We start from the raw sequence: 55,120 nt of genomic DNA, 5'->3' as shown, positions 1-55,120 counted from the left end.
AGCCGCTTCAGCACGCTGCCCGCGCCGGTGGGCAACGTTGAGCGAGCTTTCTTCGTCTTTGCCATCATCGATGTCCTGCGTTTCAATTCGCACCGATTCTACTCGTCCTCGTTAATGCGACAGAGCCCGAGCGGCCCGGTCCCCTTGTTAAGATGCGCGTCAACTTGTCAAACCAGCCTTCCAACGAGGTTGATAGCCATATGGGATCGATCGAGACATTCGAGGGTGACGATGCAACCGTCTTTCATGGCGACTGCCTCGACGCTTTGGGCCGCATTGCTGACGAGTCGATCGATCTGATCTTTGCGGACCCGCCGTACAACATCGGCAAGCAGTTCGGCGAGTTCAAAGACGCCTGGCCTTCCGACCAGGCCTATGCCGAGTGGTGCTACGAGTGGCTCGATGCATGCATCCGCAAGCTGAAGCCTACCGGCAGCCTCTATGTCATGACGAGCACGCAGGCCATGCCCTACCTCGACCTGTGGCTGCGCGAGCGCATCACGATACTGTCGCGAATCGTCTGGCATTACGACAGCTCGGGCGTGCAAGCGAAGAAGCACTTCGGCTCGCTTTACGAACCGATTCTCTTTTGCGTCAAGGATGCAAAAAACTACACCTTCAATGTGGCCGACATCGCAGTCGAAGCGCGCACAGGCGCCGTGCGCAAACTGATCGACTATCGAAAGGAAGTCCCCACGCAATACAAGACGACGAAGGTTCCGGGCAATGCCTGGTACATGCCGCGTGTGCGGTACCGCATGCCGGAGTACGAAGCGCATCCGAGCCAGAAGCCCGAGGCGCTTCTCGAGCGCATCGTCAAAGCCAGCACGAACCCCGGCGATACGGTGCTCGATCCGTTCGGCGGCACATTCACGACGTGCGTCGTAGCCCAACGGCTCGGACGTCGCTCGATTGGCATCGAACTCCAGGCCGATTACGTGAAAATCGGCCTGCGCCGGCTCGGTATCGCTACGCATTTCAATGGAGAGGCGTTGCGGCCTGTGGAGAAGACCCGCGTTCGCAACAACCGCAATGGCGTAAAGGGCGGCGCAACCGCTGAGGACCCAACGGAGTCTTTCGACGCCAATGTTTGACTCAGCGCCTCCCGGGCCTGCTCGGTACTACACTTAAGCACCCCACCCAAGAAGCTCGCCACGCCATGGCACACCTGTTCTTTGCGGCCTCGATTCAGCGTCATATTCCGCTGCCGGAGCGCGACGTTGCGGCCGGCACTGTCGACGAAGCGTTGGCTGCCGTCTTCGCCGACGAACCGCGGCTGCGTGGATATATTCTCGACGACCAGGGCGGACTGCGCCGGCATCTGGCCGTGTACGTCGACGGCAGGCCGGTGCGCGACCGCCGGCACCTCTCGGATGCGGTTGGCGTCGAGAGCCGCATCTATGTCGTGCAGGCGCTGTCGGGCGGCTGAGGCAGGCGGATAACAACGGAGACAGACATCGTGAATCGAGATCGCTTGATCGTCGGGACCCGCAAAGGGCTGTTCGTTTTCGAAACGGACGGCGCCCGCCCCGGCCGATGGAAGCAAGCCGAGCATCATTTCGTGGGCGAACCGGTAAGCGCGGCGCTGGCCGATCCGCGCGACGGCACGCTTTACGCGGCGCTCAACCTCGGCCATTTCGGCGTGAAACTGCATCGTCTGCCCGCCGGCGAGCGCGAATGGCAGCCCTGCAACACCCCGGTTTATCCGCCGCAGCCGGAAGGCGCCGAGGCATCCGCATCGGCGCAAGCCGCGCAAATGGCGGGTCCGAACGATGCGCTTGCCGAGGCGGGTAGTGCTGCCGCGTCCGCGATCAGCGAAGCGGTGCCGCCTGTCCCGGAGCCCCTTTGGTCGCTCGAACAAATCTGGACACTGGAGCCGGGTAGCCCCGACGAGCCCGGCACGCTCTGGGCCGGCACAATCCCGGGCGGGCTCTTTCGCTCGGACGATGGCGGCGAAAGCTGGACATTGAACCATGCGCTGTGGGACCGCCCGGAACGTCGCGAGTGGATGGGGGGCGGTTATGACCACGCGGGTATCCATTCGGTGCTGATCGATCCGCGCGACAGCCGCCATGTGACGGTGGGCGTTTCTTCGGGAGGCGTCTGGCAAACGACCGACGGCGGTGAGACGTGGCGTGTGACGGCGCAGGGCATGGAGGCCGACTATATGCCGCCCGAGCGGCGCGGCGAACCGAATGTTCAAGACCCGCACCGCGTCGTTCAGTGCAACGCCGCACCGGATGTGCTCTGGACGCAGCATCACTGCGGAATCTTTCGCTCGACCGATGGCGGCGAGCGCTGGACGCGCATCGAGGCCCAACCGTCGAGCTTCGGTTTCGCCGTGGTCGTGCACCCGCAAGACCCCGATACGGCCTGGTTTGTCCCGGCAGTGAAGGATGCCTGCCGTATTCCTGTCGATGGCGCCTTCGTCGTCACGCGCACACGCGACGGAGGCCGCACGTTCGAGCGCTTCTCCGAAGGCCTGCCACCCGCGCCCGCTTACGATCTGGTCTATCGGCACGGCCTGGCGATCGACACCCGGGGCACGAGGCTCGCGATGGGTTCGACGACGGGCGGACTATGGACTTCGGACGACGCGGGCGAGACCTGGCATGAAGTCTCCGCACACCTGCCGCCTGTCTATCACGTGAGCTTTGGCTAGATGAGCGCGACAACAACGGTCGCACCCGCCAGGACTGTACCGCCCGGAAGCCCACGAATCGTCTCGGGCGTTGCCAGCGCTTATGGGAAACCATGCTGCTTGCTGGACCGGCGGCCGGAGGCCCGTGGCGCGCCGGTCATAACGCGCATGGGAAATCGGGAGCCACCATGAAAACCATCGGCGTCATCGGCGGCATGAGTTGGGAGTCCTCAGCCGAGTACTACCGACTGTTGAACCGCTACGCCAAAGCGAAACTGGGCGGACATCACAACGCGCGCAGTCTGATGATGACGGTCGATTTCGCCGAAATCGAAGCGCTGCAACGTGCGGGCGAATGGGACCGAATGGGCAACCTGATGGCCGAGGCCGCCCGACAACTGCAACGCGGCGGCGCGGACCTCGTTCTGCTTGCGACGAACACGATGCACCGCGGTTATGCCTCCGTCGAGCAAGCGCTTGCTATCCCGTTCCTGCACATCGTCGATCCGACAGCCCGCGCGTTACAAGCGGCGGGTGTTCGACGTGTCGGGCTCCTCGCCACGCGATACACGATGGAGCAGAGCTTCTACATCGGCCGTCTACGCGATCGGTACGGCATAGAAGCCGTGGTACCGACCGACACAAGCCGCGCCGACGTGCATCGAATCATCTACGACGAACTCTGCCACGGCGAAATCAATGACGCGTCGCGCAAGCGCTATCAGGAAATCATCGCGGAACTGGCGGCCGATGGCGCGCAAGCCGTGATTCTCGGCTGCACCGAAATCACGCTATTGATCAAGCCAGATGACTCGTCGTTGCCCGTATTCGATACGACCGCACTGCACGCCGAGGCCGCCGTGAATTGGGCGATCGAGCAGCCGTAGCAAGCCGGCGACGTTGTTCGGTCGAGCGCTCCGCCATCTGCCGCGTTCACGGCTCGACCAGCGTCAGCCCCGCCGCCGGCAACGGCAGCGCCGTTTTATAGCGCACCTGCTTGAGCGCAAAGCTCGACCGGATGTTCGACACACCGGGAATGGTCGTCAACCGCTCGATGATGAAGCGCTCCAACGCGCGCATATCGGGCATCACCACGCGCAATAGATAGTCGGCGTCCCCCGACATCAGATAGCACTCCATGACCTCGGGCTGCTCGGAGATCGCCTGCTCGAACCGCCGCAGTGCATGTTCGACCTGCTTTTCGAGGCTGACCTGAATGAACACGTTGATGCTCAGGCCAAGCGGCTCCGGATCGAGCAGCGTCACCTGTTGCTTGAATAGCCCGAGCTTTTCGAGCGCGCGCACGCGGTTGAAACACGGCGTGGGCGACAGATTGACCGAGCGCGCCAACTCCGCATTCGTAATCCGCGCGTTCTGTTGAAGCTGGTTGAGGATGCCGATGTCGATGCGGTCGAGACGCCTCGTATTCGTGGTCATAGTCGAAACATTCCGGAATCGAACGATAAGACAGAATATTTACACTATCTGAAGGGCAAATCACAGTTAGAACAAACGCAAATTCTGCGCGATGCCGGGTACGATGATTCCCCATCGATGCGCGCCCTTCCTTGCCGGCGCGCCGGAGGCAGACCTGCTATGACGGACTTATCGAGCGGTATCGAGGAAACGAGGCGGGCCAGTGCTACGCCGCTGGACGACGATCCCCAGGAAACGGCCGAATGGCTCGAAGCACTCGACGCCATCGTCGCTCACGTGGGCAAGGATCGCGCGCAATATCTGCTCGACCGTCTGACCGACCACGCATCCAAGAAGGGCCTCACACGGGCACCGTCACGCGTCACGCCCTACGTGAATACGATCCCGGTTGCCGAGCAGCCTCCTTATCCGGGCGATCTCGACATCGAAGCCCGGCTCTCGGCCGCGCTGCGCTGGAACGCATTGGCGATGGTCGTGCGCGCGAATCGCGCCTATGGCGAACTGGGAGGACACATCGCCAGCTATGCGTCGGCGTCGGATCTGTTCGAAGTCGGTTTCAATCACTTCTTCCGCGCGGCGCAGCCGCAAGGCAGCGAGGGCGGCGTGGGCTCGGGTGGAGACCTCGTCTACTTTCAGCCGCATTCGTCACCGGGTGTCTATGCACGTGCCTATCTCGAGGGCTTCCTGAGCGAGGACCACCTGCGGCACTATCGCCGGGAAATCGCGGGCCCCGGGCTCTGCTCGTATCCGCATCCGTGGCTGATGCCCGACTTCTGGCAGTTTCCGACGGGCTCGATGGGCATCGGGCCGATCAACTCGATCTACCAGGCGCGCTTCATGCGCTACCTGCACAACCGCGGGCTCGCGCGCACGGAAGGCCGCACGGTCTGGGGCTTCTTCGGCGATGGCGAGATGGACGAGCCCGAGTCGATCGGTGCGCTTTCACTGGCCGCGCGCGAGGGGCTCGACAACCTCGTGTTCGTCATCAACTGCAACCTTCAGCGGCTCGACGGCCCGGTGCGCGGCAACGGCCGCATCATCGACGAGCTCGAGGCGCTCTTTGCCGGCGCGGGCTGGAACGTCATCAAAGTGCTGTGGGGCTCGGATTGGGATCCGCTCTTCGCGCGCGACCATGCCGGCGCGCTGGCCCGGGCATTCGCCGAAACCGTCGACGGGCAGTTCCAGACGTTCTCCGCCAACGACGGCGCGTACAACCGCGCGCGTTTTTTCAGTGGGAATCCGGCGCTTGCCGCGCTTGCCGCTGAGCTCTCCGATGCCGAGATCGACCGCCTGCGGCGCGGCGGTCACGACGCGCGCAAGCTGCACGCGGCCTATGCGCGCGCGCTTGCGCACCGCGGCCAGCCGACCGTGATCCTCGCCAAGACGATGAAGGGCTTCGGGATGGGCACGGCGGGGCAGGGCCGCATGACGACGCATCAACAAAAGAAGCTCGACGTCGACGATCTGAAGACGTTTCGCGATCGCTTTCAATTGCCGCTGTCGGACGAGGACGTCGAGCGGCTGACCTTTTACAAGCCAGCGGAAGACAGCCCGGAAATGCAATACCTGCATGCGCGCCGGGCTGCCCTTGGAGGCTTTCTGCCCAGAAGGCGGAAAGCGGCATCGAAGAGGCTGACCGTCCCTTCGATGCCGACCTGGGGAGCATTCGCGCTCGAGGCGGGCGGCCGCGAGATGTCGACGACGATGGCGCTCGTACGCATGCTGACCGCGTTGCTGAAGGACGGCGAAATCGGTTCGCGCGTGGTGCCGATCGTCGCTGACGAAGCGCGTACGTTCGGTATGGCCAACATGTTCCGGCAGGTGGGGATCTACTCGCCGCTCGGGCAGCGCTACGAGCCGGAGGATCTCGGTTCGATGCTGTACTACCGGGAAGACACGCGCGGACAGATTCTGGAAGAAGGGATTTCGGAAGCGGGCGCCATCTCGTCATGGATCGCCGCGGCGACGGCCTACAGCGTGCACGACCTGCCGATGCTGCCGTTTTACATCTACTACTCGATGTTCGGTTTTCAGCGCATCGGGGACCTGATATGGGCGGCGGCCGATCAGCGCGCCCGCGGCTTTCTGATCGGCGCGACATCAGGCCGTACGACGCTGGGCGGCGAAGGCCTACAGCATCAGGACGGCACGAGTCACCTCGCGGCATCGACGATTCCGAACTGCCGTGCCTACGATCCGGCCTTCGCTTATGAAGTGGCCACGATCGTCGACGCGGGAATGCGCGAGATGGTCGAGCAGCAGCACGACGTGTTCTATTACGTCACGGTGACGAACGAGAACTACGCGCAACCGTCATTACCTGAGGGCGATCCGCAGGCACTGCACGACGGCATTCTCAGAGGCCTCTATCCGCTCTCGCCCGTGTTGCAGCAAACGGCACGCGTGCAACTGCTCGGGTCGGGGGCGATCCTCTGCGAAGCCATCGCGGCGCAACGGATGTTGAAAGAAGAGTGGGATATCGATGCGGGCGTCTGGAGTGTGACGAGCTTCGTCGAGTTGCACCGCGATGGAATCGCCGCAGAGCGGCGCGAAAGGCTTGGCGATGCGCCCGCCGTGCCATACGTGACGGCCGCGCTTCAGGGATCGCGCGGGCCGGTGATTGCCGCGACCGATTATGTTCGCGCGGTACCCGAATTGATCCGCGCGTACGTGCCGCGCCGATACGTCACCCTGGGCACCGATGGCTTTGGCCGCAGCGATACAAGGCAAGAGCTTCGTGCGTTTTTCGAAGTCGACCGGGGCAGCATTGTGGTTGCCGCATTGAAGGCCCTGGCGGACGAGGGCGAACTCGATCCCAGCGTTGTACATGCGGCGCGCGAGCGTTATGGCAAAGCCTCGGCGACGAGCCTCGCACCATGGCAACGCTGAGTGCCTGAGCGCCCCCGGCCGCCGCGCAACCGCTAGCGAGCGCGGCTCGTTCAAATCGATGGTCCGACGCATGCGTTACAGCGGCAACGCATGCGTCGACAGAATCTCCTTCAGCACCATGAAGCTGCGTACCTGCCGCACGCCCGGCAGATACAGCAATTGCTCCGCGTGCAGCCGATTGAAACTCTCGTTGTCGCGCGTACGCACGAGCATGAAGTAATCGAATTCGCCCGTCACGACGTGGCATTCCACGCACCCCGATACCTTCTGTGCCGCTTTCTCGAACGCGGTGAATGCTTCGGGCGTCGAGCGATCGAGCACGAAGCCAATCACGACGAGCATCCCCACGCCGAGCGCTTTCGGATCGAGCAGTGCGACGATTCCGCGTATCAAGCCCATTTCCTTCAAACGTTCGACGCGCCGCAGGCAAGCGGGTGCGCTCAGTTTGACTTTCGCCGCGAGGCTCACATTCGAGATCGACGCGTCTTGCTGAAGCTGTTTGAGGATGGCGCGGTCGATGCGATCCAATGCGGGCTGAGTGTCCAACGCGGGGCTGGATTCCGGGCTTAATTTCATTTCGTCGAATAGTATTTATACGAAGTTAAAGTTCGTGAGAAGCGAATAGCGGCCTACTAAAGTAGGTTGTCGCCATTTATTTCGCAAGCTCATTTCGCGGCCATCCCCCTATCATTTTCCCTATGCGATGCGCCGCCAGGCGGTCACCTTCCGACGAATACCTTGTCGCACCCTTTCCGGAGACATTCGATGAATCTGAAGCGCTTCCCTCGTTACCCGCTGACATTCGGCCCGACGCCGATTCAACCGCTCGCGCGCTTGAGCGAACATCTGGGCGGCAAAGTGGAGCTCTTTGCCAAACGGGAAGACTGCAACAGCGGCCTGGCGTTCGGTGGCAACAAGACGCGCAAGCTCGAGTACCTGATCCCCGACGCGCTCGAGCAAGGTTGCGACACGCTCGTATCGATAGGCGGTATTCAGTCGAACCAGACGCGTCAGGTGGCTGCCGTTGCGGCGCATCTCGGCATGAAGTGCGTCCTCGTGCAGGAAAACTGGGTGAACTATTCGGACGCTGTCTATGACCGCGTAGGCAACATCCAAATGTCGCGCATCATGGGCGCCGACGTGCGACTCGTGCCCGATGGTTTCGACATCGGTATCCGTCCGAGTTGGGAGGAGGCGCTCGAGAGCGTGAGCAAGGCCGGCGGCAAGCCGTATCCGATCCCGGCCGGTTGCTCCGAGCATCCGTTCGGCGGACTCGGTTTCGTCGGCTTCGCCGAGGAAGTGCGGCAGCAGGAAGCGGAGCTCGGCTTCAAGTTCGACTACATCGTCGTCTGTTCGGTGACGGGCAGCACCCAGGCGGGGATGGTCGTCGGTTTCGCGGCGGACGGTCGCGCGGACCGTGTCATCGGTATCGACGCCTCGGCCACCCCCGAAAAGACCCACGCGCAAATCACGCGCATCGCGCGTCATACGGCTGAACTCGTCGATCTGGGACACGACATCACGGAGAAGGACGTGATTCTCGACACGCGTTATGGCGGCCCGGAATACGGCTTGCCGAACGAGGGCACGCTCGAGGCGATCCGTCTGTGCGCGCGGTTCGAAGGTGTGCTGACGGACCCAGTCTATGAAGGCAAATCGATGCACGGCATGATCGATAAAGTGCGTCGCGGCGAATTCGAGCCTGGCTCGAAGGTGCTTTATGCGCATCTGGGCGGCGTGCCGGCGCTGAGCGCTTACAGCTTTATCTTCCGCGACGGCTGAAGCGAAGCGCGAGGCAATTGCGTAGTCACGCTTCACTATCTATATAGATTCAGGCGCTTTATCGAACAGCATTGCGAGCGTACGGTACACCTCACCATCCAACGAGGAGCTCGCAATGACTGACGTACTCAATGATGTGCGCGACCACTATCGCGCGTCGGGTCTGAGGGCGCGGCTGACGGCCACGCTCATGGCACTGGGGCCCGACGATGCGCTGCTCGCGCCTCAGCAGCTCGCTTCGCTCGATCAATTCCATTCGCGGGGTCTTGCCGCGACCGCCGAACTTGGCGAGCTGATCGGTATTCGCGCCGACATGCGTGTTCTCGATATCGGTTCGGGCATCGGCGGCCCCGCACGCTTTCTGGCTGCAGCCCATGGCTGCAGCGTGGTCGGTATCGACCTCAGCGAACCGTTCGTCGATGCGGCATGCTACTTGACCGAGCGCACGGGACAAACCGCGCGGGTATCGTTCGAAACGGGCAGCGCGCTCGATCTGCCGTTCGATCGAGGCCAATTCGATGTCGCGCTGCTGCAGCATGTGGCGATGAATATCGCGGATCGGCCGCGGCTCTACGACAATATCCGGCGCGTGCTGAAACTGGGCGGCAAGTTTGCAACCTACGATGTCGTACTGAAAAACGGCGATTCGCATTACCCGGTTCCATGGGCGAGAACGTCGGCCACCAGCTTTCTGATGACGGCGGATGCCACACGCGAAGCCATCGAATCGGCGGGCTTTCGCACGCTCATGTCGCGGGACGATAGCGATGCCGCCAAGGCCTGGATCACGCAATTGCGCGCGTCGGGCGCACCGCCTTCGCCGAATCTCGGCGTGGTGATGGGGCCGGACTTTCTGGAGTTCACCACCAATCTGGGAAAGAACCTGATGCAGGATCGGCTTGGTGTGATGACCGCCGTATTCGAAGCCGTTTGAAAACGTATCTGAATCGCGCTCAAAGCGCCGGTCTCAGTGCCGCATAGGCGCCCGGTGTGATCCCGTAAGCCTTCTTGAATACGCGATTGAGGTGGCTCTGATCGTAAAACCCCGCGCTCACGGCCGCGTCGGCCGCGCTGCGGCCGGCCGCGAGCCATTGCTTCGCCGCGATCAATCGCAACTGATTGACATAAGCGTGCGGCGGCAACCCGTACTCCTTGCAAAACGCGCGCATCAGGTGATAGCGGCTCAGGCCGACCAGCCGGGCTAACTCGTCGATTGGAATGTCGCGCTGGAATTGCTCGGCGAGGTAGTCCTTCACCATCGCCATTCTGTGACGCTCGCGTCCGCCATGGCTTTCGCTCGGCTTGGGTTGACCGTATCGCCCGAACAGCATGCCCATCGCGGCCCACCAATGCGCCTGCCGTTCCATCAATGGCGTGCCGGCGTTCTCGTCGAGACTGGTGTGCGCTTTCAAGAGCAGCGAGCAAAGCTGCTCGTCGCGATAGAGGCCGGGCGGAATGTGCAGCAAGCGATCGTCGCGTGACTCGTCGTTGAAAACCGCGCTGAGCGCGGCGAGCCCTTGCATGTCGAGATAAATCGCGCGGTAGTGCCAGGCCTTTTCGTCCCAGACTTCGCCGCAATGATATTCGCCGGGCGCGAAGACCCAGACCGTCCCTGGGCCGGACACGTCGCTGCCGGCGCGCGTGATGCACTGGCCGCCACCGAACTCCGTCATGACGATGACGAGTTCGTCGTGCACGTGCCGGTCGAATTCATGCGCGCCATAACGCGCCGTCGCCAACGCTGCGCCTTCGAGTGCGCCGTCCCGCCGGTACGTCAGCTCTTCGCGCGCTGCGCGATGTTGCCATCGTCGTTGCTCCGCCGAAGGACCCGCGCTTACGTGAGCTCGATCCGCACGCGCCTGTTTCGCCGCCCCTTGTTCTCGATCTTGGTGAGGCGAATCGGGCGCGATTGTGCGGTATTGGACAGATGCGTGCCGCCGCACGCTTGCCGATCGAGCTCGCCGATTTCGACAATGCGAATCATGCCGTCGTCCGTAGGCGGCGGGGCGACGGACAGGCTCCGGATCAGTCCCGGTGTGGCCTGCGCTTCGCGTGTCGGCACGTAGTGCGTTCGAACATCGAGCCCTTGGCGAATGATCTCGTTGATCGGTTGCTCGAGCGCTCGAAGCAGATCGTTATCGGCCTCGGGCAGATCGAAGTCCATCCGCGCAACACCATCGGCATTGATCTGCGCGCCGGTGACGAGCGCGCCGGCGAACTCCCGGTAGACGAGTGCATTGAGGATATGTGTCGCGGTATGCAGTTGCGCGAGGGTCGAACGCCGCTGCGCATCGATCGACACATGAACGTTACCTGCGAGCTCGAGCGGCGCATCGAGAATGTGCCAATAGCGGCCGCGTTCGAGCGAGACGCTCGTTACGCGCACCGTGCCGTGCTGATGGATGAGCGTGGCCGCATCCGAGACCTGCCCGCCACCGCCCGGATGCAGCGCGGATTGCGCGAGCACGACCGCACCCGGTCGCGCGTCGACGATAACGGTATCGAACTCGAGCAGATCGGGCTGCTCGTGGCAAAGATAATGGGGCATGACGGTGACCTGTCTGTCGATATCGAAGATTCACGATCGAGTCAGTATAGTCGGCGGCACCGTGGTTCCGTCTTGGTCAAAAGTGCTGCCCCGGCCGCTGGCGTGGAGACTCGAATCGGGCGCCCGAATGGGGCGCCGGATCGCTGACGGAGAGGCCCCGAATGTGTGAGCGCTACTGCCGGATCTCCGGCTCGACGAGCAAGGTCAGCAGCGAGAGTGACTCCTGCCAACCGAGATAGCAGCCTTCGTTGGGAATGACCGAAGGGATGCCTTCCTGGACGACGTTCAATTCGGTCCCGCAGCTCACCTGCCGCAGCGACACGGTTGTCTGCATCGTTCCGGGCAAATTGGGGTCGTCGAATTGGGCGGTATAGCGAATGAACTCGTTCGGCACGAGTTCCAGATATTTCCCGCCGAATGAATGGCCGCCGCCCGTCGTGAAGTTCGTGAACGACATCCGATAGCTGCCACCCACCTTGGCGTCCATCTCGTGGACGGTACAAGTGAATCCATGTGGGGGCAGCCACTTGCTCATGGCAGCCGCGTCGAGGAACGCGCGGTAGACGCGCTCGGGCGTGGCGCGCAGAACACGGTGAAGGCGAACGGTATGGGTCGACATGGCAATCTCCGGTAGGAAGGGGACGGCGTCCCCGATCCTATACGACGAACGACGGCGGGCGGAATCGACATCGCTCGACTTAGAATCGCTTTAACCCCCTTTAAATCGCTTTCAAGCCGGTTTGGAGCACGAGCCCCACGTTCAGTGCGACGATGGCGGCCGTTGCGACGATCGCGCCCGCACTCACGAGCCGGCTGTTGACGAAACGACCCATGATGTCGCGGCGGCTCGTGAACACGACGAGCGCGATCATCGGCACGGGCAGCGCGAAGCTCAGCGCCATCTGACTATAGACGAGCGCGTCGGTCGCATTGACGCCGAGCGCCACGACGACGAACGCCGGCGCCATCGTCGCGAGTCGCCGCACGCCGACGGGTATCCGAAACCCGACGAAGCCTTGCATGACCATCTGCCCGGCCATCGTGCCGACCACGGAGCTCGATACCCCCGAGGCGATCAACGCAATGAGAAAGACGGCCGCGGCGCCCCCGCCGAACAGCGGCGCGAGGCTGCGATAGGCCGCCCCGATCTCGACGATATCGGCATGCCCGTTGTGAAATGCGGCCGCAGCCATGACGATCATCGCCATGTTGACGAGGCCTGCCATCGAGAGCGCGATCACCACCTCGCGATTCGAGAACCGCAAAAGCTTGCTGCGTTGCGCATCGTTACGTGCCGGCGCGCGCTGTTGCGTGAGCCCCGAATGCAGATAGATGGCATGCGGCATGATCGTGGCGCCGAGCATGGCGACAGCCACGCCTACTGCGCCATTGCCGCTCAATGTCGGGACGAGTGCGCCACGCGCGGCATCGCCCCATGCCACGTCGACGATGGAGAGTTCGACGACATACGCGAGCGCCACGGCGGCGACGAGCCCGCCGATGATGAGCTCGAGCGGCCGGAAGCCTCTTTTTTCGGCGCTGAGAATCGCATAGGTGACGATGCCCGTGATGACCATTCCGGCCATGAGCGGCAAGTGAAACAGCAGCGAAATACCGATGGCGCCGCCGAGAAATTCGGCGAGATCGGTAGCCATCGCGGCGAGTTCGCTGACAGCCCACATCGCATAGACCACCGGTTTCGAAAAATGCTCACGGCTCATTTCGGCGAGGTTGCGGCCGGTGACGATGCCGAGCTTCGCCGAGAGCGCCTGGAACAGCATCGCGACCAGGTTGGCGATCACGACGACCCACAGCAGCGCATAGCCGTAGCGCGAGCCCGCTTCGATATTCGCCGCGAAGTTGCCCGGATCGATGTAGGCGATCGAAGCGACGACGGCCGGACCGGCAAAGAGCAGCGCCGAGCGCGGGCTCGACATGCGGCCCGCGAGGGCGGCGCTCATCGCTCGAGTCGTGCGCTGGGTCATGCCGAGCTGCATTTGTGCGGTTGTCATCGTTCACCTCATGCTCTTGCTGCCGACGTATGCAGGCTCCTGCCTGGCTCATACGAAGCATGGTGATGCGTACCGCGGGAAAAGAACAATTGAACGTTCCGATTGCATCGATTGGGAATGGCAGAAACCGCGCCGGCGCCTTTGCGACCTGAGCGCTATCGATGCGATAGGCCGATGGCGGTCAATCGATGTCGAGGTTCACCGTTGCACGATCGGCGTTCAGCGCGCGCCGGTAGGCGAGCGGCGCGGCGCCTACCGCGGCACGAAAGCGATGGCCGAAATGGCTCGCATCGGCATAGCCGCAACCGGCGGCGATGCGATCGACGGGGAGCATCGTCGTGCGCAGCAGCGTCCGTGCGCGATCGAGGCGCTGCAAAGCGATCCAGGCAGAGGGCGGCATGCCGAACGAGGCCCGGAACATGCGTGAGAAATGGAATTCGGAGAGGCACGCCAATTCAGCGAGTTCGCCGAGCGTTGGAGTGCGAGAAAGATTTGCGTCGATGTATTCGACGAGGCGCCGCCGCATGGCCGGCGCGAGCCCGCCCTTGATCGTGGCGTCGTCGCGGCGTACCGCCTGTGCGCGCAGCAGGAGGCTCAGGATCTCGTGCGCCGTTTCGTTCGCGCGCAGCCGGTCGTCCGGGCCGTCCCACGGTGCGGCCGCCAGTCCGCGGCATAGCGCGGCGATGCGGGCGTCTTCGAAATAGGTCCGGTCCGCGAGCGTCAGCTCGCGCGGCTCGCGATCGAGTTCCTGAACGGCGCGGCGCGTGAAATGCTCAGGCAGGAAGTACAGATGCATGAAATGCATCTGGCCGCGGACCCACCAGCGCGATTCGTGGTCGCCCGGCAGCGCGCACAGTCGTTGCGGCGCGCCGTACTGGCCCGGCAGCTTTTGGCGCTCGGTGCGGTAGCCGCCGTCGAGGTAGCACGACAACGTGTGATGGCCGGGCTTGTCGTACGTCGTTTCCTCCTCGACCGTGACGCGCCGCCAGACGGCGGCCGCTAGCCGGTCCCCGAGCCACGCGAAGCGCTCCAGCGTCGCATCGGCTTCGGCGAGCGTGCGGCCGACCGAATGCATGCCGAACGATGTTTCGTCGGTGGCTGGGGCGGTCAGGAATGGGCTGGCGTCCACGGTAACGGTCGAAAAGCGCGCAAAAAGAGGTATCGAGCGGAATAACGAGTATAGACGGGCCGCGCCGCACGCGTCGCCCGCCATCTCGAAAAACCGCAAGCCGGGACAATGCGCGTCGAAACCGGCGCGCGATAGTGGGTGCCGTATGCGCGTGTCACTGTCCCCGCTGAGTCGGGGCGCTGGAGCCGGCCTTTGGCTGTTCGCTATCTTTTCGATCGACGGTAGACCATGAATCTGTTGCTTTATTTCATCACGGTGTTGATTTGGGGCACGACCTGGATCGCGATCAAGTGGCAGGTCGGCGTCGTGGCGCCACCTGTGTCGATCGCCTTTCGTTTCTGGCTCGCCGCGTTGGTCATGTTCGTGCTGATGCGGCTTTTGCGCCGATCCGTGAAGGCGCCGCGCGAGGCGTGGTCGCTGCTCGCCGGTCAGGGTGTGGCGCTTTTCTGCGTCAACTTTCTGTGTTTTTACTACGCTGAGCAGATCGTGCCGAGCGGTCTCGTCGCAGTCGTGTTCTCGACGGCGCCGCTCTGGAATGCGATCAACGGCCGAATTTTCATGGGACGACCGTTGCAGCCTAGCGCCATCGTCGGCGCCGTGTTGGGACTCGTCGGCATCTTGTGTCTCTTTGCGCCGCAGATGGTCGGTCACACCGGCGATCGGACGATGTGGCTGGGGCTTGCGATTACGCTCGCCGGCACGATGTCCTTCTCGGCCGGCAATCTGTTTTCGAGCCGCATGCAGGCGATGGGTCTTCACCCGACGGTCACCAATAGCTGGGCGATGCTGATCGGCGCGGCGCTGTTGACGCTCGGCTCTCTTGCCGCGGGATTTTCATTCCAGCCCGAGATGACCGTGCGGTATTTCGGCTCGCTCGCTTATCTCGCGGTGCCCGGATCGGTGATCGGGTTCACGACCTACCTGATGTTGGTGGGCCGCATCGGACCGGACCGGGCCGCCTATTGCACGGTGCTGTTCCCATTCGTCGCGCTGGCCGTATCGACGGTGTTCGAGGGGTACCGATGGTCGGCTCCCGCCGTCGTCGGCCTGCTGCTCGTGGTGGTGGGCAATCTCATTGCGTTCAACCTCGCGCGGCATCTGCCGTTCCGGCGAGAACGAGGTCGTTCGGTGCGCGTATGAGTGCGCAGCGCAGGCCCTAGCAGTTTCGCTAACCTGGCCCACAGGCCGCCAGCAGTAGACTGGATCAGCAGATGTCGCGCCGAGCCGATGGATCGTTTCAAAGGGGTAACGACATCGATTTCCCTTTCGAGGAAACTGATCATGCAATCGGAAACGACGCCCGTCGAACAAAAAGGTCTGTTGTCCGGTATTACCGTCGTCGATATGACGCGCGTGCTGTCCGGTCCCTATGCCACGATGATTCTTCGGCAACTCGGCGCCCGCGTGATCAAGATCGAACGCCCGGGCGCCGGGGATGACGCTCGCGCTTTCGGTCCTTTTCTCAACGAGAAATCGACGTATTTCACGGCTTTGAACTGCGGCAAAGAGAGTATCGCCCTCGATATCAAGCAGTCTGACGATCGCGATATCCTGCACGCCCTGCTTGGGCAGGCCGATGTGTTGGTCGAAAACTTTCGTCCAGGCGTGATGCGTCGCTATGGCCTCGATCATGAGACGCTGAGCGAACGCTACCCCTGGTTGATCTACGGCAGCGTGTCCGGCTTTGGCCAGACCGGCCCCTATCAGAATAGGCCGGCCTACGACATCGTCGTTCAAGCGATGAGCGGCTTGATGAGCGTGACCGGGCAACCGGGCGGCGCGCCGACGCGTGTCGGGGTATCGGTCGGCGACATTACCGCGGGTCTCTATCTGGCGATCGGCATCAACGCGGCGCTTTATGAGCGCGAGCGTACGGGCGTGGGCCGCTATCTCGATGTGGCGATGCTGGACTGTCAGGTTGCGATTCTCGAGGACGCGCTCACCGGTTATGCCGCCACGGGCGAGGTACCGCGGCCGCAGGGCGCGCGTCATCCGTCCGTCGCGCCGTTCAGCGCATTTCACGCGGCCGATACGTATTTCGTGATCGGCGCCGCGAATGACGGTCTGTTCGAGAAGCTGTGCAATGCGTTGGAACGCCCGGACTTGCGCGATGACAGCCGGTACCGCACGAATGCGCTGCGGCGTGAAAACGTCGATGCACTGACCGCGCAATTGGAACGCACGCTGGCCGGCCGCAACGCGCATGAGTGGATCGCGTTGTTGCAGGAAGCGGGCGTACCCTGCGGTCCGATCAATTCGGTCGCAGACCTCGTCGACGACGAGCAACTGAACGAACGGAACATGGTAGTGGCAGTCAAGGACGCCAAGGCGGGCGTATTCCAGGTAGCGGGCAACCCGATCAAGATCTCGGGCATCGCGGACGCACGCGCGTATCCGGCCGCGCCGGAGCTCGATGCCGACCGGGCGCGGATCGTCGCCGAATTCGTCGACGATGCCGTCGCGCCGATGAAATGAGCCACAAGGCGAGTTGAACATGACCGAACAGACCGAAACCCTTACCGGACCCGCCGATGCTTCGGTTCAAATCAAACGGGAAGGGTATGTCGCCACGGTTACGCTGAGTAACCCAACCAAACGCAATGCCTTGAGCCATTGGGTGCTCGAGGCGATCGGGGCTGCGTGTCGGGTGTGCGAGCGCGAGCGGATGCGCGTCATGATTCTGAAAGCGACGCTCCAGCACGGAACATGGTCGGCTGGTCACGACATCGGGGAATTGCCGCTCGACGGTACCGATCCGTTGGCGCACGGCAGCGCGTTGGAAGCGGCTATCGCAGCACTGCGGCACGCACCGTTTCCGGTCATCGCGCAGGTCCAGGGTTCGGTGTGGGGAGGTGCGGTGGAAACCGTGGTCAGCTGCGACATCGTTGTCGCCGATGAAAGCGCACGCTTTGCGATGACGCCTGCCAATATCGGTTTGCCCTACAACACTGCTGGACTCTTGCACTTCACCGATCGGCTCGGTATCAGCGCGATCAAAACGATGTTCTTTACGGCGCAGCCCGTGGAGGCCGAGGACGCATTGCGGTTGGGCCTCATCGACCAATTGGTGCCTTCCGAGCGGATCGAAGCGCAGACGCGCGAATTGGCGAGGCATATCGCCGGGAAGGCGCCGCTTGCGATCGCAGCGGTCAAAGAGCAATTGCGCGTGTTGTCCGATATGCGTGCGCTGCCCGCGAGCGCGCTCGGGCGCATCAGCGAGATTCGCCGCCGCGCGTATCAAAGCCCGGATTTTCGGGAAGGTATCGAAGCATTCAGGGAGAAGCGGCCGGCGGTCTTCGGTGGTGGGGAGGGGGAAGCTCAGACAGTCGGAACAGTGCAATTAACGCAAGCTTTGCGAGTCGATTAAGCGCTCAGCTCGGAAAGCGCCTTTGTCCGATATTTCCCGCAATTGGCATCCTCGCCTGGGTCTTTCGCTAGCGTGGTCGTCCCTTTAGCCAGCGAATGCGGTACACGCAGACGTGTCCGCGCCGATGCCGCCTATGAAAACGCTCCGGTTGCGGCGCAGCCTGACGGCCCTGCGTAAAAGAGTCAGCCGTTCGTTGCGCTGCCAGGTTGGGCTGCCAGGCCGTTACGACCGCGCGCTCCTATTCGGCGGCGGCCTCGTACTGACCGTCTCGATTCTCGCCGCGGCTGCCACCGGCATCGCGCATCGCTTCGAGCGCTGCCTCGACGACTGGCGCGCGGCGTTTCTCGCTCAACGCGATTTCGTCAACGCGTCGGTCGAGCGCAATCAGGCGCGCCTGCGGCATATGGTCGAGACCTACGAAGCGTTGGCTCACGTGCATGCGCGCGATCCGGTGCCCGCCGAGCGCTACCGCGAATTGCTCGATGCTGGCGGCGGGCTCGTCGACACGGAAGAAGATATCGGCGCCGCGACGTTTTCGATTCTCTCGACGCTGACGGCACCGGCCGATCGAAACCGGCTTGCCGCGCTGTTGCGGCTCGTGCGCGAGGTTTCGCCAAGTTCGCTGCTACGGCTGCAAGGCGCAGCCGACGACATCGGCGGTTTTCTCTATACGGAGGACCGGCGCTTTCTCGCCGTATGGCCACCGCTCGAGGATCGCGCGCGCACGCAGGCCGGCCGTGCGGGCGTGACGCCGGTCATCGATCGATACGTGGCACGCGTGGACGCGGAACTCCACAAGCACGACGACACGAACCTGCGGCACGAGCGCGTGTTCTGGGTCGCGCTTTATGAGTCCGACATGTACGGCAAGCTCGTCAAGCATTATGCGGCGCCCATCTATCGGGGCGACGAGCGCATCGCCGTGCTCGTCGTGACCGTTCCGGCCACCCAGATTCCGCGGCTCTTTCAGCCGGCCGTGCACGATCCCGATTTCTTCATGGTGTCGCGCGATCGCCGCCATCTGTTGGGCCTCGACGAGTCGAACCCGCGCCGCGGTCATTGGACCGCCGCGTTGGCGGCGAAACCGTCGGTGCTCGATTCGGCCGACGAGCGTGTGCGGCTCGTGCGGCGCGGCGCGGAGTTCTTCATGATTCAGCGCATTGCGGGACCGGGCTGGGTCGCGGTGTCGGCGTTCGACTGGCATACCATCGTCGCGAACATGAGGGAGCCCGTGGTCTGGACGGTCTCGCTCGCCGCGTTGCTGCTCGCGGTGCAGTGGGGATTCGTGTTGACGATCGACAGGCTCGTCCTTGCGCCGTTGCGCGCACGTGCCCGCAGCGTTTTCGAAAGCGAAGCCTTCGGTCGCACCGTGTTGGCGACCGCACCTGTCGGCTTGACCGTCTTCGAACCGTCGACCCGGCGCATCGTCATGCAAAACGACATTGCTCGCGGGCTGCTTGCCGCTTTGCCCGACGAGACCCGGTTTTTCCAAAGCCTGCTCGGCAGGCGTGCGCCGGGACGGCGCGCGAGGCGCAGGGGCGCGCGCTTCGGTCACGCCACGGTGCCGGGCGGGACGGCGCGCACGATCGAAGTGTCCGTGGCGGGCACCGACGGCCGCTCGCGCGAACTCTCCGTTGCGCTGTCGCGGGCGCGATATCGCGAACGGGAAGTGCTGCTCTGCAGCTTGACGGACATCAGCCGGCAGAAGGAAACAGTGCGGCTCTTGCGCCGCGCGCGCAACGCGGCGGATCAGGCGAGCCGCGCCAAATCGATGCTCATCGCCACCATCAGCCACGAGATTCGTACGCCGCTTTATGGCGCACTGGGCAACCTCGAGCTGCTTTCGATGGAGGAACTCGCCCCCGCGCAGGCGGCGCGCCTCACGTCCGTGCGCCATGCGTTCGAGGGACTGCTCGCACTGGTCGACGACGTCCTGGATTTGTCGAAGGCCGAAGCGCACGAGCTCCAACTGCACGTGGAGCCGTTCGATCTCGTTCAGGTGCTGGAGCGGTGCGCACAGACGCTTGCGCCGTCCGCAACGAACAAGGGGCTGCGCTTTTCATGTCTGCTCGATCCCGCCATCGATGGGCATTGGCGCGGCGATGCGCAGCGGATCATGCAGGTCGTGACGAACCTGCTCGGCAATGCCTGCAAATTCACCGACCGCGGGGCCGTCACGCTTCGCGCGACGATGGGCTGCACGACGGCCGATGTACAGCAAGTGCTGATTTCGGTCGCCGATTCGGGGATCGGTATCGCAGCTCACCAACGCGAGCGCATCTTCGAGCCGTTCATTCAGGCCGATGGATCGATCGCACGGCGCTTCGGTGGGACGGGGCTCGGACTGTCGCTGTGCAGGCGGCTCGTCGACTTGATGGGGGGGCGCATCACGCTCGAAAGCGAAGAGGGCCGCGGTGCGACATTCAGCGTTTATTTGCCATTGAAGCGTGCCGCAGCCGCGCCTTTACATGAGCCTTCACATCCCGTCGATCGATTCGTATTCGACGAGATCGTCGTCGCCGGCAACGATGCAGCCTGGCAAGGCGCGCTCGTTGCCCGCTTGAGCGCGCTTTGCGGCCCTGGCGTGGCCGTGGTGCCAGGCGCCCGCGCGTGCGAGCCGACGTCAGGACGCGGGCGTTCGATCATCGTTTTCGGCACGCACGAAAACGTCGTGCCCAAAGCATGGCGCAGCCGTTGTTCCGCTTTTCTCGATGCGATCGTGGTGTCCGAACGAGGCCCGCTCCACCCGCAGCGCGGTGACGATGCGCTCCACGTGACGGCGCTGTCCGCGGCGATGCTGGCGTTGGCCCTCGAACAGTGCGGGCGCCGCGAGCCTATGTCGGCCCCGGAGGGAATCTGCCGGCCGGCGAGGCCCGCTCGTGAGGCGCATGGCGCGACGCGCATTCTGGTTGCGGAGGACGACCCGGTCAGCCGGACGCTGCTGGCTCATCAACTCGAAGCGCTCGGCTACCGGCATGTCGAGCTGACCTGCGACGGTCGCCAGGCGCTCGCCGAATGCCTGCGCCAGCCCTACGATCTCGTCCTCGCGGATCTATGCATGCCGCTCATGGATGGGCGCAGCCTGCTGGCAGCGCTGCGCGGCAAGGGCCTGACGATGCCGGTGATCGCCCACACGGCGGCGCCGCGCGATCCCGACGGAGCGAAGCGAGCGGGTTTCGCGCGATTGTTGCCCAAGCCGCTGGCGCTCGAAACGCTGCGGCTCGCGCTCGATGCCGTGCTCGACCATCGGCTCGCGCGAGACGAGCTGCGCACCATGTCATCCGATGCACTGCTCGCCGTATTTGCGACGACCTGGATCGAGGACGAACAGCGGCTCGTGCAAGCGACGCATGCGGCCGACGCGCGCGGTGTGCTGCAGATGCTGCATCGCGTCAAGGGCGCGCTCCTGACGCTCGGCGAGCGCGAGGAGGGCGCGTACTGTGACGAGCTGCGCGATCTCGTCGAAACCGACGGTATTGCGGCGGCGACTGACGCCCTCCGTCGATTCAGAGAAAGGGTCGGAGCAATCGCGAGGCGTGGCACGGAGGGGGCGCAGGTGCAGCGTCCGACGGATGCCTGAGCTATGCGGTGGGCACCGCATTTGCTGTTGCATGCGGACTGGTGCAATAAGCGGCGGCCGAGCAAACTCGGGGGTCTCGGCTTTCGCGGAGGAATCGGAGATGAACACGCAAAGCAGTGAATTGCAGCGCACCGTCGAAGCGCTCACGCAGTCTGGAAGGGGTCTTCTCGCCGCTGACGAAAGCGGACCGACGATAGCGAAGCGCTTCAAGAGCATCAATGTCGAGTCCACTGAAGAAACCCGTCGCGCTTGGAGAACCCTGCTGCTGTCCACACCAGGGCTCGGCGAATACGTGAGCGGTGTCATCCTTTACGAGGAAACGCTCGGCCAATGCGCCGATGATGGCGAACCGCTACCGCAACTGGCGGCGCGCCAGGGCATCGTGCCCGGCATCAAGGTGGACAAGGGAAAAATTCCGCTGGCCCATGCGAGCGGCGATGAAATCACGCAGGGCCTCGACGGGCTCGGCGAACGGCTCGAACGATACAAGGCGCAGGGCGCGCGTTTCGCAAAATGGCGAGCCGTCTATAACGTTTCGGAATGCCTGCCGAGCCGGCTCGCTATCGCCGCGAATGCCGATGCGCTGGCACGGTACGCCGCGATTTGCCAGGAAGCAGGGGTAGTGCCCATCGTCGAACCGGAAGTGCTGATGGACGGGGCGCATTCTATCGAGCGCTGCGCTCAGGTGTCCGAGGCGGTTTTCCACGAGGTGTTTCATGCGCTGCACCGACACGCGGTGGTGCTCGAGCACATGCTGCTCAAGCCGAGTATGGTCGTGGCCGGCAAGGAGCACCCGAGCCCCGCGAGCGTGGCCGAGGCGGCCTCGCAAACCGTGACAGTGCTCGGCCGCACCGTGCCGCCGGCCGTCGCAGGCATTTTCTTCCTCTCGGGCGGGCAATCGCCCGAGGAGGCGACCGCCCATCTCGACGCCATCAACCGCACGGGCCGCCGCCCTTGGCCGCTCAGCTTTTCGTATGGCCGTGCATTGCAGGAGCCGCCGCTGAAAATCTGGCGCGGGCAGGCCGCGAACGTGTCCGAAGCTCAACGAGCGCTATCCAAACGTGCACGCTTGAATTCGGCGGCATCGCTCGGCCGATATGACGCCAAAGAGGAATCGACATCCTGACGCGAAGGACCCGCCCCGTGCGGCAGGTCCTTGCGCACGCGTCAGTGCAGCGCCATTTGCACGACCTTGACGATGACGAGACCGACTGCAATCGCGAGATAGCCGCGCAGGGCACCCATCCAGACGCGCGTCGAGAAGCTGAGCCGCGGCGGGGGGAGCGTTTCGAGCGGTGGCATCCGCCATTGCTCGCGCGCGGCCACGGCGTCGCCATCGTCGTTGGCGACGCCGCCCGCTTGCTTGGCCTGCTGCTGGCCGATATTCTCGCGGCGCTGCATGAACCGAATGACGGCGTAGCCGAGGGCCGAGGCCGAGGCGCCCGCAATCAACATGGCAACGATCGTCTCGCCGGAGAGATCCGGATAGACGGTGGCCGCTGTCAATATGATCGACAGCACGACGAGTGCCGCGACGACGGTGCCGGTGAACAAGTTGAGCCGCCCCGAGTTGACCCAGGGGCCCAGTACCGCGCGGTCATTGCATAGCAGCAGCAGGAACACGGTGGCGCTCGGCAGCAGGACACCGGCCAGCGTTTGAACGGCCTCGGTCAGCAGACCGAGCGGGCTGCCGGGCATCAGCACCAGTGCGGCGGCCAGCACGACGATGCCGAAATAGACGAGATAAAAGCCCTTGGCGTCGGCCACGCTCCGGTGCAGCGAATGGCGAATGCCGAATACATCGCCGATCGCGTAAGCGGTCGAAAGCGACACGGCGGCCGCGCCGATGATCGAGGCGTCGAGCAGGGCCACCGCGAAAATCGTCGCCGGCATGCGGCCCACGTATTGATGCAGCCCGTCGATGACGCCGCGCGCATCGGTGAATTGCCCCGCTTCGGGGCGGCCCGAAAAGAGCGCCGCGGTGAAGGCCATCATCGCCACCGCGCCGATCACGACGAGCGCGATGCCGATCCAGAGATCGACCTTTTCGTACTTCATGAAGCGGGGCGTAATGCGCTTGTCGATCACATAGCTCTGCTGAAAGAACAGTTGCCACGGCGCCACCGTGGTGCCGACGATGCCGATCACGAGCAGCATCACATCGGCGAGCCGCGCGTGAGCAGGCCAGCGCGGCACGGCGAAATCGCGTGCGATCACGTGGATCGGCGGATGAATGGATACCAGCACCGGCACGAGCAGCAGGCTCCCCACGCAAAGGACGATGGCGAATCGCTCGAAGCGCCGAAAATCGCCGGTGCCGACCGCGGCCATCGTCAACAGCGCGGCAATGCCGACGCCGAGGAACTTCGAGATACCGAGAAAATCGAGCGCGAACGTGATGCCGATGAACTCCGTGACGATCGTGAGCGCGTTGAGCAGGAACAGATCGATGACGCTGAAGGCGCCCCAGAACTTGCCGAACCGCTCGAAAATGAGCCGCGCGTGACCCACGCCGGTCACGGCGCCGAGGCGCAGCACCATTTCCTGATTGACGTAGAGGACCGGGACGAGCAGGGCGAGCGTCCATAACAGCGCCGTGCCGTAGTTTTGCCCGGCCTGCGTGTAGATGCCGAAGGCGCCCGCATCGTTGTCGCCGACCATCACGATGAGGCCGGGGCCGAGGATGGCGAGCAGCGTCCGAATGCGCGCAGCCCAGTTGCGGCGCGGCGCCGTATCGTGGTGCGCGATCGTGCCGAAAGCGCCCCTGATATCGCCGACATGAGCTTCATCGAGGGCGGCGCTGCGCGTAGTAGTGACGTGTGCGGGTGTGGACATGATTGTTTTCTCCGCGGTCATGCCGGGTCCTGCTTGAAAAAAGCAAAAAAGGCATAGCGCTTGGACGCCTGCGGACACGCCCGGTCCGGCCCCTCGGTTGCATGCGTTCGCGCGAAAGCGAGCGCGCGCAACCCGACGGCGCGAAAAGGCCATTCGAATCGATGCGCGGGAAAAAACTGCTACGGAATACTGCGATGCGCACCGTCTGCCTGGGAGGCGAGACGGCGGCTAATGGAAGGAATCAGCGCGTGGCGTCGTGCCGCTCAGGCAGAAAAACCGTTCGAAGGTCGACTACTGCAACTGTCCAAGGCATATGCCCCACTTGTGAAATTAGTTGCATTTTAGTGGCTCATTTTGAGATGAGTCAACACGAACCGTGCCGGGAATGGGCGTTTTCGCGCATCGGTACCGCCGCGAGAGGCGGTTTTCCCGGGGCGCCGTTGCGGTGGGGCAACAGCCGTTCGTTAGTTGTGCTGACTATCGACCATAGGAGCGTCGGCCGCGTTGCCGCACCCTTCGGTCATGATCGAATCGACGAGTGTACGCATGCGCTTCCAATGCGAACCCTCCCAGAAGACGCGCCGGCATACATCGCAGGTCGCGAACCGCGTCTGCCGCTCGAACACGCCGTCGGGTACCCGCTCGCGAACGGCTTCTTTGTCGATGGGCCGCAGCGGGGCGTTGCACGTCAGGCAAAGCCGGAAAGCGCGCGTGCTTCGGGCGAGGTCCAAGCGGCGGTAAAGCTCGCGCAACTGTTCCTCGGGCTTGAGCGCGCGGACGTAGCAGCCGTGCGTGATGGTGCGGCGCTTCAGAAGCTCACGGTCGCGCGATAGAACAATGCGTGCCTCGGCCAGTGCGAGCGTCTCGATCTCGTCGTCGGCGAAATGGTTGTCGTAAAGCGTGTCGAACCCCGCGAGGCGCAGCAGATGCGCGAGCCCGCCCAGATGAGCGTCGGCGATGAAACGGATGGTCCGCAGCGGCTCAGGTCGCAAACGCAGTAGCGGCGTGATATCGAATGTCTCGAATTTCGGATAGACCGCTACCCGGTCGCCATCCTGAAGCGCGTGGTCGAATGCGACCGATTCCCCGTTGACGAGAATCAGTTCGACCTCCGTGTGGGGGACGCCCAGTGCTTCGATCATGTGCTTGGCCGTGGCGGCGCGCGCGCAGGCGCAGCTGAATTCGCGCCGGCGCTGGGAAGGCGCGAGAAAATCGTTCAGTTCCTCGTAAAACCGGAACGTGGCGGTAACAGGCGACATCGCAGCAGTATCGCACCTCCCGGCCGCGACGTGAGGGGCGCCAACCGTCACGGTGGGATTCGGTGCGACCGTGCCGGGCGTGCGCGCTTCATGCGGCAGATAATCGCGTTTCGGTGCGTCGACTTCTTCAAGCGTCATCCCATTCAAGGAGCTCTGCCGTCATGAGTCTTCATACCTGGTGGCTTTTCGTGGCCACGGTGTTCGTGGTGTCGGCCATTCCCGGGCCGAATATGTTGCTCGTCATGACGTCGAGCGCCCAGCATGGCCTGCGCCGCGCCAGCGCCACGATGGCCGGGTGCCTGTCGGCGCTCGTGCTCATGCTCGCCGTCTCGGCGGCGGGCCTCGGTGTGTTCCTGCAAGCATGGCCGGCGATGTTCGATGCCTTGCGCCTGATCGGTGCGGGCTATCTCGTCTATCTCGGCGTGAAGGCCTGGCGCAGCGCGCCGCCTGCGCAGGCCGCGGACGCACGCGAGCCGCTTCAGACGGCGCTACCGGTGCGCTCGCTCCCCGCGCTTTATCGCAACGGCTTTCTCGTGGCGAGCAGCAACCCGAAGGCCATTCTCTTTGCCGCGGCGCTGCTGCCGCAGTTCATCGACGCGAGCAAGCCCACGCTGCCGCAGTTCGGCGTGCTTGTCGCGACGTTCGCCGTCATCGAGGTCAGCTGGTACCTGGTCTATGCGGCTTGCGGTTTGCGCATCGGCGCAACGCTGCGCAGCGAGCGCGTCACCAAGGCGTTCAACCGGCTGACGGGCGGTATTTTCGTCGGCTTCGGCGCCATGATGGCACTCGTCAGGCACTGACATCGGCGCGGATCGATGCCGCATTCATTCGGTCTCGCCGCCCCGGTGAGGCAGGAGACCGAGTGCGAATGCAGCGGCGGCAAATGCCAGGCCGACGATGCAGACCCCGCTCCAACCCGCCCACGCCCAGGCCATACCCGCGAGCGACGCGCCAAGCGCGCCTCCGACGAAGAAGATGCCGACGAATAGCCCGTTGAGCCGGCCGCGCGCGGCGGGGTTCATGAGGTTGATCGCGCGGCGGCCCAGCGTCTGATCCGTCACGACGCCGGCATCGAGCGTCGCCGCGCCTGCCACCAGCAGGCCCAACGCCCAGGCGCGATGCGCATCGGCGGCGAATCCGAACCATCCCGCCCCGGCAATGCCGCTCGCGATCCACGCCGCGAGCATGCTCAAGTGACCGATGCGCAGCGCCAGACGCCCGGCGCGCCTGTCCCCGGCGTAACCGGCTATCGGTGTCGCCACCACGCCGGCCGCGCCAGCGAGGGCGAACACCCCGATCTCGTAGAGGTTCAGTCCGAAAGGCGCATGCGTGAGCCGGAGACCGATACCGGTCCAGAACGCGCTGAACGCGCCCATTCCCAGGGCGGCCGAAAGCGAACGTCGCTGCAGCACCCGTTCGGTCAAAAGCAGCGTCAGCAGCGAGCGCAGCAGCGTGCCGTAGTGAGCAACCGCGGTGGGGGTGCGCTTCGGCAACAGCGACGCGAGCACCAGCGCCAACACCGCGTCAGCGGCGGCGGCGACGCCGTAGAACGCGCGCCAACCGATCATCGCCGCGCCCACGCTGGCCAGCGGCCGCGAGAGCAGAATGCCGAGCATGAGTCCGCTCATGACGTTTCCGACGGCTCGGCCGCGGTGCGTTTCGTGCGCCATGGAAGCCGCCATCGGCACCAGCATTTGAATGACGCATGACGTTGCGCCCGCAAGAAAGATCGCGGCGAGAAAGACGACCCCCGAATGCGCGAACATCGCCACGGCGAGCAGCGCCGCACAGACAGCGAGCGTGCGCACGATCAGGCGGCGGTTCTCGAGAAGATCGGTCAGCGGGACGAGTAGAACGAGCCCGAGCGCGTATCCCAGTTGCGGCAGCATCGAGATCGCACCGGTGAGACCGGGCGGCAGCCCGAGCGACTGTGCGATCGGCGCGATCAACGGTTGAGCCGCGAAGAGGTTCATGACGATGACGCCGACCGCGAAAGCGAATAGCAGAGTCAGCGGTGCGCTCAGCGCCTGCGGCGGTTCGCTTGCGGCGGGCGCAGTCCGCAGCGCGCAAGCGTCGTAAAGATCGGTGGGCCCATCCATGCTGGCGAATCCTCGAAATGACGATCGAGTGCCCATCGTAGGATGCGCAATGCTATGCGACAATTGAAATATGTCGATATTGATTATGCGGAGTTGTTTTGAACACGCGCGATCTGCAAGCTTTCGTGGCCGTGGTCGATAACGGATCGATGGTTCGTGCCGCCGCCCAACTGCATCTGACGCAGCCCGGGCTCACGCGCCGGATTCAGAACCTCGAGACCACGCTGGGTGTGCCGCTGCTCGACCGGTTCAGCAAACCCCTCAAGCCGACCGGCGCCGGCCGCGAAGTCTATGCGCTGGCGCGCGCGGTGCTGCGCTCGGTCGACGATCTGCTCGCGGTCGCCGCACCCGATAGCGAGCCGGCCGGCGAACTGCGGATCGGTGTACCGCCCTTTCTATCGGAGCTTGCGCTCGAGGCGCCGATCGATCGGCTGCGCAGCGCATTTGCGAAGCTCACGCTGCGGGTGACGGCGGCCTGGTCGCCGGCGCTCGTCGAGCGTGTCCAGCGCGCGGAGGTCGATGCGGCGGTCGTCATGATGCCGGGCGCATTTGCGATGCCCGACACATTGACCGCGACGCTGCTGGCCGTGCAGCCCACGCTCATCGTCGCGCCGCGCTCGTTCGAGGTGGCCCGTTCGAGGCCGGGCCGCGGCGGCCGACCGCGCGCCACGCTCGAGAAGTTGTCGCATTATCCATGGGTGCTGAATCAGGACGGCTGCGGCATGCGCTCGACGCTGAGCCGGGCGCTGCGCGCGTCGGGTCTGCCGTTCGAGGTCGCGGTCGAAGCATTCGGCTCGGATCTGCAACTCTCGCTCGTTGCGCGCGGCGTGGGGCTCGGGGTCGTGACGCCGGGCGTGCTGGCCGCCAGTCCGTATCGCGAGCAATTGCAGCCGCTCGATGTCGAGGACTTCGAAGGCACTCTGAACGTCTGGCTATTGCACGGCAGTTTGCCGGGACGGCTCATGCGGCCGGTTTCGCTGCTGCGCGATGCGTTGATCGACGTGATGGCAGCCGCACCGCAACTCCGGGCCGCGAAGCCGCTTTCTGCATCGCCTGCAAAGCCCGAAACGAAATCCGCACGGCGCCCCCGTTCCGGCTCCCGTGGGCGCGCCGAATCGTCGCAGCCTCAGTAAGCGAAGTACGGCCCGACGCCGCCCGATGAGCTGCACCGGCAGTGCGTTTGCCGTTTCGCCCGAGATCTTCACGTCGACGAGGCGCACCGGACCCCACGTGTACCCGTCGAAGAACTGCATGCTAGACGACGAGATCGCTCGCCGCGACGGCGAGCGCGGCTTTGTGTCCCGCGGCGCTCGCGCTGACGTAGCGATCGAACGCATCGCCGAGCGTCGCCCTCAAGTCGGGCAACGTGGGTCCCTTCCATGCGACGCCGAATACAAGGCCCGATGACGCGACATATTCGCGTACGACCGTGCCGGAAGGCAGCGTAAGGGTATGAACGGTATAGAGACCTTGCACGCCGCTTGCGTGCCCGATGGCATGCACAAAACAACGGTGCGACGCCGATCGACATCGTCGGTTGCGTATGAAACGACGCGAACGTGGCGTGTCTAACGAATGGCGGAAAAAAACTTTGTCCGCGCCCCGAAAAAAGCTCTATTTTTAACTGGGCGCTGAAGATGAATGCGGATATCGGGGGTGGGGCGCGTCATACGTCCACCTCCCATGGCAGTTGCGCCGACAAATCAAAAGACGTCGCTGTCGGGTACCCATATCGGGGGAGCGAGGGATGACGAGACAATGAAATCGGACTCTCGATCGACCGGGCCAGCCCCGGGCCAAGTGCCGGGCACGCGCGAGTTGCCGCAGCGTGAGCCTGTCGACGTGCCGCCGGAGGCCGAGCGCAAGCGCGTGCTGATCGTGGATCGCGATGCCGATGCGCTTTCGGGCCTCGCTTACCTGATCGAAAGCATGGGCTATGAACCGCAGACGGCGCGTGACGCGAACGAGGCACTTTCGATCGCCCGCGAACAGTTGCCCGACGCAGCGTTCGTCGATATCGGCGCGCCGCAGCCGGAAGACCTGGCGATTGCGCGCCGCTTGCGCGAGATCGCCGGTAAGCGGCCGCTTCTGCTCATCGCGTTGACCGGATGGGGGCAGCCTCAATACCGCGAGATGGCGATGGCGGCCGGATACGATGTGCACTGGGTGAAACCCGTCGGCGCCGATCAGTTGAACTTTCTGCTTTCAATGACGCTTGTATGAATGTTGTATATGCGCAACAAAACCCATTTCGATTACGGCATCGTGTTGCGACGCACCAAGCGGTTTGCTAGAGTTGGAACTGTCTCCTCCATGTCTCCTCTGATATGGATTCAGCCCGCCAACTTGGCGGGCTTTTTTTTTTTGCCTGTAGCGGGCAAACGCGTGTCTCGCTGCGTGCCCTGGCGCTTGGCCCCCTGCCGCGGCAGAGGCCGTGAAACACTGAAATCGGGCCATCCCCTCAGGCGGTAGTGCAGAAATCGCCGATTGACATCGGCGATGAACATCGGGCTGGGGAATGGGCCCGGGCTGGCGCCCGCCTCGATCAAAACTTGTAGGACAGCGCCAGATAGGTGATGAGCGGATTCGCCTTCAAGTCGCCCTGCGTCACGCCGAGCACCGAGCCGTCCGCAGCCTTGACGATGACGGACGATTTGGTCTTCAGCGGGATATAGGTCAGCGATGCCGTCACGCCCCAGTGCTTCGAAAAGCTGTATGCGCCGCCCACATTGAAGACGGGCGCCCAAGAAGCCGAAGCCTTGGCCTCGACTTTGGTCACGCCGGGCTTGTTCGCGCCGGCAGCCAACACGGCGCCAAGATTGTTCTGCGTCGACGTCACGAAGTTCGGATTGAGCTGGATATCGGAGAACCAGTTGTATGAGACGCCGACGCCGACGAACGGTCTGAAGCGTGCCGTCGCGGAGGCGAAGTAGTACTGAAGCAGGACGGCCGGGCTCCACTGGCGGACGCTTTTGACGATCGGCTCGTTAGAGGGATCGTCGAGATTGACCGTGCCGAGCGCAGCGGACGGGCCCGGCGGCACCACCTTGCCTTGGCCGTACATCTTGAACGTCGGCGGCACGCCTGCCACCGTCGTCAGCGCGATGTGATCGGTGAAGAAATGGCTGATGACGAGACCGGCCGTATCGGCGTTATTCGTCGACAAGCCGCTGCCCGACGACGTGAACGAACTCGGCAGACGCAGCGGAGTATCGATCGGCTGGGGCGACACATAGGTAGTGAGCGGCGTGCTGGAGTCCTGCGGCATGATGTGGAACCAGCCGAGCGTGACGACGTTCTCGCCGGCGTGCTGGCCGTAAGCAGCGCCCGAAACGCAGAGCGCGGAAGCGGCCCAGGCCGCGGCATGGATCTTTTTCATCGTTGACTCTCCCTGTGCAGCGTTTGTTATGTGCCGCGCCGGCCGCTCGTCGGCGGCTTCAGGCGCGGCGGGTGCCCATTCGTTACTGCGGTGCGCTACTGCGTCGGCAACTGCACGAATGCGTTGATCGTGAAGTAGGGCGACGATGCATTCGATTGATCGAGATAACCGAACACCCCGCCCGTGAAGATCAGTTTGCCGCTCGACGAGGACGCGCCCACTTTGGTCGACGTCACGACGCCGGGGACGCTCTGTGCGAAGTCGAGGTTCAACGCCGTGGCGAGCGATGCCTGCGACGGGTGATACGGATCGAGCATCGTGGCCTGTGTGCCGATCAGTGCCGTCGCGCGATAGTCGAACTGGCTGTCGACGCCGATGTACTGCCCGTCCTGCGCGTTCACGGCGATCTTCGATTGCGGCGCGAGGATCGAAATGCCCGATTCGTCGTCGGCGACGAGCAGGTTCGGATTGGCGTAGCCGGTGCGAATGAGGATCGGTACGAGCTGGCCGCGCAGCTTGCCCACGATCATGAAGCCTTTGCCTTGCGGGGAACTGGCGAGTGTGGGCTTGGCCTGCCCCTGGAAGTTGTCGGTTTCGAATGCCCCGCTGCCATCGGACGAGAGTACCCAGTTCGTACCGGGCTGCTGGCACTTGCCGGCATTGACGCCGGTGTTATCGCATTCGGTCCAGGTGCCGTTCGCGTTGAGCGTGATCTTCGTGTCGACCGCCACTTGCAGGAAGTTCTGCGAAGGCACCTCATGAAAGCCCAGCTGGTTGTAGGTCCCCGCCACATTCGCGAGATTGGTCTCGAGTGAGGAAAAGCCGATGAACGGGTAATAAGGGAACGTCGTATCGGCAATCGCGCCGACGCCGGCCATCCCGTTGTATTGCAGCTCCTTGCCCGGAATCGTGCCGCCGAGTACGCCTTCGCCCACGAAGATGCGCGCGGGCCGGTTCGGATCGAGGCTCGCGCCGTTCAGATAGAACGCGCACTGGTTCTGCTTGGCCGTCGGCAGCAACGTTTCCTGTGTCAACGTGCCCGACTGTCGAGTACCCGCACGCGTCGGCGTGGCGGTGCCGGTGGTTTGTGGAACGGGCGACTCGACATAGTTGACCTGCCAGGTCATCTTGGTCGTATCGATGCGCATTTGCACGAGTTCGCCATCGCCGCCGCCGCCCGTGAAGACGGTGTTGTAGTCGAGCGATGCGGGGCAAAGCCGGTCGACGACCGGGGCGGGCGAACCGCCGCCTCCGCCGCCACCGCATCCGGCCAGGACGAGCGCTGCCGCCAGCGCCAAAAGGGCTTTCCAGCTCATAACCGTTCCTCCTTGTACTCCGTTTATCGTTATCGGGCGGCCGGCTCCCTGTCGGCGCGCCTCTTCGTTCGTCGTGCTGACTGATACGGGTTGGCTTCCCTCCTCGTGGTCGTTGGCCGATTCGAATGACGGCTCGAAGCGCCTCGCGTTGCGCTCAATGCGCGCCCGCGAACGCCCCGATGCCGAAATAGGGCGTCGAGCTCGTCGTCTGTCCCACGATGGACGACGACGCCGCGATGCCGCCGTTTTCCGTGCCTTGCAGCAGAATCGCGAACAGTCCGCCCACCGTGGAGTTCGGCGAGAAGCCCGTGGCGATCGCGAAGCCCGCGTTGCCCGCGCTGTCCTGCACACTAAGGAGCCCCTGATTCGAGGACGGATAGTCGAGCGTGAAGGTGCTTTCGGCTGTGCTCGTGGGGGGATCGACGAATTTGCCCGACGTGCCCTGGATCAACGTGGCCGTGTATTTGAAATTCGAATCGGCGCCGACGAAGCCGCCGTCGAGCGTGCCCGACGCGATGTTGCCGGCCGCCGCGAGCATCGCGATGCCGGACTCGTCGTCGACGGTCAACGTGCCGGGGTTCGCGTAACCCGTTCGCACGACGATGGGCACGAGTGCGCCGTTGAACTTGGCGAGCACCATGTTGGCGTGCGCGCCGCTGCCGAGCGTCGCGCCGCCGACGATGCGCGGGGGATTGCTGCTCGTGAAGTAGCTGCCCGAGCTGGCGGCCGCCCAGGTGCCGCCCGTCGTCGTGCAACTGCCCGAGCTCGACGTGCAATTGCCGCTAGCGTCGAACGTCTCCGTGGTATTCGTGCCCACGGCGCGGTAGTTGTCCGAAGGCTGCAGATGATAGACGAGCCCGTTGTAGGTGCCTTTGAGGTCGGCCAGGTTCGTATCGACATCGGCAAAACCGATGAACGGATAAAAGTCGAACTTGCGGTCGGGCACCGAGAAGAGGCCCAATATGCCCGGGTACTGCACCTCCGCACCCGGGATACCGCCGCCTGCCACGCCGTAGCCCACGAAGATCGTCGGTGGGTTGCTCGCGTTGAACGTGCCGGTCGTCGCATAAGCGGAACCGTCGCTCGCGGTCCCGTTGCCCGGTTGCAGGACGAACGCGCAGCGGTTTTGCTCCGCGCTCGGCAAATCCGTGCGATGGGTGACGGCACCCGTGATCGTCGCGCCGGCGCGTGTCGGCGTGACTTGCCCTGCCGTCAGGGGAATCGGGGATTCGAGCCACTTGAGCGTATAGCTCATCGAAGTGGGATCGATCTTCAGGCTGACGATCTCACCGCTGCCGGCGCCGCCAAGATAGGTGCTCTGAGCGATGCTCGCTTCGGTCGGGCAAAGCGGCTGGATCGCGGCCGACGTCGGTGCGCCCTGAATGCCGCAACCGGCACCGGAGCACTGCGGCGCGCCCGCGGTGGATGCGGAGCTGCTCGAGCCGCCCGAGCAAGCTGAAACGAGGGGAATGCTGACGAGTACCGACAGCAAGCCCCTTGAAATGGCAGTTTGCATGCCTTTGTCTCCCTGATCTCGTTATGCGGCGTAATGTCGCCGTGCATTTTTTTGCTGTCAATTGATAAAGGCGTCTAAAAAAGCTAATTCAAACGGCCGCGCCGGCCGCCAACTAATACGGGGCGGCCTCGTTCGGACGAATTGAAACGAAAAGGCGTTTCAAGCGCTGGATCGATCGCGCAACATTGGCACAGCACATGAAGTGGCGCAGGCAGGAGCGAAGCGGCGCGCGGATGCCGTGGGACTCGGAACAATGACAATGAAAATACGGAGATTCCCGAGGCGCGCCGGCTTCGGTTTAATTCGACTTGGGGGAGATTTGCAAACTTTGGTTACGAAAGTTACGCCTTACCGCCTAGTCTGACGTTGACCTTTCCAATAGCGGTGGTGCGCAAAAAATAAAGCCGGCCATTGGAGGCCGGCTTTACCGGAAGCAATTTGAAAAGCAATTGCACTAGCAAATCAGCGCGCGAGACCCGAATCTTCGGCTGCACCGATGCAGAGATTCATACACTGGATCGCCGCGCCCGAAGCGCCTTTGCCGAGATTGTCGAGCCGCGCCACGGTCACGAAGCGTTCCTCGTTGCCGAAGACGAAGAGGTCGACGCGGTTCGTCTCGTTGTTGGCTTGTACGTCGAAAAAGCCGGCATCGAGGTTCTCCTCGGCGTCGAACGGCGCGACGCGCACGAACGCTTCGCCGGCGTAGTACTCGGCATAGAGCGCTTGCACGTCGCGCGGCGTGACGCGTTTGCCGAGTTCGGCAACCGAGAACGACGTCGTGACGGCGAGGCCCTTATAGAAGTTGCCGACGATCGGCGTGAAAACCGGCGTCGCCTCGAGCCCACCATGCACGGTCATTTCGGGCAGGTGCTTGTGACCGAGCGCGAGGGCATACGGACGCGGGCTCGCGAGCTTCGCAGCGGGCGGGGTGGCCTCGTACTCGGCGATCATCTTCTTGCCGCCGCCGCTGTACCCCGTGATCGAATACGCATGCGCCGTGAACGCGGGTGTGACGACGCCTGCCTCGACGAGCGGCCGCATGGCCAGCACGAACGCCGAAGCATGGCAACCCGGCACGGCAACGCGCTTGGCGCGACGAATCCGCTCGCGCTGCGTACGCGTGAGTTCGGGCAGCCCGTACGCCCACTCGGCATGCGTGCGAAACGCCGTGCTGGCGTCGATGACCACCGTCTTGTCGTTATCCACGAGGCCGACCGATTCGCGCGAGGCGACATCGGGCAAGCAGAGGAACGTGACGTCGGAGGCGTTGATGAGCCGGCGACGTTCGTCGATGTCCTTGCGCTTGGCTTCGTCGATCCGCAGGATTTCGATATCGGCACGTCGCGACAGGTACTCGTAGATCTTCAGGCCAGTCGTGCCTTCCTGCCCATCGACAAAAACTTTGGTGCTCATTTCGATCTCGCTGGTTTCACCGGATTGACATAGACGGCGCTGCCACGCGCCCAAACCGGGATTTTACGGCTTTGGCGCGAAAGCCGGGCAATTTCGAGGCAATCGGCGCAAGAGCTGGGCTCAGCGGCCGTACATGACCGTGATGCTGGCCTTTGCGAGCGTCGCAGTACCGATCTCATGCTCGAACATCAGCGCCGGCCGGCCGGCGCCGAGCCGTAAATCGACCGTGTTCAGCGCATAGACGGTGACGACATAGCGGTGCGGTTTGCCAGGAGGCGGGCAGGGGCCGCCGTAGCCGGAAGCATCGTCATAGTCGTTGCGCGCCTCGATCGCACCCATTTGCTTCAGCCGGTCCGAGCCGCTCGCCTGCGTGGGCAGCGCGTGAACGCTCGCGGGAATACCGGCGACGGCCCAGTGCCACCAGCCGGGCCCCGGTGCGTCGATGTCGACCATCGTGACCGCGAAGCTCCGGGTGCCCGGCGGCTCGCCGCTCCACTGCAACTGCGGCGAGTGGTTCAAGCCGTGGCAGCCGTTCTTGTCGTAGACGAACGCGTTGCCGAGCGGGTCACCGGGCCGCACATCCTTGCTCGTCACCTTGAAAGTACTCTCGGCCCACGCGGTGGGGATGCCGCACCATGCGAGACCGAGCGCCGCATAGCCGAGCGCCGCGGCCCGTCCCCGCGCGCGGAGTAGAAACCGAAATCGAAACCGAAACCACACCGATGCAATGACCGAGCATGGCTTGAGCATGAGCCGTTTCTCCCCCGGGAGTCGCAAGACCGCGCGTCCGTAGCGGTGATTAATGGCCCGAACCGGTCTTCCGGGCCGGAATCGAGTCTAACATTTGGGCTCGCTGCCGGAGCGGGCTGTCGCGCGGGCAACACGCCGCGCGGCGGCTTTCGCGCGCAGTGTGCCCGGCACCGGCGCTCCCCTCCACGACATCCGGATTCATGAACGAGAACGAGCTTATCGAACCGTCCCCGCCGGCGCATACGAGCGCGCCCGCACCCGGGGCGCGCATCCGCGTCGTCATGGCCGACGATCATCCGGTCATTTTGCTCGGTGCGCGGCACGCGCTCGCACGCTTCCCCGATATCGACGTGGTGGCCGAGGTGCGCCAGTCCACCGATCTCATCAAGACGTTGGCGCACGTCCCGTGCGACGCCCTGGTCACCGATCTGGCGATGCCGGGCGGCCGCCATGGCGACGGGCTGCCGCTCATCGGGTATCTGCGGCGGCATTTTCCGGCGCTGCCGGTCGTCGTGCTGACGATGCTCGAGAACGCCGCGCTGATTCGGCGGCTCGGCGAACTCGGTGTCATCGCCATCGTGAGCAAGGCCGACGATCTGTCTCATATCGGCTTGGCCGTTCGTCACGTCGCGCGCGGCCGCGGCTACGCGGGACCGACCGTTCGCGCGGCGCTCGATGCGCTGAGCGCCGGAGGCGGTCGCGGCGCGCAGGCTCCGCTCTCGCCGCGCGAACTCGAGGTGGTGCGCCTGTTCGCGGCCGGCATGACGATGAAAGAGATCGCCGCGCGGCTCAACCGCAGCATCAAGACGGTCAGCTCGCACAAGACGGCGGCATTGCGCAAGCTCGGCCTCGAGCGGGATTCCGAACTCTTCCAGTACGCGCAATCCGCCGGGCTCGCTCATCTTTCGTCGGGACGATGAAAAACGCCCGTCGCTAGGACGGGCGCTGATTCATTCCGACGGTACTTCGCTTCGGATTACTGCGGTGCGGCCGTTGCGCCACCGTGCGCGGCGGACCATTCGGCCGGCGCGTGCAGGAACTTCTCGACTTCATCGAGCGTTTTCGCTTCGAAGTAGCCCGACGCCTTCGCCACACGCAACACGTCCCACCACGTGGCGAGCGCGTGCAGGTCCACGTCGATGTCTTTGAGCACCGACACGCTTTCCTTGAAGATGTTGTAGTGAAAGAGGACGAAGCAGTGGTTCACGCGTGCGCCGGCCGTGCGCAGCGCGTTGATGAAGTTGATCTTGCTGCGGCTGTCCGTCGTGAGATCCTCGACGAGCAGCACGCGCGACCCTTCCTCGAGCAGCCCTTCGATCTGCGCATTGCGCCCGAACCCCTTGGGCTTTTTGCGCACGTACTGCATCGGCAGCATCATGCGGTCGGCGATCCACGCCGCGAACGGGATGCCGGCGGTTTCGCCGCCCGCGACAGCGTCGATCTGCTCGTAGCCGACGTCGCGCAAAATCGTCGCTTCCGCCATCTCCATCAAGCCGCGGCGCACGCGCGGATACGAGATCAGCTTGCGGCAGTCGATATACACCGGGCTGGCCCAGCCGGACGTGAAGATGAACGGTTTTTCGGCATTGAAGTGCACCGCCTGCACTTCGAGCAGCATCTTGGCGGTCGTATCGGAGATCGTTTGGCGATCGAAGCCTGTCATGGGCGAGTCCTTGGGGAGAGGGGCCGCGGCGGGCGCGATGACCCGGGAAGCGGCCCGAAAGAGCCGGCGGCGCGCTCGTGCGCGCACAGGGGGCGTATTTTACCCGAGTTGGGGCGGGTGCCGGCCGGCCCGCCGGGGAGGTGTACACTAGCACCCCCGCAAACGCTGCCGGCGCGCGGGCGGCGTGCAGCCAGGACGCCGCGGGCCTTCACCGTGCCGGCCGACGGCGTGCGGGCCCTCGTCTTCCGGCGGGAGCCCTTCGGCGCGCGCGGGCCATATTCATTACGTCTTGCAGGTCAATCATGGACGAACAACTGAAGCAAAGCGCCCTCTCGTATCATCAAAATCCCCGGCCCGGCAAGATTTCGGTGACGCCGACCAAGCCGCTGTCGAACCAGCTCGATCTCTCGCTCGCCTACTCGCCCGGCGTCGCCGCCGCGTGCGAAGCGATTCACGCGGATCCGCTCGACGCGCAAAAGTACACCTCTCGCGGCAATCTCGTCGGTGTCGTGACCAACGGCACGGCCGTCCTCGGACTCGGCAATATCGGCCCGCTCGCGGCGAAGCCGGTGATGGAAGGCAAGGGGTGTCTCTTCAAGAAATTCGCGGGCATCGATGTCTTCGACATCGAACTCGCCGAGTCGGACCCGGACAAGCTCGTCGAAGCCATTGCGATGCTCGAGCCGACGCTCGGCGGCATCAACCTCGAAGACATCAAGGCGCCCGAGTGCTTCTATATCGAGAAGAAGCTGCGCGAGCGCATGAAGATTCCGGTCTTTCACGATGACCAGCACGGCACCGCCATCATTGCGTCCGCGGCGATTCTGAACGGTCTGAAGGTGGTCGGCAAAGAGCTTTCGCGCGTGAAGCTCGTCTGCTCGGGCGCGGGCGCCGCGGCCATTGCCTGTCTCGACCTGCTTGTCAACCTGGGGCTCACGCGGGAAAACATCCTCGTCGTCGATTCGAAGGGCGTCATCTATCAGGGCCGCGGCAACCTCGACCCGTCGAAGGAGCGCTACGCGGCCAAGACCGAGGCGCGCACGCTCGACGACGCGATCGAATCGGCCGACGTCTTCCTCGGCTGCTCGAGCGCCGGCGTGCTCAAGCCCGACATGGTCAAGAAGATGGGCGCGAAGCCGCTGATCCTCGCGCTGGCGAACCCCGAGCCCGAAATTCGTCCCGAGGACGCGAAGGCCGCGCGCCCCGACGTCATCATCGCCACCGGCCGCTCGGACTATCCGAACCAGGTCAACAACGTTCTCTGCTTTCCGTTCATCTTCCGCGGCGCGCTCGATGTCGGCGCGACGACGATCACCGAGGAGATGAAGCTCGCCTGTGTACGCGCTATCGCGGAGCTGGCCGAGGAGACGGACCAGGGCGATGAAGTCGCCAAGGCCTATGAGGGTCATTCGCTCGAATTCGGGCCCGAGTATCTGATTCCGAAGCCGTTCGATCCGCGCCTGATCATCAAGATCGCGCCGGCGGTTGCGCAAGCCGCGATGGATTCGGGCGTTGCCACGCGCCCGATCCAGGACATGGATGCGTACCGGGAGCAGCTCGGCGCCACGGTCTATCGAACCGGGATGGTCATGCGTCCCGTGTTTGCGGCGGCCAAGCAAAAGGCGGCGCGCATCGTATTCGCGGAAGGCGAAGACGAGCGCGTGCTGCGCGCCGCGCAGTTCGTGCTGACGGAAGGCATCGCGAAGCCGATCATCATCGGGCGCCCCGCCGTCATTGAAATGCGGCTGAAGAAGATGGGCTCGAAGCTCAAGGGCGGAGTCGATTTCGACATCGTCAATCCGGAAGACGATCCGCGCTATCAGCAGTGCTGGCAGGCCTACCATGAGATCGGCGCGCGCGAAGGCGTGACGCCGGACGTCGCGAAGGCCGCGATGCGCAAGTTCAACACGCTGATCGGTGCGATTCTCGTACACCTCGGTTACGCCGACGGCATGATCTGCGGCCTCATCGACACCTATCACAGCCATCTGAAGTTCATCGATCAGGTGTTGGGCCGTGCGGCGCAAGCCGAGCACTATGCCGCGATGAACCTGCTGATGCTGCCGGGCCGCAATCTGTTCATCTGCGATACCTACGTCAATGAGGTACCGAGCGCCGAGCAACTGGCCGACATGGCCGTCCTCGCCGCCCGCGAGATCGAGCGTTTCGGCATTGTGCCGAAGATCGCGCTGCTGTCGAACTCGAACTTCGGCAGCACGCCCTCGGCATCGTCGCAGCGCATGGCGACGGCGCGCAAGCTGATTGCCGCGCGCGCGCCGGAGCTCGAAGTGGACGGCGAAATGCACGGCGACGCGGCACTGTCCGAGGCGATCCGCAAACAGTCGTTCCCGGGCACGACGCTGACCGGCGAGGCGAACCTGCTCATCATGCCGAACGTCGAGGCGGCCAACATCACCTACAACCTGCTGAAGATGGTGGGCGGAGAAGGCGTGACGGTCGGCCCGTTGCTGCTCGGTGCGGCCAAGCCTGTCCATATCCTGACGCCCGCGGCAACGGTGCGCCGGATCATCAACATGACGGCGGTCGCGGCAGCCAACGCGCGCGTGCAGTAACGCCGGCGCTCGAGAGAGCGCGCATGAAAAAGGCGGCTACCCGTAAGGGAAGCCGCCTTTTTTAATCGCTGCGGTGCTGGCTAGGCAGCGTGACGCGCCACATCCGCCTTATGCCAGCGCGCGACGAGGTCGGCCCACTTCACGCGTACCGCCCGCAGATTGTTCTCCTTCACGTGACCGTAGCCGCGAATCCCGTCAGGCAGACTCGCAAGCTCGATGGCGAGCGCGCGATTATCGGCGTTGAGTCCGCCGATCAGCTCGCGTACGAGCGCCTCGTATTCGCCGATCAACGCACGCTCCGTGCGACGCTCCTCGGTCTTGCCGAACGGATCGAGCGCCGAGCCGCGCAGGAACTTCAGCTTGGCCACCACCTTGAACGCCGACGACATCCATGAGCCGTATTGCTTCTTGATCAGACGGCCGTTCGCATCCTTCTTCGCGAGAAGCGGCGGGGCCAGATGGAAGTTCAGCTTCCAATCGCCTTCGAACTGAGCCTGCAATTTGGCGATAAACGCGGGGTCCGTCTGCAGCCGCGCGACCTCGTACTCGTCCTTGTAGGCCATCAGCTTGTGGAGATTGCGCGCTACGGCTTCGGTCAGCGGCTCGTTGGCGGTCTCGCCTTCGATGTTGCGCTCCGCCGCGCGCACCGCATCGACGAGCGAGCGGTAACGTTCGGCATACGCGGCATTTTGATAAGCGGTGAGGTGCTCGATGCGCTTGGCGATGAGGGCATCGAGGGCCTTTTTCGTATGGAGCGTGATCACGGTGGCGCCCGCCGTTTCGCGCGCGGCTGCCGGGTTGACGGCTTGCTGCACGCTGGCCGGGTCGTGAGCCGCACGACGGCCCCACTCGAACGCCGCGATGTTTTTCTCCACCTGCACGCCGTTGAGCTCGATGGCGCGCACGAGCGAGCGGTGCGAGAGCGGCAGCCAGCCGCGCTGCCACGCATAGCCGAGCACGAACGGGTTCGTGTAGATCGCGTCGCCAAGCAGCGCGACGGCGAAACGGTTCGCATCGACGAAATCGACGGCGTCGCCCGCCGCCGCGCGCACGTCGTTCTCGGTGCTCGATCCCGGGAAGGTCCAGTCCGGGTTCTTGATGAAATCGGCCGTCGGCGTCTTCGAGCTGTTCACGACGACGCGCGTTTGCCCATACTGCATCCGCGACGTGCATTCGTCGCTGGCCGTCACGATCGCATCGCAGCCGATGACGAGTTCGGCTTCGCCCATCGCGATCCGCGTGGCATGAATATCCGCGGGCGCATTGGCGATCTGCACATGGCTCATGACCGCGCCGCCTTTTTGCGCGAGTCCCGTCACATCGAGTACCGTGACGCCCTTTTGTTCGAGATGCGCGGCCATCCCGATGAGCGCGCCGATCGTCACGACGCCGGTTCCGCCTACGCCCGTGACCAGGACGCCATAGGGGCGCCCGATTTCGGGCAGTACGGGTTCAGGGACCTCGGGCAGTTCACCCGCATCGGCACCGAGCGGCTTCGGCTTGCGTAGCTGCCCGCCTTCCACGGTCACGAAGCTCGGGCAGAACCCCTTCAGACACGAGAAGTCCTTGTTGCAACTCGACTGATTGATCTGCCGCTTGGTACCGAACTCGGTTTCGAGCGGTTCGACGGACAGGCAGTTCGACTGCACGGAGCAATCGCCGCACCCTTCGCAGACCGCCTCGTTGATGACGACGCGCCGCGCCGGATCGGGAAACTGCCCCTTCTTGCGGCGGCGCCGCTTTTCGGTCGCACAGGTCTGGTCGTAGATGAGGATCGTCGTGCCGGGGATCTCCCGTAGCTCGCGTTGTACAGCATCGAGCGTATCGCGATGATGGATCGTCACACCGGGCGCGAGCAGCGTCGTGCCGTCGTACTTCTGCGGCTCGTCGGTGACAATGACGATCTTGGCCGCGCCTTCGGCAGCGAGTTGGTGCGTGATCTGCGGCACCGTCAGCACCCCATCGACGGGTTGCCCGCCCGTCATTGCGACCGCGTCGTTGTAGAGAATCTTGTAGGTGATGTTGACCTTGGCCGCGATGGCGGCGCGAATGGCGAGCAGTCCAGAATGAAAGTAGGTGCCGTCGCCCAGATTCGCAAACACGTGGTTGTCGTTCGTGAACGGGGCTTGCCCGGTCCAGGCCACACCTTCGCCGCCCATCTGACTGAAAGTGCTCGTGTTGCGGTCCATCCAGACGGTCATGTAATGGCAGCCGATGCCGGCCATCGCGCGCGAGCCTTCCGGCACATTCGTCGACGTGTTGTGCGGACAGCCCGAGCAGAACCACGGCTTGCGCTCGATCGCGACGCGCGGCTTGGCGAGGGCCTTTTCCTTGGCGTCGATGACGGCAAGGCGCGCCGCGATACGCGCGCGCACGTCGGCAGGCAGATCGAATTTCTCGAGACGCGTGGCAATCGCCTTCGCAATCAATGCGGGCGAGAGCTCGTAATGCGCCGGCAGCAGCCAGTTGCCCATCGGCACCGACCATTCGCCGCCCGCGCCGTCTTTTTCGTCGAACTTGCCGAACACGCGCGGACGCTGGCCGTCGGGCCAGTTGTAAAGCTCTTCCTTGATCGCATACTCGAGAATCTGTCGCTTCTCCTCGACGACGAGGATCTCCTGCAATCCTCGCGCGAACGCATGCGCGCCTTGCGCTTCGAGCGGCCAGACGCAGCCCACCTTGTAGAGCCGAATGCCGATGCGCGAGCAGGTTTCGTCATCGAGTCCGAGGTCGACGAGCGCCTGGCGCGTGTCGAGATAAGCCTTCCCGCCGGTGATGATGCCGAAGCGCGCTTGCGGCGAATCGATCTCGATGCGATCGAGCTTGTTCGCACGGACGTAGGCAAGCGCGGCATACCACTTGTAATCGAGCAGCCGGGCTTCCTGCACGAGAGGCGGATCGGGCCAGCGGATGTTCAGGCCGCCTTCGGGCAGCACGAAGTCGCTCGGCAAGACGATCTGCGTGCGTTGAGGATCGATATCGACCGAGGCCGACGACTCGACGACATCGGTCACGCATTTCATCGCGACCCACAAGCCGGAGTAACGGCTCATCGCCCAGCCGTGCAGGCCGAAATCGAGGTATTCCTGAACGTTCGACGGAAACAGCACCGGCAATCCGCACGCCTTGAAGATATGCTCGGATTGGTGCGCGAGCGTCGACGATTTGCAGGCGTGATCGTCTCCGGCCAGCACGAGCACACCGCCCAAGCGCGAAGAGCCTGCCGAATTGCCATGTTTGAGCACATCCGCCGAGCGATCGACGCCGGGGCCCTTGCCGTACCACATCGAGAAGACGCCATCGTATTTGGCGCTCGGGTACAGATTGACCTGCTGCGTGCCCCATACGGCCGTGGCGGCGAGATCTTCATTGACGCCGGGCTGAAAGACGATGCGGTGGCCCGCGAGATGTTTCCCGGCCTTCCAGAGCGCGAGGTCGAGTCCGCCGAGGGGGGAACCCCGATAACCGGATATGAATCCCGCGGTATTGAGCCCTGCAGCCTGATCGCGCGCTTGCTGCAGCATCGGCAGCCTGACGAGCGCCTGGATGCCGCTCATATAGGCGCGGCCGTGTTCTAGGATGTATTTGTCGTCGAGCGTGACGGAAGACAACGCGGCTTCGAGCGAGGCTCGCTGGCCTGCGTCTAGCGGGGCATTCATTATGTGGACTCCTCCAACCTGTTTGGGATCGCCAAAACTTCGTGGGCGTCGGCATCTTGTGGACGCGTCGGCCGGGGCCGCCATATTGACGGTTTTTTGCAGATGGTAGCACTGGGAGAAACCCGCCGCAGGACATCAAAAATCGCCGATACGCGGCAAAGCCGCTCGGAGCGCGCGTTGATGACGTCTCCTAACGGAGGCGCCGTATCCGTCTGTAACCGACGTAACGCGCTGTATGGAAGATGGAACCGCGGCGGCGCCCCTGGTCTAATTGCGTTCTCGCTGGAAGACGCGAGTGCCGTAAACGACTCGCGCCTCGCTGCATCGGGCGCGAAAGAGAAAAAGGAGTACAGATGAACAAACGAAACGTTCAGAGCTTTCTGATGGTTTCCGCCGCATTTTTTGCCATGAACCTTCCGGTTCGCCCAACGAGCGCCGCAACGCCGGGGAGCCTGGCAGCCGCTGTGTCGCACAGCGCACGCATGGCCGGCGCGGGTGCGGATCAACATGCCTCGGGGGAAGCGTCCCCTGACGAGGAAGCATTCGCCGCGCGTCGCTGAGATCGCCTCGGCTCGACGCGCGCTCAAACAGACGAGCACGGAAGGGCGGAACGCTTGCACCACTGCGGGCGTTCCGCCTTTTTCGTTGTTGGGCGCCAGTGTCCCCGTATCAGCCCTTGTCGTGCACGACGCCCCGCCGGATCTGATCGAGTTCGATCGATTCGAACAACGCCTTGAAATTGCCCTCGCCGAACCCTTGATTGCCCTTGCGCTGAATGATCTCGAAGAAGATCGGGCCGATCTGGTTTTCGGTGAAGATCTGCAGCAGCAGATCGTTCTTCGCGCCGTCGATCAGTATCTTGCGGCGGCGCAGTTCGTCGAGCGGCTCGCCATGTCCGGGAACGCGCTTCTCGACGAGCTCGTAATAGGTATCGACCGTATCGAGCAACTGGATGCCGCGCTCGCGCAGGCCATCGACCGTGCGATAGATATCGTTCGTGCCTAGCGCGATGTGCTGAATGCCTTCGCCGTGATAGGCGTCGAGGTACTCCTGAATCTGCCCGGCCGTCTCCGAACCTTCCTCGTTGATCGGAATGCGGATCTTGCCGCACGGCGATGTCATGGCTTTCGATTTGACGCCTGTCACCTTGCCTTCGATGTCGAAGTAGCGGACCTCGCGGAAGTTGAAGAGCCGCTCGTAAAAGGTGGCCCACTCGCGCATGCGGCCGCGATGCACGTTATGCGTGAGATGGTCGATATAGGTGAGGCCGTGGCCGACCGGATTCGGATTCGCGCCGGGAATCGGCTCGAAGTCGACGTCGTAGATATCGATATCGCCGACACTGCCGGCCGCGGCACCGTGCTTGCCGCGCCAACGGTCGACGAAATAGATCAACGAATCGCCGACGCCCTTGATGGCGGGGATGTTCAACTCCATCGGCCCCGTCTTGTTATCGAAGCCCCAGGCGCCCAGTTCGAGCGCATGCCGGTACGCCTTGGCTGCATCCTTGACCCGAAAAGCGATGGCGCAGATCGACGGCCCGTGCAGACGCGCGAAACGCTGAGCGAACGAGTCGGGCTCCGCGTTGACGATGAAGTTGATGCCGCCTTGGCGGTAAAGCGTCACGTCTTTGTGACGGTGCCGCGCGATGGCTGCGAAGCCGAGCCGCTCGAACAGTTTGCCGAGCGCTTTCGGATCGGGAGCCGTGTATTCGATGAATTCGAAACCGTCGGTGCCGACGGGGTTCTCCCACGTTTGAAACTGCATGCGTGTCTCCTATGGGCGGTCCGCGCCCACCGGGACACGCGCCGCAACGCCTACGGATAGACGCAAGTGTATAGCTCGACGTGCGGCAAAATGTTGCGAATTGCGATCCAGCTGACTACGATTGCGCAACTTACTGCCAACGATGGCGTTTCAGGACGATGAAAATGGCCCAAATCGAACTCGATGCGGTCGACCGGCGCATTCTCGCCATTCTTCAGGAAAATGGGCGGGCATCGAATCAGGACATCGCGGAACGCGTGAATCTATCGCCGAGCCCGTGTTTGCGCCGGATACGGCGCCTCGAGGAGGCCGGCGTGATTCGCGGCTACGTCGCGCTGCTCGATGCGCAAAAGCTCGGCCTCGGGCTGCTCGCCTACGTGAACGTGCGTCTGGAAAAACGCGGCGGCGCGACGGGGCGGGCGGGGACGACCCACGCGGAACTCTTTCGCGCCGCGGTTCAGGCTTGGCCCGAAGTCGTCGCCTGTCATGCGATGACGGGCGAGATGGACTATCTGTTACGCGTGCAGGTGCAGGACATGGTGCATTTTTCGCGCTTCGTGCAGGATCAGTTGCTGCACCACCCGTCCGTCGTCGATGTCAAAACGAGCTTCGCGCTGGAAAGCTTCAAGGAAACGACGGCATTGCCGATCGTCTGAAGCGCGTACCGCGCCGTTACGCGAGCGCGTCCGTAGGCAGCAGAGCTTCGATGATTTCGGTCGTGCGCTGCGTCTGGCGTTTGATCGCGTAGTCGAACGCTGCAGCCTGTTCGTGGAGCATTTCGGAGAGGATGCTGGTCTGATCCGCGGGCGGCAGCGTCAGATAGGCGTCCGCGCTGCCGTAAGCGTATTCGATGCGCATTCCGGCTTTCTTCGCGATATGCATCATCGTCGTATTGCGCGACAGACAGTACATATACAGCGTGGTGACGTGCGTATTGCGGCAACGCATGGTCGCGCGCTCGAAAAGCCGCGTGCCGATACCTTTGCCGCGCGAACGTTCGAGCACGGAAACGCCGAATTCGGCCGTACGTTTTTCGCCCTCGGCGGGAAGGTAGGCCAAGTGGCCCACACCGACCACCTCGAGCGCGCTGTCGAATACGCCAAAGACGGTGTCCCGCTCGAAATCGATCGTGCGGACATAGTTTTCGATGACCTGATCGGATGCGGTCTGGCCAAAGCGCAGGAGGCGATCGTCGGACTGCAGCGCCAGAAAGTGAGCGAGCAGGCGCTCGCGGTCGCCGGCCGTCAGTTCCCGGACGAGAACGAGTTCACGACCGTTGTCTTGCGAACGCCAATCGTTGCGGTCCTTCGAGGCGGCGCGGGGGCGGTGCGTGTTCATAGGCTTCTCCCAATATCTGGCGGGCGCATTGCTGCGTCGCAGTGCGAATTCTACTTGAAACGCATGTTTGACACTGGGGAAAACCCGTATTTTTGCCGAGGGGCAGCTCTAACGGGCGAAGATGGCTTTGTATAACTTATTGATTCTAAATGGAAAGATAGGTTTGTTGCTTTTCGGGCACAGGAGTGATTGAAGGCCGCACTTTCGCCATTGAAATGCTGCAATGCAGCGTCGCGGAAGTCAGGCGGCGTCGCCAGGTGCCGCGAGACCTCGTTCCAGCACATCCACGACTTGCGCGGCGAAGTCCTCATAGCGGAGACGTCCGCCGGGTTTGAGCCAGGTGAAGGTCCAATTGATCATGCCGAAGACCATCATCGTGACCGACGTCTGGTTTTCCTTCGTGACCCGTTCGGGATACGCGCGCGCGAGCTGGCGCGCGAAGGCGGCGACGACGTCGCGCTGCCGATCGAGGATCACCTCGCGCTGAGTGTCGACGAGATATTTCACGTCGTTGAGCAATGCGATATGGCGGCTGTGCGAGGTTTCGTACTCCGCCAGGAATGCCCGGATCAGTTCGGCGAAGGTCTGACGCTCGGAGAGGCCACGACGCTGGCTCGAACCTTCGACCTCCGCGATGATGAGCATGAGCCGCAGCGTGTACCGGTCGAGGAGGTCGAACAGGATCGCTTCCTTGCTCTCGTAATAGTGATAGAGGCGTGCTTTCGACGTGCCGCTGGCGGCCGCGAGATCGGCCATCGACGTGCTGGGGTAACTCGTTTGCGCGAATTTGGCGGCTGCCAGTTCGAGGATCTGGTCGCGCTGGGCTTCGTGATCGGGTGCTCGGGTACGGGCCATGAACTCGTGACGATGAAAGTAGCAAGCTTGCGGCGGTGAAACGCGAAACGCCGCGCGACGCGGCTTGTCGAGCTGCGTCGCGCGGCGGGTCGCCCGCTCGGGCCGCTAGTTTAAGCCAAACGCCGCCACGCCCGGTCAGCGCTCGTCATAGCTGACTACCACCCGTTCGCTGACCGGATGACACTGGCAAGTGAGTACGAAACCGTCGCGGATTTCCTGCTCTTCGAGCGTGTAGTTCTTATCCATCTTTACTTCGCCCTCGATCACCCTCGCCCGGCACGTGCAGCACACGCCGCCCTTGCAGGCGTAAGGCAGCGCGAGCCCCGCATGCAGGCCGACGTCGAGCAGGCTCGGACCATCGTAAGGCAGGCGCAGCTTGCGACGTTTGCCGTCGAGCACGATTTCGAGGTCGGCAGCGGGCGTTTGCTCCGTGATTTCGACCACGGGCGCTCCGGCCTGCGGCAGCGGCGTACCGAACCGTTCGACATGGATGCGGTCTGGCGCGAGACCGGCGGCTGCGAGCGCGCGCTCGGCCGCATCCATCATCGGAGCCGGCCCGCAAATGAACGCTTCGTCGATGGCGGATGCAGGTATCAGCTCGTCGAGAAACGCCTTGCACTTGGCTTCGTCGAGCACGCCATTGAATAGTTCGACCTCTTGAACGTCGTCCGACAGCACGTGATAGAGCGCGAAACGGCTCATGTATCGGTTCTTCAGATCCTCGAGCAACTCGGCAAACATGATCGAGTCGACATCGCGGTTCCCGTAGATGAGCGTGAACCTGCTGCGCGGTTCCATCTCGAGCGTCGTCTTGACGATCGCGAGCACGGGCGTGATGCCCGAGCCCCCCGCGAACGCGACGTATTGCTTGCCGTGCTCGGCGTTCAAATGCGTGAAGAAACGTCCATCGGGCGTCATCACATCGATCGTATGGCCCGGTTGCAGCGTCTCGAATGCGAAATTCGAGAACCGCCCGCCCCGCACGCGTTTGATGCCGATGCGCAGTTCGCCGTCGCGCTCGTAGTCGGTGACGCCGACGCAGATCGAATAGGACCGCCGCATCTCGACGCCATCGACATGGGTTTTGAGCGTAACGAACTGGCCTTGCGTGAACCGATAGGCGTCGCGCAGTTCGGGCGGCACCTCGAAGGAAACGGAGACCGCATCGGCGGTTTCGGGCCGCACCTCGCGGATGCGCAGCGAATGAAATTGCGGGGTCGCCATGTTCAGTAGGGTTTGAAGTAATCGAAGGGTTCGCGGCAATCGAGGCAACGATAGAGCGCCTTGCATGCTGTCGAGCTGAATTGCGCGAGCCGTTGCGTTTGGGCGGAGCCGCAGCGCGGGCACGGCGGCGCTTCGTTCGCGCGCGGCGCGAAGCGGATGACGCGCTCGGCACCGGATCCCTGGGCCGGATCTGCCGCCGCGGACCCGGTGGGCGGTGCGATGCCGTATTCGCGCAGTTTTTCGCGCGCTGCCTCCGTGATCCAGTCGGTCGTCCATGCCGGCGCCAGGACCGTTTCGATGCGATAGGGCGCGAGGCCTTCGGCATCGAGCGCGCGGCCGATGTCCTCGGTGATCTGCGACATGGCCGGGCACCCCGAATAGGTCGGCGTGATGACGACTTCGAGCGTGCCGTCGGTCGCTCGTCTCACCTCTCGCAAGATACCGAGATCGCGGATCGATACGACCGGAATTTCGGGATCCGGCACCGCTTCGAGCGCATGCCATGCTCGCGCGAGCTCGTCGCCCGGCGCGTTCGCACGAGTGCCGGCGCGGTAGCCGGCACGATCGGAAGTATTGGATGCGTGGTGCATATCGGTTCGCTTACCAGCTCGCGCCGGGGTGGCGGCGCGCGAGAGACTGCATTTCGGCAAGCAGAAAGCCCATGTGCTCCGAGTGCTCCCCATGCTTGCCAGTACTGACATGTCCCCCGACGGGGGGCATGACGAGCGTCGCTTCGTCGAGCGTGCGCGCGACTTCGGCGCGCCATGCGTCTTCGAACGTCGCTGTGCGCACGCCGACTCCTGCGGCGGCGACCTGGTCTTCCACGGCGTCGGCATCGAAGAATTCGCGCGTGTAAGGCATCAGGTAATCGAGCGCCGCTTGCGCGCGCCGGTGCGATTCGTCGGTGCCGTCTCCGAAGCGCACGAGCCAGTCCTGCGCGTGATGCAGGTGGTAACGGGTTTCCTTGACCGACTTCGAGGCGATGGCGGCCAGTTGGGCATCGAGCGAAGCCTCGAGCGCGCGCCAGATGTACGCCATGAGCGCCGAGTAAAGAAAGTTGCGCACTATCGTGACTGCATAGTCGCGCGGCGCCTGTGCCGTTGCGCCGAGCGGTCCCGCATGCGGCAGTTCGAGCAGCGTGTAGTTGGCGAAGGCGCGTTCGTCGCGAAAATAGGCGTAATCGTCCTCGGTCTTCACTGCGCCCGTGAGCGTCAATTCGAGCGCGGCCGCATGCGAATAGAGCAGCCTCGCTTGCCCGATCAGATCGAGGCTCATGTTGGCGAGCGCGATGTCCTCTTCGAGCACGGGGCCGTGGCCGCACCACTCGGCGTTTCGCTGTCCGAGGATGAGTGCGTTGTCCGCGAGGCGCAGGACATAGGCGAGATGTTCGAGCGTGATGGTCATGGGGCGATTACATGTGATTGACTTCGTCCGGCAGCGTATAGAACGTCGGATGGCGATAGATCTTGTCGCCGGCGGGATCGAACATCTCGCCTTTGTCGTTGGGATCGGAAGCCGTGATCGCCGCGGCCGGCACGACCCAGATGCTCACGCCTTCCTGGCGCCGCGTATAGACGTCGCGCGCCATGCGCAATGCCATCGACGCATCCGCCGCATGCAGACTGCCGCAGTGCTTGTGATCGAGCCCTTGCTTGCTGCGCACGAACACTTCCCAGATCGGCCATTCTTTGTTCATCGAAACACTCCTCGAATGCGTGATTTGCGGTTACGACCCGACGCCTCGCGTGGCAAGGCGTCAGGCGGCGCGTTGCTGCGCGCGCTGGCGCTGCTTTTCCTCATGGGCGAGGGCCGCTTCGCGCACCCAGGCACCGGCCTCGTGCGCTTTGACGCGCGTGGCGAGCCGTTCCTTGTTGCACGGGCCGTCGCCATTGAGGACACGTTTGAATTCTTCCCAGTCGATCGCGCCGAAATCGTAATGACCGCGCGCTTCGTTCCATCGCAGGTCGGCGTCGGGCAACGTCACACCGAGCACTTTCGCTTGTTCGACGATCGCATCGACGAACTTCTGCCGCAGATCGTCGTTCGAGATGCGCTTGATGCCCCACTGCGCCGATTGATTGCTGTGCACCGAGTCCTTGTCGCTCGGGCCGAACATCATGAGCACGGGCCACCACCAGCGATCGACTGCTTGCTGCACCATGGCGCGCTGGGCATCCGTGCCTTTCATCATCGCCAGCAGCGCATCGAAGCCCTGGCGCTGATGAAACGACTCTTCCTTGCAGATGCGGATCATCGCGCGCGCGTAGGGCCCATACGTGCAGCGGCATAGCGGAATCTGATTCATGATCGCCGCGCCGTCTACGAGCCATCCGATCACCCCAACGTCCGCCCAGGTCGGCGTCGGGTAGTTGAAGATGCTCGAATATTTGGCACGGCCGGCATGCAGCGCGTCGATCAGCGCATCGCGCGACACGCCGAGCGTTTCGGCCGCGCTGTACAGATAGAGTCCGTGGCCGCCTTCATCCTGGACCTTGGCGAGCAAAATCGCTTTGCGCTTCAGGCTCGGCGCTCGGCTGATCCAGTTGCCTTCGGGCAGCATGCCGACGATCTCGGAATGCGCGTGCTGCGAAATTTGCCGCACGAGCGTCTTGCGGTAGGCATCGGGCATCCAGTCCTGCGGTTCGATCTTGCCGTCCGCGGCGATGACGGCATCGAAGCGGGCTTCGTCCGGCGTTCCCGAACCGCGTTCGGCGGGCGCGACGTTACCCGGAATATCCAGGGATTGGGTGTACATGGGGTTAAGCGCTCCTGCTCGATCGGTCTCGGTCATGGCGATTATAAATCAACCGACCGGTCGGTCAATAAAATAACGCGTGCATCTCGATGCCAGAGGCGTCGCAGGGCGCTGCGACGTCGCTCCGGGCGCGCACGTGCGTAAGCCATGCGACCCGCATGGATATGTCGTTGAGGATGAGAATCGCTCGTATTATCCTTCTCATTATTAAACGTCGAAACCTCGATTCCTCCATGAAAACCACCCGCGCCTTCGCCGTCCCCGTTCTCTTGTTCGCCGCCGCGGCCCTCGCCCCATCGAGTGCGTTTGCCGCGGACGATTCGTACAGCCTGACGTTGAAGGACCACAAATTCGCTCCGGATGGGCTGACCATTCCGGCCGGCAAGAAGGTCAAGATCACGGTGAAGAACCTCGATTCGACGCCGGCCGAATTCGAAAGCGACGACTTCAAAGCCGAGAAAGTGATTCCCGCCGGCAAGCAGGTCGACATCCTGGTGGGCCCGCTGAAAGCCGGAACCTATGAGTTTCACGACGAGTACCATGAAGCCGAATCCAAGACCCGGCTGACCGTCAAGTAACAACCTCACTGCGCGCCGATCATGCTCTCCACCGCTCTCATCGTTTTTCGCGAGGTTCTCGAAGCCGCGCTGGTCGTCTCGATCGTCCTCGCGGCCACCAAAGGGGTGCCTCGTCGCGGCAGGTGGGTCGGCGGCGGCCTGGTTGGCGGCGTCGTGGGCGCGGGCCTCATCGCGGCCTTTGCCGACGTGATTTCGTCGTGGGCATCGGGCATGGGTCAGGAGGTGTTCAATGCGGGCGTGATGTTCGTCGCGGTCGTCATGCTCGCATGGCACAGCATCTGGATGGGCAAGCACAGTCGCGAAATGGCGCGGCAGCTTTCGGCGATCGGTAAAGCCGTCGCCGCCGGCAGCACGCCGCTGACCGGGCTGGCCATTGTCGTCGGCGTTGCGGTGCTGCGAGAAGGCTCTGAAGCAGTGCTCTTTCTGTATGGGATCGCCGCGGGGGAGCCTGGGCAGACGTCCCAGATGATCGTGGGCGGGCTGCTCGGCATTATCGGCGGCGTCGGCCTCGGTGCTGCAATGTATGCGGGATTGCTGCAGATTCCGCTGAAGCGCCTGTTCGGTGTCACCAACGGACTCATCGTTTTGCTGGCCGCCGGCATGGCGAGCCAGGGAATGGGTTTCCTTCTCGCGGCCGGTCTCGTGCCATCGTGGGGCGATACGGTTTGGGACACTTCCTGGCTGCTCCGTGAAACCAGCATCGTCGGCAAGATGCTTCATACGCTCGTCGGCTATACGGCGCGCCCGGCCGGGATCCAGGTCGTGGCCTACGTCGCAACGCTCGTCACCATCGTTTTTCTCGCTCGCATGGTCAGCAGCCCACGGCGCGCCGTGCGTCAGGCCGCGTAGGCGGTCCTCCGGCCCGGTATGGGGTGATGCCGCCCGTGGAATCCAATGGGTTGCAGGGCCGCCGCCGGATAGCGGCGTCGTCGGAATGGTGCACAATCTGCACTTTTTCGACGGACTGATTTCATGCGTTACCGCTTTTCGAAGGTGCTCGGCGCGCTGGGCTGTTCGATGCTGCTGTGCTTGGCGGCAGCGGATGCGTCTGCCGCGGAGCCTGTCAGAGGTGGCCAGTCGCAATGGGTGGAGGCTTGGGCGACGGCGCTACAGTCGATTCCCGAGTTGCGCAACCCGCCGCCGCTTTATCGTGCCCCCGATGTCGGCAACCGGACCGTTCGAGAGATCGTCTATCCGACCCTGTCGGGCGAGCGCGTTCGGCTGCGCCTGAGCAACGCTTACGGACGTGCGCCCTTGGTATTGACGGACGTGCGACTTGCGCGTTCGGCGGCGGGCGCGGCGACGAAGCCGCCCGCATCGGCACCGGTCACCTTCGGCGGACACGCATCGATCGAGCTGCTGCCGGGCCAGGAGATCGAAAGCGACGCCATCCCCTTCAAACTCGATGCCGGGCTCGCCTATGCGATCAGTGCGCATGCTGCGCCCGGACAGGTGCTTGGCGCCTGGCATCGCGTCGCAAACCAGGTGAACTATGTTTCCGCGCCAGGCGATCATGCCGGCGATCCGGGCGCGAGCGCTTATCCGACGCGTTTTACGGAGCACGCGTGGGTGACGGGCATCAGTGTCGAGACCGTCGGGGCGTCGGCCATTGCGGCGATCGGCGATTCCATCACGGACGGGATGCGTTCGAGCCTCGACCAGAACCGGCGCTGGCCTGACGCCTTCGCGCGCCGCCTCGCGCAGGCGGGCGAGCGCTCGACGGCGGTGCTCAATCTCGGCATCAGCGGCAACCGTCTTCTGAGCGATTCGCCGTGCTACGGCGAGGCGCTCGAACGTCGCTTCGGGCGCGACGTGCTGGCGCGCCCCGGTGTAAGGGCGACGATCGTGATGATCGGAATCAACGACATCAATTTTGCGTCGATGCCTCCGCGCAAGGGACTCGATTGCGACGAGCCGCATACGCAGGTCGCGGCGCGCGACTTGATCGAGGGCTATCGCCGGTTGGTTGCCGCATCGCATGCGCGCGGCATCCGGATCTTCGGTGCGACGCTCACGCCCGCATCGCTGCCGGCGGGGCGCGAAAGCGTGCGTCAGGCGGTCAACGGTTGGATCCGCACGGGTGGGGGTTTCGATGGCGTGGTCGATTTCGATGCGGCATTGCGTGACAGCGCCCGCCCCGATCGGCTGCGCGCCGAGTACGACAGCGGCGACCACATCCATCCGAGCGACGCCGGGTACGCGGCGATGTCGCGTGCGGTCCCACTGGACGCCGTCGTGGCGGCCGCGCGCGTGCGCTGAAAAATATTGGGTTCACAGGCTTGTCATGCGAGTCTGCTTGGCCTACTATTCGCATCCTCTTTGAGAGGCGCAGGATTGCAGCGTGCCGCGGTCGACGGGTTTTAAGCGAAGCGAGAAAAAACCAGTTGACGATGTACGAGAAGGGCTGCATAATCTCGCTTCTCTGCTGCTTGAGCAGCAACGCAAGACGGTGAGCTGGGGTGGTGATGACGGCGAGCGGTTGAGCGACGCGATCTTTAACAATTCACAGTCGATAAGTGTGGGCACTTGATGCGGCGAGCGGCATGTGACTCTTCGGAGTGATGTGCACAAGCGAAAGTATCAAGTCTCACACAGTATTGAGGAAGGTTTCGAGCTATCCAGCAATGGATGGAATCGAAAACACGTCAGTACGTTGAGTGAGCGACCGACTCGTAAAGAGTCGAAAACAGTAACAGGTATTGAACTGAAGAGTTTGATCCTGGCTCAGATTGAACGCTGGCGGCATGCCTTACACA

At 63.6% G+C, this 55,120-nt stretch carries 48 protein-coding genes and 2 pseudogenes; 23 read left to right on the top strand and 27 right to left on the bottom strand.

Annotated features, from left to right (window positions below; translation table 11 throughout):
- Positions 1-200: 200 nt before the first annotated feature.
- The 4 genes from yhdJ to GWC77_RS19275 all read left to right on the top strand — a co-directional run bounded on the left by yhdJ (position 201) and on the right by GWC77_RS19275 (position 3,528).
- Positions 201-1,094, top strand: coding sequence for an adenine-specific DNA-methyltransferase (gene yhdJ / locus GWC77_RS19290; protein ID WP_173259671.1), 894 nt, complete (start codon positions 201-203; stop codon positions 1,092-1,094).
- Positions 1,095-1,159: 65 nt separating this feature from the next.
- The gene (locus GWC77_RS19285) at positions 1,160-1,429 is read left to right on the top strand and encodes a MoaD/ThiS family protein (protein WP_173259669.1); all 270 of its coding nucleotides are present in this window, start codon (positions 1,160-1,162) and stop codon (positions 1,427-1,429) included.
- Between the two features lie 30 nt (positions 1,430-1,459).
- A complete protein-coding gene (locus GWC77_RS19280; RefSeq protein ID WP_173259667.1) occupies positions 1,460-2,662 on the top strand; it encodes a sialidase family protein in 1,203 nt (400 codons plus the stop codon).
- 167 nt (positions 2,663-2,829) lie between these two features.
- Positions 2,830-3,528, top strand: a complete 699-nt coding sequence (locus GWC77_RS19275) for an aspartate/glutamate racemase family protein (RefSeq protein ID WP_173259665.1) — start codon at positions 2,830-2,832, stop codon at positions 3,526-3,528.
- Between the two features lie 46 nt (positions 3,529-3,574).
- Here GWC77_RS19275 and GWC77_RS19270 read toward each other — a convergent pair whose 3' ends face one another.
- Complete coding sequence (locus GWC77_RS19270) at positions 3,575-4,078, bottom strand: Lrp/AsnC family transcriptional regulator (protein WP_173259663.1); 504 nt, start codon at positions 4,076-4,078, stop codon at positions 3,575-3,577.
- Between the two features lie 159 nt (positions 4,079-4,237).
- Here GWC77_RS19270 and mdeB point away from each other — a divergent pair, with 159 nt between their 5' ends.
- Positions 4,238-6,967 (top strand): alpha-ketoglutarate dehydrogenase, encoded by a 2,730-nt coding sequence (gene mdeB / locus GWC77_RS19265; protein WP_173259661.1) that lies wholly within the window; start codon positions 4,238-4,240, stop codon positions 6,965-6,967.
- Between the two features lie 75 nt (positions 6,968-7,042).
- Here the strand turns inward: mdeB and GWC77_RS19260 are convergent, their stop codons facing one another.
- A complete protein-coding gene (locus tag GWC77_RS19260) occupies positions 7,043-7,513 on the bottom strand; it encodes an Lrp/AsnC family transcriptional regulator (RefSeq protein ID WP_254367042.1) in 471 nt (156 codons plus the stop codon).
- Between the two features lie 219 nt (positions 7,514-7,732).
- On the opposite strand from GWC77_RS19260, the gene GWC77_RS19255 reads away from it, so the two are divergent.
- Together GWC77_RS19255 and GWC77_RS19250 are read left to right on the top strand one after the other, a co-directional pair.
- Complete coding sequence (locus GWC77_RS19255) at positions 7,733-8,749, top strand: 1-aminocyclopropane-1-carboxylate deaminase (RefSeq protein ID WP_173259658.1); 1,017 nt, start codon at positions 7,733-7,735, stop codon at positions 8,747-8,749.
- Positions 8,750-8,864: 115 nt separating this feature from the next.
- Positions 8,865-9,683: a class I SAM-dependent methyltransferase gene (locus GWC77_RS19250; protein WP_173259656.1), complete on the top strand. Its 819-nt coding sequence runs from the start codon at positions 8,865-8,867 to the stop codon at positions 9,681-9,683.
- A gap of 19 nt (positions 9,684-9,702) precedes the next feature.
- Here the strand turns inward: GWC77_RS19250 and GWC77_RS19245 are convergent, their stop codons facing one another.
- From GWC77_RS19245 to GWC77_RS19225, 5 genes are all read right to left on the bottom strand, one after another.
- Positions 9,703-10,488 carry an AraC family transcriptional regulator gene (locus tag GWC77_RS19245; RefSeq protein ID WP_254367041.1) on the bottom strand — a complete coding sequence of 262 codons (786 nt, stop codon included), beginning with the start codon at positions 10,486-10,488 and terminating at the stop codon, positions 9,703-9,705.
- A gap of 95 nt (positions 10,489-10,583) precedes the next feature.
- On the bottom strand, positions 10,584-11,297 hold the full coding sequence (locus GWC77_RS19240) for an alanyl-tRNA editing protein (RefSeq protein ID WP_173259654.1): 714 nt from the start codon (positions 11,295-11,297) through the stop codon (positions 10,584-10,586).
- A 172-nt stretch (positions 11,298-11,469) separates the two neighbouring features.
- A complete protein-coding gene (locus GWC77_RS19235) occupies positions 11,470-11,916 on the bottom strand; it encodes an SRPBCC family protein (protein WP_173259652.1) in 447 nt (148 codons plus the stop codon).
- A gap of 100 nt (positions 11,917-12,016) precedes the next feature.
- The gene (locus GWC77_RS19230; protein ID WP_173259650.1) at positions 12,017-13,309 is read right to left on the bottom strand and encodes an Nramp family divalent metal transporter; all 1,293 of its coding nucleotides are present in this window, start codon (positions 13,307-13,309) and stop codon (positions 12,017-12,019) included.
- A gap of 181 nt (positions 13,310-13,490) precedes the next feature.
- A complete protein-coding gene (locus GWC77_RS19225) occupies positions 13,491-14,384 on the bottom strand; it encodes an AraC family transcriptional regulator (protein ID WP_254367044.1) in 894 nt (297 codons plus the stop codon).
- Between the two features lie 282 nt (positions 14,385-14,666).
- Between GWC77_RS19225 and GWC77_RS19220 the strand changes: the two genes are divergently transcribed.
- From GWC77_RS19220 to GWC77_RS19200, 5 genes are all read left to right on the top strand, one after another.
- Positions 14,667-15,578 (top strand): DMT family transporter, encoded by a 912-nt coding sequence (locus GWC77_RS19220; RefSeq protein ID WP_173259648.1) that lies wholly within the window; start codon positions 14,667-14,669, stop codon positions 15,576-15,578.
- A 141-nt stretch (positions 15,579-15,719) separates the two neighbouring features.
- Positions 15,720-16,913, top strand: coding sequence for a CaiB/BaiF CoA-transferase family protein (locus GWC77_RS19215; protein WP_173259646.1), 1,194 nt, complete (start codon positions 15,720-15,722; stop codon positions 16,911-16,913).
- Positions 16,914-16,932: 19 nt separating this feature from the next.
- Positions 16,933-17,805, top strand: a complete 873-nt coding sequence (gene scpB / locus GWC77_RS19210) for a methylmalonyl-CoA decarboxylase (RefSeq protein ID WP_173259645.1) — start codon at positions 16,933-16,935, stop codon at positions 17,803-17,805.
- A gap of 133 nt (positions 17,806-17,938) precedes the next feature.
- On the top strand, positions 17,939-21,385 hold the full coding sequence (locus tag GWC77_RS19205) for a hybrid sensor histidine kinase/response regulator (RefSeq protein ID WP_173259643.1): 3,447 nt from the start codon (positions 17,939-17,941) through the stop codon (positions 21,383-21,385).
- A 100-nt stretch (positions 21,386-21,485) separates the two neighbouring features.
- The gene (locus tag GWC77_RS19200) at positions 21,486-22,511 is read left to right on the top strand and encodes a class I fructose-bisphosphate aldolase (RefSeq protein ID WP_173259641.1); all 1,026 of its coding nucleotides are present in this window, start codon (positions 21,486-21,488) and stop codon (positions 22,509-22,511) included.
- A 41-nt stretch (positions 22,512-22,552) separates the two neighbouring features.
- On the opposite strand, the gene GWC77_RS19195 is transcribed toward GWC77_RS19200, so the two are convergent.
- A complete protein-coding gene (locus tag GWC77_RS19195; protein ID WP_173259640.1) occupies positions 22,553-24,220 on the bottom strand; it encodes an NRAMP family divalent metal transporter in 1,668 nt (555 codons plus the stop codon).
- A gap of 464 nt (positions 24,221-24,684) precedes the next feature.
- Positions 24,685-25,479: a Mut7-C RNAse domain-containing protein gene (locus GWC77_RS19190; RefSeq protein ID WP_173259675.1), complete on the bottom strand. Its 795-nt coding sequence runs from the start codon at positions 25,477-25,479 to the stop codon at positions 24,685-24,687.
- 161 nt (positions 25,480-25,640) lie between these two features.
- On the opposite strand from GWC77_RS19190, the gene GWC77_RS19185 reads away from it, so the two are divergent.
- On the top strand, positions 25,641-26,279 hold the full coding sequence (locus GWC77_RS19185; RefSeq protein ID WP_173259638.1) for a LysE family translocator: 639 nt from the start codon (positions 25,641-25,643) through the stop codon (positions 26,277-26,279).
- A 24-nt stretch (positions 26,280-26,303) separates the two neighbouring features.
- Here GWC77_RS19185 and GWC77_RS19180 read toward each other — a convergent pair whose 3' ends face one another.
- A complete protein-coding gene (locus GWC77_RS19180) occupies positions 26,304-27,578 on the bottom strand; it encodes an MFS transporter (RefSeq protein WP_173259636.1) in 1,275 nt (424 codons plus the stop codon).
- 98 nt (positions 27,579-27,676) lie between these two features.
- On the opposite strand from GWC77_RS19180, the pseudogene GWC77_RS19175 reads away from it, so the two are divergent.
- Positions 27,677-28,573: pseudogene (locus tag GWC77_RS19175) on the top strand (LysR family transcriptional regulator); the annotation flags it as partial.
- 162 nt (positions 28,574-28,735) lie between these two features.
- On the opposite strand, the pseudogene GWC77_RS29645 reads toward GWC77_RS19175, so the two are convergent.
- Positions 28,736-28,831: pseudogene (locus GWC77_RS29645) on the bottom strand (DUF3443 family protein); the annotation flags it as partial.
- Position 28,832: 1 nt separating this feature from the next.
- Positions 28,833-29,054 (bottom strand): DUF2844 domain-containing protein, encoded by a 222-nt coding sequence (locus tag GWC77_RS29160; RefSeq protein ID WP_367949067.1) that lies wholly within the window; start codon positions 29,052-29,054, stop codon positions 28,833-28,835.
- 282 nt (positions 29,055-29,336) lie between these two features.
- Between GWC77_RS29160 and GWC77_RS19165 the strand changes: the two genes are divergently transcribed.
- The gene (locus tag GWC77_RS19165; protein WP_173259632.1) at positions 29,337-29,801 is read left to right on the top strand and encodes a response regulator; all 465 of its coding nucleotides are present in this window, start codon (positions 29,337-29,339) and stop codon (positions 29,799-29,801) included.
- Between the two features lie 322 nt (positions 29,802-30,123).
- On the opposite strand, the gene GWC77_RS19160 is transcribed toward GWC77_RS19165, so the two are convergent.
- The 5 genes from GWC77_RS19160 to GWC77_RS19140 form a co-directional block, all read right to left on the bottom strand.
- On the bottom strand, positions 30,124-30,957 hold the full coding sequence (locus GWC77_RS19160; protein WP_173259630.1) for an OmpW family protein: 834 nt from the start codon (positions 30,955-30,957) through the stop codon (positions 30,124-30,126).
- 95 nt (positions 30,958-31,052) lie between these two features.
- Positions 31,053-32,273: a DUF2957 domain-containing protein gene (locus tag GWC77_RS19155; protein ID WP_173259628.1), complete on the bottom strand. Its 1,221-nt coding sequence runs from the start codon at positions 32,271-32,273 to the stop codon at positions 31,053-31,055.
- Positions 32,274-32,427: 154 nt separating this feature from the next.
- Positions 32,428-33,789, bottom strand: a complete 1,362-nt coding sequence (locus GWC77_RS19150) for a DUF2957 domain-containing protein (RefSeq protein WP_173259627.1) — start codon at positions 33,787-33,789, stop codon at positions 32,428-32,430.
- Between the two features lie 462 nt (positions 33,790-34,251).
- A complete protein-coding gene (argC, locus tag GWC77_RS19145; RefSeq protein WP_173259625.1) occupies positions 34,252-35,202 on the bottom strand; it encodes an N-acetyl-gamma-glutamyl-phosphate reductase in 951 nt (316 codons plus the stop codon).
- A 120-nt stretch (positions 35,203-35,322) separates the two neighbouring features.
- Positions 35,323-35,952: a YbhB/YbcL family Raf kinase inhibitor-like protein gene (locus GWC77_RS19140; RefSeq protein WP_173259623.1), complete on the bottom strand. Its 630-nt coding sequence runs from the start codon at positions 35,950-35,952 to the stop codon at positions 35,323-35,325.
- A gap of 281 nt (positions 35,953-36,233) precedes the next feature.
- Here GWC77_RS19140 and GWC77_RS19135 point away from each other — a divergent pair, with 281 nt between their 5' ends.
- Positions 36,234-36,872, top strand: coding sequence for a LuxR C-terminal-related transcriptional regulator (locus GWC77_RS19135; RefSeq protein WP_254367043.1), 639 nt, complete (start codon positions 36,234-36,236; stop codon positions 36,870-36,872).
- A 56-nt stretch (positions 36,873-36,928) separates the two neighbouring features.
- On the opposite strand, the gene GWC77_RS19130 is transcribed toward GWC77_RS19135, so the two are convergent.
- Positions 36,929-37,615, bottom strand: coding sequence for an orotate phosphoribosyltransferase (locus GWC77_RS19130; RefSeq protein ID WP_173259619.1), 687 nt, complete (start codon positions 37,613-37,615; stop codon positions 36,929-36,931).
- Between the two features lie 302 nt (positions 37,616-37,917).
- Here GWC77_RS19130 and GWC77_RS19125 point away from each other — a divergent pair, with 302 nt between their 5' ends.
- On the top strand, positions 37,918-40,188 hold the full coding sequence (locus GWC77_RS19125) for an NADP-dependent malic enzyme (RefSeq protein WP_173259617.1): 2,271 nt from the start codon (positions 37,918-37,920) through the stop codon (positions 40,186-40,188).
- Between the two features lie 80 nt (positions 40,189-40,268).
- Here the strand turns inward: GWC77_RS19125 and GWC77_RS19120 are convergent, their stop codons facing one another.
- Positions 40,269-43,847 (bottom strand): indolepyruvate ferredoxin oxidoreductase family protein, encoded by a 3,579-nt coding sequence (locus GWC77_RS19120; RefSeq protein WP_173259615.1) that lies wholly within the window; start codon positions 43,845-43,847, stop codon positions 40,269-40,271.
- A gap of 353 nt (positions 43,848-44,200) precedes the next feature.
- On the opposite strand from GWC77_RS19120, the gene GWC77_RS19115 reads away from it, so the two are divergent.
- Positions 44,201-44,407 carry a hypothetical protein gene (locus GWC77_RS19115; protein ID WP_173259613.1) on the top strand — a complete coding sequence of 69 codons (207 nt, stop codon included), beginning with the start codon at positions 44,201-44,203 and terminating at the stop codon, positions 44,405-44,407.
- 109 nt (positions 44,408-44,516) lie between these two features.
- Here GWC77_RS19115 and hppD read toward each other — a convergent pair whose 3' ends face one another.
- Entirely contained in the window at positions 44,517-45,614 is a 1,098-nt protein-coding gene (gene hppD / locus GWC77_RS19110) for a 4-hydroxyphenylpyruvate dioxygenase (RefSeq protein WP_173259611.1), read from the bottom strand.
- 164 nt (positions 45,615-45,778) lie between these two features.
- On the opposite strand from hppD, the gene GWC77_RS19105 reads away from it, so the two are divergent.
- On the top strand, positions 45,779-46,270 hold the full coding sequence (locus GWC77_RS19105) for an Lrp/AsnC family transcriptional regulator (RefSeq protein WP_173259609.1): 492 nt from the start codon (positions 45,779-45,781) through the stop codon (positions 46,268-46,270).
- A gap of 16 nt (positions 46,271-46,286) precedes the next feature.
- Here the strand turns inward: GWC77_RS19105 and GWC77_RS19100 are convergent, their stop codons facing one another.
- The 7 genes from GWC77_RS19100 to paaA all read right to left on the bottom strand — a co-directional run bounded on the left by GWC77_RS19100 (position 46,287) and on the right by paaA (position 51,786).
- Positions 46,287-46,952 carry a GNAT family N-acetyltransferase gene (locus GWC77_RS19100; RefSeq protein ID WP_173259607.1) on the bottom strand — a complete coding sequence of 222 codons (666 nt, stop codon included), beginning with the start codon at positions 46,950-46,952 and terminating at the stop codon, positions 46,287-46,289.
- Positions 46,953-47,192: 240 nt separating this feature from the next.
- Positions 47,193-47,807: a TetR/AcrR family transcriptional regulator gene (locus tag GWC77_RS19095; protein ID WP_173259605.1), complete on the bottom strand. Its 615-nt coding sequence runs from the start codon at positions 47,805-47,807 to the stop codon at positions 47,193-47,195.
- A 135-nt stretch (positions 47,808-47,942) separates the two neighbouring features.
- Positions 47,943-49,031: a 1,2-phenylacetyl-CoA epoxidase subunit PaaE gene (gene paaE / locus GWC77_RS19090; protein ID WP_173259603.1), complete on the bottom strand. Its 1,089-nt coding sequence runs from the start codon at positions 49,029-49,031 to the stop codon at positions 47,943-47,945.
- Positions 49,032-49,033: 2 nt separating this feature from the next.
- A complete protein-coding gene (paaD, locus tag GWC77_RS19085; RefSeq protein ID WP_173259601.1) occupies positions 49,034-49,621 on the bottom strand; it encodes a 1,2-phenylacetyl-CoA epoxidase subunit PaaD in 588 nt (195 codons plus the stop codon).
- A 10-nt stretch (positions 49,622-49,631) separates the two neighbouring features.
- The gene (paaC, locus tag GWC77_RS19080; protein WP_173259599.1) at positions 49,632-50,435 is read right to left on the bottom strand and encodes a 1,2-phenylacetyl-CoA epoxidase subunit PaaC; all 804 of its coding nucleotides are present in this window, start codon (positions 50,433-50,435) and stop codon (positions 49,632-49,634) included.
- 7 nt (positions 50,436-50,442) lie between these two features.
- Positions 50,443-50,727 carry a 1,2-phenylacetyl-CoA epoxidase subunit PaaB gene (gene paaB, locus GWC77_RS19075; protein ID WP_173259597.1) on the bottom strand — a complete coding sequence of 95 codons (285 nt, stop codon included), beginning with the start codon at positions 50,725-50,727 and terminating at the stop codon, positions 50,443-50,445.
- Between the two features lie 60 nt (positions 50,728-50,787).
- Entirely contained in the window at positions 50,788-51,786 is a 999-nt protein-coding gene (gene paaA, locus GWC77_RS19070; RefSeq protein WP_173259595.1) for a 1,2-phenylacetyl-CoA epoxidase subunit PaaA, read from the bottom strand.
- Positions 51,787-52,019: 233 nt separating this feature from the next.
- Here paaA and GWC77_RS19065 point away from each other — a divergent pair, with 233 nt between their 5' ends.
- From GWC77_RS19065 to GWC77_RS29155, 4 genes are all read left to right on the top strand, one after another.
- Positions 52,020-52,364: a cupredoxin domain-containing protein gene (locus GWC77_RS19065; RefSeq protein ID WP_173259593.1), complete on the top strand. Its 345-nt coding sequence runs from the start codon at positions 52,020-52,022 to the stop codon at positions 52,362-52,364.
- A 21-nt stretch (positions 52,365-52,385) separates the two neighbouring features.
- Positions 52,386-53,213, top strand: coding sequence for an FTR1 family protein (locus GWC77_RS19060; protein ID WP_173259591.1), 828 nt, complete (start codon positions 52,386-52,388; stop codon positions 53,211-53,213).
- 123 nt (positions 53,214-53,336) lie between these two features.
- Complete coding sequence (locus GWC77_RS19055; RefSeq protein WP_173259589.1) at positions 53,337-54,623, top strand: SGNH/GDSL hydrolase family protein; 1,287 nt, start codon at positions 53,337-53,339, stop codon at positions 54,621-54,623.
- Between the two features lie 304 nt (positions 54,624-54,927).
- Positions 54,928-55,120, top strand: a 193-nt coding sequence (locus GWC77_RS29155) for a hypothetical protein (RefSeq protein ID WP_217283340.1), incomplete at its 3' end; no start/stop codon positions are given.

Source organism: Paraburkholderia sp. NMBU_R16 (assembly GCF_013282575.1).
GTDB lineage: Bacteria > Pseudomonadota > Gammaproteobacteria > Burkholderiales > Burkholderiaceae > Trinickia.
The sequence above is the reverse complement of the archived record's forward strand: the minus strand, read 5'-3'. Positions and strand labels throughout refer to the sequence as shown.

Coding starts and splice junctions, on each gene's coding strand:
- GWC77_RS19165 (WP_173259632.1), top strand. CDS start 29,337: ATGAAATCGGACTCTCGATCGACCGGGCCAGCCCCGGGCCAAGTGCCG.
- GWC77_RS19195 (WP_173259640.1), bottom strand. CDS start 24,220: ATGTCCACACCCGCACACGTCACTACTACGCGCAGCGCCGCCCTCGAT.
- scpB (WP_173259645.1), top strand. CDS start 16,933: ATGACCGAACAGACCGAAACCCTTACCGGACCCGCCGATGCTTCGGTT.
- GWC77_RS19200 (WP_173259641.1), top strand. CDS start 21,486: ATGAACACGCAAAGCAGTGAATTGCAGCGCACCGTCGAAGCGCTCACG.
- GWC77_RS19130 (WP_173259619.1), bottom strand. CDS start 37,615: ATGACAGGCTTCGATCGCCAAACGATCTCCGATACGACCGCCAAGATG.
- GWC77_RS19225 (WP_254367044.1), bottom strand. CDS start 14,384: ATGCATTCGGTCGGCCGCACGCTCGCCGAAGCCGATGCGACGCTGGAG.
- GWC77_RS19095 (WP_173259605.1), bottom strand. CDS start 47,807: ATGGCCCGTACCCGAGCACCCGATCACGAAGCCCAGCGCGACCAGATC.
- GWC77_RS19250 (WP_173259656.1), top strand. CDS start 8,865: ATGACTGACGTACTCAATGATGTGCGCGACCACTATCGCGCGTCGGGT.
- GWC77_RS19160 (WP_173259630.1), bottom strand. CDS start 30,957: ATGAAAAAGATCCATGCCGCGGCCTGGGCCGCTTCCGCGCTCTGCGTT.
- hppD (WP_173259611.1), bottom strand. CDS start 45,614: ATGCAGTTTCAAACGTGGGAGAACCCCGTCGGCACCGACGGTTTCGAA.
- GWC77_RS19220 (WP_173259648.1), top strand. CDS start 14,667: ATGAATCTGTTGCTTTATTTCATCACGGTGTTGATTTGGGGCACGACC.
- GWC77_RS19140 (WP_173259623.1), bottom strand. CDS start 35,952: ATGCTCAAGCCATGCTCGGTCATTGCATCGGTGTGGTTTCGGTTTCGA.
- paaD (WP_173259601.1), bottom strand. CDS start 49,621: ATGCACCACGCATCCAATACTTCCGATCGTGCCGGCTACCGCGCCGGC.
- GWC77_RS19190 (WP_173259675.1), bottom strand. CDS start 25,479: ATGTCGCCTGTTACCGCCACGTTCCGGTTTTACGAGGAACTGAACGAT.
- GWC77_RS19285 (WP_173259669.1), top strand. CDS start 1,160: ATGGCACACCTGTTCTTTGCGGCCTCGATTCAGCGTCATATTCCGCTG.
- argC (WP_173259625.1), bottom strand. CDS start 35,202: ATGAGCACCAAAGTTTTTGTCGATGGGCAGGAAGGCACGACTGGCCTG.
- GWC77_RS19150 (WP_173259627.1), bottom strand. CDS start 33,789: ATGCAAACTGCCATTTCAAGGGGCTTGCTGTCGGTACTCGTCAGCATT.
- paaA (WP_173259595.1), bottom strand. CDS start 51,786: ATGTACACCCAATCCCTGGATATTCCGGGTAACGTCGCGCCCGCCGAA.
- GWC77_RS19155 (WP_173259628.1), bottom strand. CDS start 32,273: ATGAGCTGGAAAGCCCTTTTGGCGCTGGCGGCAGCGCTCGTCCTGGCC.
- GWC77_RS19055 (WP_173259589.1), top strand. CDS start 53,337: ATGCGTTACCGCTTTTCGAAGGTGCTCGGCGCGCTGGGCTGTTCGATG.
- GWC77_RS19065 (WP_173259593.1), top strand. CDS start 52,020: ATGAAAACCACCCGCGCCTTCGCCGTCCCCGTTCTCTTGTTCGCCGCC.
- GWC77_RS19185 (WP_173259638.1), top strand. CDS start 25,641: ATGAGTCTTCATACCTGGTGGCTTTTCGTGGCCACGGTGTTCGTGGTG.
- GWC77_RS19100 (WP_173259607.1), bottom strand. CDS start 46,952: ATGAACACGCACCGCCCCCGCGCCGCCTCGAAGGACCGCAACGATTGG.
- paaE (WP_173259603.1), bottom strand. CDS start 49,031: ATGGCGACCCCGCAATTTCATTCGCTGCGCATCCGCGAGGTGCGGCCC.
- GWC77_RS19125 (WP_173259617.1), top strand. CDS start 37,918: ATGGACGAACAACTGAAGCAAAGCGCCCTCTCGTATCATCAAAATCCC.
- GWC77_RS19275 (WP_173259665.1), top strand. CDS start 2,830: ATGAAAACCATCGGCGTCATCGGCGGCATGAGTTGGGAGTCCTCAGCC.
- GWC77_RS19060 (WP_173259591.1), top strand. CDS start 52,386: ATGCTCTCCACCGCTCTCATCGTTTTTCGCGAGGTTCTCGAAGCCGCG.
- GWC77_RS19255 (WP_173259658.1), top strand. CDS start 7,733: ATGAATCTGAAGCGCTTCCCTCGTTACCCGCTGACATTCGGCCCGACG.
- GWC77_RS19240 (WP_173259654.1), bottom strand. CDS start 11,297: ATGCCCCATTATCTTTGCCACGAGCAGCCCGATCTGCTCGAGTTCGAT.
- GWC77_RS19215 (WP_173259646.1), top strand. CDS start 15,720: ATGCAATCGGAAACGACGCCCGTCGAACAAAAAGGTCTGTTGTCCGGT.
- paaC (WP_173259599.1), bottom strand. CDS start 50,435: ATGACCATCACGCTCGAACATCTCGCCTATGTCCTGCGCCTCGCGGAC.
- GWC77_RS19205 (WP_173259643.1), top strand. CDS start 17,939: ATGAAAACGCTCCGGTTGCGGCGCAGCCTGACGGCCCTGCGTAAAAGA.
- mdeB (WP_173259661.1), top strand. CDS start 4,238: ATGACGGACTTATCGAGCGGTATCGAGGAAACGAGGCGGGCCAGTGCT.
- GWC77_RS19115 (WP_173259613.1), top strand. CDS start 44,201: ATGAACAAACGAAACGTTCAGAGCTTTCTGATGGTTTCCGCCGCATTT.
- paaB (WP_173259597.1), bottom strand. CDS start 50,727: ATGAACAAAGAATGGCCGATCTGGGAAGTGTTCGTGCGCAGCAAGCAA.
- GWC77_RS19105 (WP_173259609.1), top strand. CDS start 45,779: ATGGCCCAAATCGAACTCGATGCGGTCGACCGGCGCATTCTCGCCATT.
- GWC77_RS19180 (WP_173259636.1), bottom strand. CDS start 27,578: ATGGATGGGCCCACCGATCTTTACGACGCTTGCGCGCTGCGGACTGCG.
- GWC77_RS19120 (WP_173259615.1), bottom strand. CDS start 43,847: ATGAATGCCCCGCTAGACGCAGGCCAGCGAGCCTCGCTCGAAGCCGCG.
- GWC77_RS19235 (WP_173259652.1), bottom strand. CDS start 11,916: ATGTCGACCCATACCGTTCGCCTTCACCGTGTTCTGCGCGCCACGCCC.
- yhdJ (WP_173259671.1), top strand. CDS start 201: ATGGGATCGATCGAGACATTCGAGGGTGACGATGCAACCGTCTTTCAT.
- GWC77_RS19270 (WP_173259663.1), bottom strand. CDS start 4,078: ATGACCACGAATACGAGGCGTCTCGACCGCATCGACATCGGCATCCTC.
- GWC77_RS19135 (WP_254367043.1), top strand. CDS start 36,234: ATGGCCGACGATCATCCGGTCATTTTGCTCGGTGCGCGGCACGCGCTC.
- GWC77_RS19230 (WP_173259650.1), bottom strand. CDS start 13,309: ATGACAACCGCACAAATGCAGCTCGGCATGACCCAGCGCACGACTCGA.